General features: G+C 67.7%; 51 protein-coding genes, 1 other RNA gene and 1 pseudogene. 25 read left to right on the plus strand and 28 right to left on the minus strand.

What is annotated here, in order from left to right:
* The first annotated feature begins 182 nt into the window (after nt 1-182).
* The 6 genes from JMF86_RS02940 to JMF86_RS02965 all read left to right on the plus strand — a co-directional run bounded on the left by JMF86_RS02940 (nt 183) and on the right by JMF86_RS02965 (nt 6,114).
* On the plus strand, nt 183-1,148 hold the full coding sequence (locus JMF86_RS02940) for a LysR substrate-binding domain-containing protein (RefSeq protein ID WP_011694145.1): 966 nt from the start codon (nt 183-185) through the stop codon (nt 1,146-1,148).
* A gap of 286 nt (nt 1,149-1,434) precedes the next feature.
* A complete protein-coding gene (locus JMF86_RS02945) occupies nt 1,435-2,721 on the plus strand; it encodes a Glu/Leu/Phe/Val dehydrogenase (RefSeq protein WP_027807464.1) in 1,287 nt (428 codons plus the stop codon).
* Between the two features lie 275 nt (nt 2,722-2,996).
* On the plus strand, nt 2,997-3,890 hold the full coding sequence (locus JMF86_RS02950) for a glutamate/aspartate ABC transporter substrate-binding protein (protein WP_011544585.1): 894 nt from the start codon (nt 2,997-2,999) through the stop codon (nt 3,888-3,890).
* 84 nt (nt 3,891-3,974) lie between these two features.
* Nucleotides 3,975-4,715: an amino acid ABC transporter permease gene (locus JMF86_RS02955; protein WP_006476908.1), complete on the plus strand. Its 741-nt coding sequence runs from the start codon at nt 3,975-3,977 to the stop codon at nt 4,713-4,715.
* Nucleotides 4,715-5,392 (plus strand): glutamate/aspartate ABC transporter permease GltK, encoded by a 678-nt coding sequence (gene gltK, locus JMF86_RS02960; protein WP_011544586.1) that lies wholly within the window; start codon nt 4,715-4,717, stop codon nt 5,390-5,392. Before JMF86_RS02955 ends, gltK begins: the two co-directional genes overlap by 1 nt.
* Nucleotides 5,389-6,114, plus strand: a complete 726-nt coding sequence (locus tag JMF86_RS02965; RefSeq protein ID WP_011544587.1) for an amino acid ABC transporter ATP-binding protein — start codon at nt 5,389-5,391, stop codon at nt 6,112-6,114. Before gltK ends, JMF86_RS02965 begins: the two co-directional genes overlap by 4 nt.
* Before the next feature lie 82 nt (nt 6,115-6,196).
* On the opposite strand, the gene JMF86_RS02970 is transcribed toward JMF86_RS02965, so the two are convergent.
* On the minus strand, nt 6,197-11,488 hold the full coding sequence (locus JMF86_RS02970) for an autotransporter outer membrane beta-barrel domain-containing protein (RefSeq protein ID WP_125380845.1): 5,292 nt from the start codon (nt 11,486-11,488) through the stop codon (nt 6,197-6,199).
* Between the two features lie 586 nt (nt 11,489-12,074).
* A complete protein-coding gene (locus JMF86_RS02975) occupies nt 12,075-12,989 on the minus strand; it encodes a class II glutamine amidotransferase (RefSeq protein WP_125380844.1) in 915 nt (304 codons plus the stop codon).
* Nucleotides 12,990-13,194: 205 nt separating this feature from the next.
* Here JMF86_RS02975 and pyrC point away from each other — a divergent pair, with 205 nt between their 5' ends.
* From pyrC to rnpB, 3 genes are all read left to right on the plus strand, one after another.
* The gene (gene pyrC, locus JMF86_RS02980; protein ID WP_012327899.1) at nt 13,195-14,259 is read left to right on the plus strand and encodes a dihydroorotase; all 1,065 of its coding nucleotides are present in this window, start codon (nt 13,195-13,197) and stop codon (nt 14,257-14,259) included.
* Nucleotides 14,256-15,146 (plus strand): DUF3025 domain-containing protein, encoded by an 891-nt coding sequence (locus JMF86_RS02985; protein WP_125380843.1) that lies wholly within the window; start codon nt 14,256-14,258, stop codon nt 15,144-15,146. Before pyrC ends, JMF86_RS02985 begins: the two co-directional genes overlap by 4 nt.
* 12 nt (nt 15,147-15,158) lie before the next feature.
* Nucleotides 15,159-15,570: RNase P RNA component class A (gene rnpB, locus JMF86_RS02990), an RNA gene on the plus strand.
* Nucleotides 15,571-15,637: 67 nt separating this feature from the next.
* Here the strand turns inward: rnpB and JMF86_RS02995 are convergent.
* Nucleotides 15,638-16,102 carry an OsmC family protein gene (locus tag JMF86_RS02995; RefSeq protein ID WP_074801272.1) on the minus strand — a complete coding sequence of 155 codons (465 nt, stop codon included), beginning with the start codon at nt 16,100-16,102 and terminating at the stop codon, nt 15,638-15,640.
* A gap of 410 nt (nt 16,103-16,512) precedes the next feature.
* A complete protein-coding gene (locus tag JMF86_RS03000) occupies nt 16,513-16,818 on the minus strand; it encodes a DUF1090 family protein (RefSeq protein WP_027813213.1) in 306 nt (101 codons plus the stop codon).
* Between the two features lie 311 nt (nt 16,819-17,129).
* Here JMF86_RS03000 and rplM point away from each other — a divergent pair, with 311 nt between their 5' ends.
* The 3 genes from rplM (at nt 17,130) to erpA (ending at nt 18,561) form a co-directional block, all read left to right on the plus strand.
* Nucleotides 17,130-17,558, plus strand: coding sequence for a 50S ribosomal protein L13 (rplM, locus tag JMF86_RS03005; RefSeq protein WP_009687896.1), 429 nt, complete (start codon nt 17,130-17,132; stop codon nt 17,556-17,558).
* Between the two features lie 10 nt (nt 17,559-17,568).
* Complete coding sequence (rpsI, locus tag JMF86_RS03010) at nt 17,569-17,961, plus strand: 30S ribosomal protein S9 (RefSeq protein WP_006476904.1); 393 nt, start codon at nt 17,569-17,571, stop codon at nt 17,959-17,961.
* Between the two features lie 228 nt (nt 17,962-18,189).
* Entirely contained in the window at nt 18,190-18,561 is a 372-nt protein-coding gene (gene erpA / locus JMF86_RS03015; RefSeq protein ID WP_006476903.1) for an iron-sulfur cluster insertion protein ErpA, read from the plus strand.
* A 107-nt stretch (nt 18,562-18,668) separates the two neighbouring features.
* Here erpA and JMF86_RS03020 read toward each other — a convergent pair whose 3' ends face one another.
* On the minus strand, nt 18,669-19,817 hold the full coding sequence (locus JMF86_RS03020; protein WP_078040659.1) for an anhydro-N-acetylmuramic acid kinase: 1,149 nt from the start codon (nt 19,815-19,817) through the stop codon (nt 18,669-18,671).
* 142 nt (nt 19,818-19,959) lie between these two features.
* On the opposite strand from JMF86_RS03020, the gene tyrS reads away from it, so the two are divergent.
* From tyrS to JMF86_RS03035, 3 genes are read left to right on the plus strand one after another with little or no spacing between them, the layout of a single operon-like run.
* Entirely contained in the window at nt 19,960-21,201 is a 1,242-nt protein-coding gene (gene tyrS / locus JMF86_RS03025; protein WP_078040660.1) for a tyrosine--tRNA ligase, read from the plus strand.
* Nucleotides 21,198-21,656, plus strand: coding sequence for a D-aminoacyl-tRNA deacylase (gene dtd, locus JMF86_RS03030; RefSeq protein WP_011544595.1), 459 nt, complete (start codon nt 21,198-21,200; stop codon nt 21,654-21,656). Before tyrS ends, dtd begins: the two co-directional genes overlap by 4 nt.
* 23 nt (nt 21,657-21,679) lie before the next feature.
* Nucleotides 21,680-22,345: a histidine phosphatase family protein gene (locus tag JMF86_RS03035; protein WP_011544596.1), complete on the plus strand. Its 666-nt coding sequence runs from the start codon at nt 21,680-21,682 to the stop codon at nt 22,343-22,345.
* A gap of 65 nt (nt 22,346-22,410) precedes the next feature.
* On the opposite strand, the gene JMF86_RS03040 is transcribed toward JMF86_RS03035, so the two are convergent.
* The 10 genes from JMF86_RS03040 to JMF86_RS03085 all read right to left on the minus strand — a co-directional run bounded on the left by JMF86_RS03040 (nt 22,411) and on the right by JMF86_RS03085 (nt 32,983).
* Nucleotides 22,411-23,538, minus strand: coding sequence for a ParB/Srx family N-terminal domain-containing protein (locus tag JMF86_RS03040; protein ID WP_125380841.1), 1,128 nt, complete (start codon nt 23,536-23,538; stop codon nt 22,411-22,413).
* A gap of 154 nt (nt 23,539-23,692) precedes the next feature.
* On the minus strand, nt 23,693-24,646 hold the full coding sequence (locus JMF86_RS03045) for an oxygenase MpaB family protein (protein ID WP_078040662.1): 954 nt from the start codon (nt 24,644-24,646) through the stop codon (nt 23,693-23,695).
* A gap of 24 nt (nt 24,647-24,670) precedes the next feature.
* Nucleotides 24,671-25,741: a Holliday junction branch migration DNA helicase RuvB gene (ruvB, locus tag JMF86_RS03050; protein ID WP_078040663.1), complete on the minus strand. Its 1,071-nt coding sequence runs from the start codon at nt 25,739-25,741 to the stop codon at nt 24,671-24,673.
* Nucleotides 25,742-25,849: 108 nt separating this feature from the next.
* Nucleotides 25,850-26,431, minus strand: a complete 582-nt coding sequence (gene ruvA / locus JMF86_RS03055; protein ID WP_021162490.1) for a Holliday junction branch migration protein RuvA — start codon at nt 26,429-26,431, stop codon at nt 25,850-25,852.
* Nucleotides 26,432-26,629: 198 nt separating this feature from the next.
* Nucleotides 26,630-27,172 carry a crossover junction endodeoxyribonuclease RuvC gene (gene ruvC / locus JMF86_RS03060; RefSeq protein ID WP_006476894.1) on the minus strand — a complete coding sequence of 181 codons (543 nt, stop codon included), beginning with the start codon at nt 27,170-27,172 and terminating at the stop codon, nt 26,630-26,632.
* Between the two features lie 155 nt (nt 27,173-27,327).
* Entirely contained in the window at nt 27,328-28,893 is a 1,566-nt protein-coding gene (gene purH, locus JMF86_RS03065) for a bifunctional phosphoribosylaminoimidazolecarboxamide formyltransferase/IMP cyclohydrolase (RefSeq protein ID WP_125380840.1), read from the minus strand.
* Between the two features lie 44 nt (nt 28,894-28,937).
* Nucleotides 28,938-29,171 carry a Fis family transcriptional regulator gene (locus JMF86_RS03070; RefSeq protein WP_006476892.1) on the minus strand — a complete coding sequence of 78 codons (234 nt, stop codon included), beginning with the start codon at nt 29,169-29,171 and terminating at the stop codon, nt 28,938-28,940.
* A complete protein-coding gene (gene dusB, locus JMF86_RS03075; protein ID WP_006476891.1) occupies nt 29,168-30,235 on the minus strand; it encodes a tRNA dihydrouridine synthase DusB in 1,068 nt (355 codons plus the stop codon). Before dusB ends, JMF86_RS03070 begins: the two co-directional genes overlap by 4 nt.
* Before the next feature lie 137 nt (nt 30,236-30,372).
* Entirely contained in the window at nt 30,373-31,560 is a 1,188-nt protein-coding gene (locus JMF86_RS03080; RefSeq protein ID WP_078040665.1) for a UbiH/UbiF/VisC/COQ6 family ubiquinone biosynthesis hydroxylase, read from the minus strand.
* A 37-nt stretch (nt 31,561-31,597) separates the two neighbouring features.
* Nucleotides 31,598-32,983 carry an aminopeptidase P N-terminal domain-containing protein gene (locus JMF86_RS03085; protein WP_125380839.1) on the minus strand — a complete coding sequence of 462 codons (1,386 nt, stop codon included), beginning with the start codon at nt 32,981-32,983 and terminating at the stop codon, nt 31,598-31,600.
* Between the two features lie 187 nt (nt 32,984-33,170).
* Here JMF86_RS03085 and JMF86_RS03090 point away from each other — a divergent pair, with 187 nt between their 5' ends.
* Nucleotides 33,171-33,785: a glutathione S-transferase family protein gene (locus tag JMF86_RS03090; RefSeq protein WP_027813221.1), complete on the plus strand. Its 615-nt coding sequence runs from the start codon at nt 33,171-33,173 to the stop codon at nt 33,783-33,785.
* A gap of 108 nt (nt 33,786-33,893) precedes the next feature.
* Here the strand turns inward: JMF86_RS03090 and JMF86_RS03095 are convergent, their stop codons facing one another.
* The 3 genes from JMF86_RS03095 to JMF86_RS03105 all read right to left on the minus strand — a co-directional run bounded on the left by JMF86_RS03095 (nt 33,894) and on the right by JMF86_RS03105 (nt 37,298).
* Nucleotides 33,894-35,513, minus strand: coding sequence for an FMN-binding glutamate synthase family protein (locus JMF86_RS03095; protein ID WP_125380838.1), 1,620 nt, complete (start codon nt 35,511-35,513; stop codon nt 33,894-33,896).
* 118 nt (nt 35,514-35,631) lie between these two features.
* Complete coding sequence (gene mnmA / locus JMF86_RS03100; protein WP_125380837.1) at nt 35,632-36,792, minus strand: tRNA 2-thiouridine(34) synthase MnmA; 1,161 nt, start codon at nt 36,790-36,792, stop codon at nt 35,632-35,634.
* Nucleotides 36,789-37,298, minus strand: a complete 510-nt coding sequence (locus JMF86_RS03105; RefSeq protein ID WP_034174623.1) for an NUDIX hydrolase — start codon at nt 37,296-37,298, stop codon at nt 36,789-36,791. Before JMF86_RS03105 ends, mnmA begins: the two co-directional genes overlap by 4 nt.
* A gap of 278 nt (nt 37,299-37,576) precedes the next feature.
* On the opposite strand from JMF86_RS03105, the gene JMF86_RS03110 reads away from it, so the two are divergent.
* Genes JMF86_RS03110 through JMF86_RS03120 form a run of 3 tightly spaced genes read left to right on the plus strand, consistent with a single transcriptional unit; the run spans nt 37,577 to nt 40,505 of the window.
* Entirely contained in the window at nt 37,577-38,716 is a 1,140-nt protein-coding gene (locus JMF86_RS03110; protein ID WP_006476885.1) for a Re/Si-specific NAD(P)(+) transhydrogenase subunit alpha, read from the plus strand.
* 11 nt (nt 38,717-38,727) lie between these two features.
* Nucleotides 38,728-39,054: an NAD(P) transhydrogenase subunit alpha gene (locus JMF86_RS03115; protein WP_006476884.1), complete on the plus strand. Its 327-nt coding sequence runs from the start codon at nt 38,728-38,730 to the stop codon at nt 39,052-39,054.
* Complete coding sequence (locus JMF86_RS03120; protein WP_006483443.1) at nt 39,051-40,505, plus strand: NAD(P)(+) transhydrogenase (Re/Si-specific) subunit beta; 1,455 nt, start codon at nt 39,051-39,053, stop codon at nt 40,503-40,505. Before JMF86_RS03115 ends, JMF86_RS03120 begins: the two co-directional genes overlap by 4 nt.
* A 92-nt stretch (nt 40,506-40,597) precedes the next feature.
* Here the strand turns inward: JMF86_RS03120 and JMF86_RS03125 are convergent, their stop codons facing one another.
* The gene (locus tag JMF86_RS03125; RefSeq protein WP_053526783.1) at nt 40,598-41,518 is read right to left on the minus strand and encodes a LysR family transcriptional regulator; all 921 of its coding nucleotides are present in this window, start codon (nt 41,516-41,518) and stop codon (nt 40,598-40,600) included.
* An 89-nt stretch (nt 41,519-41,607) separates the two neighbouring features.
* Here JMF86_RS03125 and JMF86_RS03130 point away from each other — a divergent pair, with 89 nt between their 5' ends.
* Nucleotides 41,608-42,531 (plus strand): carbon-nitrogen hydrolase family protein, encoded by a 924-nt coding sequence (locus JMF86_RS03130; RefSeq protein WP_006476882.1) that lies wholly within the window; start codon nt 41,608-41,610, stop codon nt 42,529-42,531.
* A gap of 78 nt (nt 42,532-42,609) precedes the next feature.
* On the opposite strand, the gene JMF86_RS03135 is transcribed toward JMF86_RS03130, so the two are convergent.
* Nucleotides 42,610-43,296, minus strand: coding sequence for a YafY family protein (locus tag JMF86_RS03135; protein WP_011544611.1), 687 nt, complete (start codon nt 43,294-43,296; stop codon nt 42,610-42,612).
* Nucleotides 43,297-43,369: 73 nt separating this feature from the next.
* A complete protein-coding gene (locus JMF86_RS03140) occupies nt 43,370-43,774 on the minus strand; it encodes a VOC family protein (RefSeq protein ID WP_006476880.1) in 405 nt (134 codons plus the stop codon).
* A 119-nt stretch (nt 43,775-43,893) separates the two neighbouring features.
* Here JMF86_RS03140 and JMF86_RS03145 point away from each other — a divergent pair.
* Nucleotides 43,894-44,089 (plus strand): annotated as a pseudogene (locus JMF86_RS03145) (SRPBCC domain-containing protein); the annotation flags it as partial.
* Between the two features lie 73 nt (nt 44,090-44,162).
* Here the strand turns inward: JMF86_RS03145 and JMF86_RS03150 are convergent.
* From JMF86_RS03150 to JMF86_RS03175, 6 genes are all read right to left on the minus strand, one after another.
* Nucleotides 44,163-45,467, minus strand: coding sequence for a class I SAM-dependent RNA methyltransferase (locus JMF86_RS03150; protein ID WP_006476879.1), 1,305 nt, complete (start codon nt 45,465-45,467; stop codon nt 44,163-44,165).
* A 154-nt stretch (nt 45,468-45,621) separates the two neighbouring features.
* A complete protein-coding gene (locus JMF86_RS03155) occupies nt 45,622-47,736 on the minus strand; it encodes a site-specific recombinase (protein ID WP_074801229.1) in 2,115 nt (704 codons plus the stop codon).
* A 476-nt stretch (nt 47,737-48,212) separates the two neighbouring features.
* On the minus strand, nt 48,213-48,932 hold the full coding sequence (locus tag JMF86_RS03160) for a membrane integrity-associated transporter subunit PqiC (protein WP_077179126.1): 720 nt from the start codon (nt 48,930-48,932) through the stop codon (nt 48,213-48,215).
* Nucleotides 48,929-50,548 (minus strand): intermembrane transport protein PqiB, encoded by a 1,620-nt coding sequence (locus tag JMF86_RS03165; RefSeq protein ID WP_006476877.1) that lies wholly within the window; start codon nt 50,546-50,548, stop codon nt 48,929-48,931. Before JMF86_RS03165 ends, JMF86_RS03160 begins: the two co-directional genes overlap by 4 nt.
* Nucleotides 50,541-51,176 (minus strand): paraquat-inducible protein A, encoded by a 636-nt coding sequence (locus JMF86_RS03170; protein WP_125380836.1) that lies wholly within the window; start codon nt 51,174-51,176, stop codon nt 50,541-50,543. Before JMF86_RS03170 ends, JMF86_RS03165 begins: the two co-directional genes overlap by 8 nt.
* Nucleotides 51,173-51,838, minus strand: coding sequence for a paraquat-inducible protein A (locus JMF86_RS03175; protein WP_011544616.1), 666 nt, complete (start codon nt 51,836-51,838; stop codon nt 51,173-51,175). Before JMF86_RS03175 ends, JMF86_RS03170 begins: the two co-directional genes overlap by 4 nt.
* Before the next feature lie 259 nt (nt 51,839-52,097).
* Between JMF86_RS03175 and JMF86_RS03180 the strand changes: the two genes are divergently transcribed.
* The 4 genes from JMF86_RS03180 to JMF86_RS03195 all read left to right on the plus strand — a co-directional run bounded on the left by JMF86_RS03180 (nt 52,098) and on the right by JMF86_RS03195 (nt 55,352).
* Nucleotides 52,098-52,658 carry a cytochrome b gene (locus tag JMF86_RS03180; RefSeq protein WP_069232201.1) on the plus strand — a complete coding sequence of 187 codons (561 nt, stop codon included), beginning with the start codon at nt 52,098-52,100 and terminating at the stop codon, nt 52,656-52,658.
* Between the two features lie 8 nt (nt 52,659-52,666).
* Nucleotides 52,667-53,227, plus strand: coding sequence for a YceI family protein (locus tag JMF86_RS03185; protein WP_054927432.1), 561 nt, complete (start codon nt 52,667-52,669; stop codon nt 53,225-53,227).
* Between the two features lie 65 nt (nt 53,228-53,292).
* Nucleotides 53,293-53,874 carry a YceI family protein gene (locus JMF86_RS03190; protein WP_006476873.1) on the plus strand — a complete coding sequence of 194 codons (582 nt, stop codon included), beginning with the start codon at nt 53,293-53,295 and terminating at the stop codon, nt 53,872-53,874.
* A gap of 200 nt (nt 53,875-54,074) precedes the next feature.
* On the plus strand, nt 54,075-55,352 hold the full coding sequence (locus JMF86_RS03195) for an MFS transporter (RefSeq protein WP_077179128.1): 1,278 nt from the start codon (nt 54,075-54,077) through the stop codon (nt 55,350-55,352).
* A gap of 26 nt (nt 55,353-55,378) precedes the next feature.
* Here the strand turns inward: JMF86_RS03195 and JMF86_RS03200 are convergent, their stop codons facing one another.
* A complete protein-coding gene (locus tag JMF86_RS03200) occupies nt 55,379-55,834 on the minus strand; it encodes a hypothetical protein (RefSeq protein ID WP_125380835.1) in 456 nt (151 codons plus the stop codon).
* Nucleotides 55,835-55,868 lie beyond the last annotated feature (34 nt).

The raw sequence follows: 55,868 nt of genomic DNA on the forward strand, positions 1-55,868 counted from the left end.
AACCGGTCCGGCCGTGGCTGCCGCGGGCGCGCGCGGTTCGGGCGGCACCGGGGCGGCGCGCGAATGGCGTGCCGGCGGGGGCCCGCGCCGGCTTGCCGGGCCGCGTTCGACGCCGCCGGCCGGGGCCGCCCGCCGGTAGAATGCAGGCTTCTTCCCGACCGCCGCCCGCCGCGCCCGCCTGCATGGAACTGAAATGGCTCGAAGACTTCGTCTCGCTCGCGGAGACGCGCAGCTTTAGCCGGTCCGCCGAGCTGCGGCACGTGTCGCAGCCGGCGTTTTCGCGGCGCATCCAGGCGCTCGAGGCGTGGCTCGCGACCGAGCTGATCGATCGTTCGGTCTATCCGACGCGGCTCACGCAGGCCGGGCAGATCTTCTACGAGCAGGCGCTGACGATGCTGTCGCAGGCGCACGAGGCGCGCACGCTGCTGCGCGGCCACGTCGGCGCGCCGGTGCCGACGATCGAATTCGCGGTGCCGCACACGCTGTCGCTCACGTATTTCCCGCGCTGGCTCGAGCGGATCGAGGCGAAGATGGGCCAGGTCCACACGCGGCTGCGCGCGCTGAACGTGCACGACGCGGTGCTGTCGCTGGTCGAGGGCGGCTGCGACCTCGTGATGGGCTATCACCACCCGAGCCATCCGGTCGCGCTCGACCCGGCCCGCTACGACATGCTGATCCTCGGCAGCGAGCCGATCAGCCCGTTCTCGGCGCCCGGTCGCGCGGGCCGGCCGCGCCATACGCTGCCGGGCGCGGCCGACGCGCGCGTGCCGTACCTGTCGTATACGCCGAACGCGTATCTCGGCCGGATGACCGAAGTCATCATCGCGAACGCGCCGACGCGGCTGTTTCTCGATCGCGTCTACGAAACCGACATGGCCGAGGGGCTGAAGGCGATGGCGCTCGCGGGCCACGGCGTCGCGTTCCTGCCGCACAGCGCGGTCGACGATGCGGTCGCGGGCGGCCGGCTGATCCGGCTCGACCGGTCGGCGCGCGGCGGCGCGCATCCGTTCACGCTGACGATGGAGATCCGGCTGTACTGCGACAAGCTCGCGCTGCAGGGCGACGATCCGCGGCAGAAGCTCGTGCGGGCGCTGTGGGACGTCGTGCGCGACGAACTGCGCGACACGACCGGCGACGCCGCCGCTTGATCGCCGGTTAACCGCCGACGGTCAATCCGGCCGATCGACCCGGCCGGCTGACGGCGCTCCTGCAGCGTCTATCGGACGGCTGTCCCGCGGCCGGCCCGCGCCTGTCCGATCCGGTTTTCACGAACGCGATGCACGGCCGATCGCGGCCGTTCTTGCGCAAATCGACCGCGGATTTGCGAAAAATCGCGATCATGCAAGAAACGCATAATCGAATAAACAAACGGCATTGGATAAAAAAAACGGCTTTTTCGACAATGTGCGCAATCCGTTGAACGTTGGAGTGTCCATGTCTTCGCAACAGCAGTCCATCCCGTCCTACCTGCACGCCGACGATCTCGGCCCGTGGGGCAACTACCTTCAGCAGGTCGATCGCGTCGCGCCGTACCTCGGTTCGCTGTCGCGCTGGCTCGAAACGCTGAAGCGTCCGAAGCGCATCCTGATCGTCGACTGCCCGATCGAGCTCGACAACGGCACCGTCGCGCACTTCGAAGGCTATCGCGTGCAGCACAACGTGTCGCGCGGTCCGGGCAAGGGCGGCGTGCGCTACCACCAGGACGTGACGCTGTCGGAAGTGATGGCGCTGTCGGCATGGATGTCGGTGAAGAACGCGGCCGTGAACGTGCCGTACGGCGGCGCGAAGGGCGGCATCCGCGTCGACCCGCGCAAGCTGTCGCGTGGTGAGCTCGAACGCGTGACGCGCCGCTACACCAGCGAAATCGGCATCATCATCGGCCCGAACACGGACATCCCGGCGCCGGACGTCAACACCAACGAACAGGTGATGGCGTGGATGATGGACACGTACTCGATGAACCAGGGCCAGACGTCGACCGGCGTCGTGACCGGCAAGCCGATCGCGCTCGGCGGTTCGCTCGGCCGCAAGGAAGCAACGGGCCGCGGCGTGTTCGTCGTCGGCTCCGAAGCGGCGAAGAAGAAGGGCCTGGAAATCGAAGGCGCACGTATCGCGGTGCAAGGTTTCGGCAACGTCGGCGGCATCGCGGCGAAGCTGTTCCAGGAAGCGGGCGCGAAGGTGATCGCGGTGCAGGATCACACGGGCACGATCTACCAGCCGGCCGGCCTCGATTCGAACAAGCTGCTCGACCACGTCGCCCGCACCGGCGGCGTCGCGGGCTTCGAAGGCGCGGAACCGATGCCGAACGACGAGTTCTGGACGGTCGAGACCGACATCCTGATCCCGGCGGCGCTGGAAAACCAGATCACCGAGAAGAACGCGGCGAAGATCCGCACGAAGATCATCGTCGAAGGCGCGAACGGCCCGACGACGACGGCGGCGGACGACATTCTGAGCGCGAACGGCGTGCTCGTGATCCCCGACGTGATCGCGAACGCGGGTGGCGTGACCGTGTCGTACTTCGAGTGGGTGCAGGATTTCTCGAGCTTCTTCTGGACGGAAGACGAGATCAACCATCGTCTCGAGCGCGTGATGCGCGAAGCGTTCGCCGGCGTGTGGGCGGTCGCGGAAGAGCACAAGGTGACGGTGCGTACGGCGGCGTTCATCGTCGCGTGCAAGCGCATCCTGATGGCGCGCGAAATGCGCGGCCTCTACCCCTGATCGGGCGTCCCCGACCGGGCGTCCCTAACCGGGCGTCCCTAACCGGGCGTCCCCGATCGACGACCATGATCGATTCATGACGCAATCCACCCGATTGTGGATATGAACCCGCGCGGGCGGTGCCGAATCCGGCACCGCCCGCGCGCGCATCTGGAGCGCCCGGAGCCGGGAGGAAGGCTTCGCACAGGGCGATTCGTAGTGCGGTAAACAACCAGTACTTTCAAAAATATTACTTTGATACACTGGCGCGGGTTTTAGCCAAGGAGATGACCAAAATGAAATACCACAAGGCAGTCCTGATGGCCGCGGCGCTGTGCGCGTTCGCAAGCGGCGCGTACGCTCAGGAGACTGGCACGCTGAAGAAGATCAAGGACACGGGCGTGATCGCGCTGGGCCACCGCGAATCGTCGATTCCGTTCTCCTACTACGACCAGAACCAGCAGGTGGTCGGCTATTCGCGCGAGTTCCAGCTGAAGATCGTGGACGCGGTGAAGAAGAAGCTGAACCTGCCGAACCTGCAGGTGAAGAACATCCCCGTCACGTCGCAGAACCGTATTCCGCTCGTGCAGAACGGCACGGTCGACATCGAGTGCGGCTCGACGACCAACAACCTCGAGCGTCAGCAGCAAGCCGCGTTCTCCGACACGATCTTCGTGATCGGCACGCGCCTGATGACGAAGAAGGATTCGGGCGTCAAGGATTTCGCCGACCTGAAGGGCAAGACGGTCGTGACGACCGCCGGCACGACGTCTGAGCGCCTGCTGCGCAAGATGAACAACGACAAGCAGCTCGGCATGAATATCATCAGCGCGAAGGATCACGGCGATTCGTTCAACACGCTGGAATCGGGCCGCGCGGTCGCGTTCATGATGGACGACGCGCTGCTCGCGGGCGAGCGCGCGAAGGCGAAGCAGCCGGGCGAGTGGGTGATCGTCGGCACGCCGCAATCGGAAGAGGCTTACGGCTGCATGATGCGCAAGGGCGATGCCGACTTCAAGAAGGTCGTCGACGACGCGATCTCGCAAGTCGAGAAGTCGGGCGAAGCCGCGAAGATTTACGCGAAGTGGTTCGAGAACCCGATTCCGCCGAAGGGGCTGAACCTGAACTTCCCGCTGTCCGATTCGATGAAGAAGCTGTACGCGAACCCGAACGACAAGGCGCTCGACTGACCACACGGCCGTTGATGCAGAAATGACGCTAATGAGACGGAAGAGGCCACGCTTCTTCCGTTTCTTTTTGCTGGAGTCTTGCCCATGTCTTACCACTGGAACTGGGGCATCTTTCTGAGCCCCGTGTCGACCGGCGAGCCGACGACTTATTTCGGATGGCTGATGTCCGGCTTCTGGGTGACGATCGAAGTGTCGCTCGTCGCCTGGGTCATCGCGCTGATCGTCGGGTCGCTGTTCGGCGTGCTGCGCACCGTGCCGAACAAGTGGCTCGCCGCGATCGGCACCGTGTACGTGTCGATCTTCCGGAACATCCCGCTGATCGTGCAGTTCTTCGTCTGGTATCTCGTGATACCCGAGTTGCTGCCCGCGTCGATCGGCACCTGGATCAAGCAGTTGCCGCCCGGCACGCAGTTCTTTACCGCGTCGATCGTCTGTCTCGGCCTGTTCACGGGCGCGCGCGTGTGCGAACAGGTGCGCTCGGGGATCAACGCGCTGCCGAAGGGCCAGCGCGCGGCCGGCCTCGCGATGGGCTTCACGCAATGGCAGACGTATCGCTACGTGCTGCTGCCCGTCGCGTACCGGATCATCGTGCCGCCGCTCACGTCGGAATTCCTGAACATCTTCAAGAACTCCGCCGTCGCGTCGACGATCGGCCTGCTCGACCTGTCCGCACAGGCGCGCCAGCTCGTCGACTACACCGCGCAGACCTATGAGTCGTTCATCGCGGTCACGCTCGCCTACGTGCTGATCAACCTCGTCGTGATGGCGTTCATGCGCTGGATCGAAGGCCGCACGCGGCTGCCCGGCTATATCGGAGGCAAGTGATGCATCAGTTCGACTGGAGTAGTATTCCCGGCGCGCTGCCGACGCTGTGGTCGGGGGCGGTCGTCACGTTCAAGATCACGCTGATCGCGATCGTGATCGGGATCGTCTGGGGCACGCTGCTGGCGCTGCTGCGGCTGTCCGGCGTGAAGCCGCTCGCATGGTTCGCGAAAGCGTACGTGACGGTGTTCCGCTCGATCCCGCTCGTGATGGTGCTGCTGTGGTTCTTCCTGATCGTGCCGCAGTTGCTGCAGGGCGTGCTCGGGCTGTCGCCGACGATCGACATCCGCCTCGCGTCGGCCATGGTCGCGTTCTCGTTGTTCGAAGCCGCGTATTATTCCGAGATCATCCGCGCCGGCATCCAGGCGGTGCCGCGCGGGCAGGTGAACGCCGCGTTCGCGCTCGGCATGAACTACGCGCAGGCGATGCGCCTCGTGATCCTGCCGCAGGCGTTCCGCGCGATGGTGCCGCTGCTGCTCACGCAGGCGATCGTCCTGTTCCAGGATACGTCGCTCGTGTACGTGATCAGTCTCGCGGACTTCTTCCGCACGGCCGCCAACGTCGGCGATCGCGACGGCACGACCGTCGAGATGGTCCTGTTCGCCGGCGCATGCTATTTCGTGATTTGCTCGTTGGCGTCTGCTCTCGTCAAGGGTCTCCAGAAAAAGGTCACAAGATGATTTCCATCAAGAACGTTTCGAAGTGGTACGGCCAGTTTCAGGTCCTCACCGAATGCACGACCGAGGTCAAGAAAGGCGAAGTGGTCGTCGTGTGCGGCCCGTCGGGCTCCGGCAAGTCGACGCTGATCAAGACCGTGAACGGCCTGGAGCCGTTCCAGCAGGGCGAGATCCTCGTGAACGGCCAGTCGGTCGGCGACAAGAAGACGAACCTGTCGAAGCTGCGCTCGAAGGTCGGGATGGTGTTCCAGCATTTCGAGCTGTTCCCGCACCTGTCGATCACCGAAAACCTGACGCTCGCGCAGGTCAAGGTGCTCGGCCGCGGCAAGGACGAGGCGAACGAGAAGGGCATGAAGCTGCTCGATCGCGTCGGCCTGAAGGCGCATGCGCACAAGTTTCCGGGCCAGTTGTCGGGCGGCCAGCAGCAGCGGGTCGCGATCGCGCGCGCGCTGTCGATGGACCCGATCGCGATGCTGTTCGACGAGCCGACGTCCGCGCTCGATCCCGAGATGATCAACGAAGTGCTCGACGTGATGGTCGAACTCGCGCAGGAAGGGATGACGATGATGGTCGTCACGCACGAGATGGGCTTCGCGAAGAAGGTCGCGCATCGCGTGATCTTCATGGACAAGGGCGCGATCGTCGAGGACGACCGCAAGGACGATTTCTTCTCGAATCCGAAATCGGACCGCGCGAAGGACTTCCTCGCGAAGATCCTGCACTGAGCGTTCGCGCGTTTTCGCGCGCACCCATGCGAAAACCGCCCGGCACGCAGCCGGGCGGTTTTTTTTCGTCCGTCGCCGGGCGTTACCAGCTGTACCGGTAGCCGACCTGTCCGACGATTCCGCGCCGGTAATCGCCGCCGATGTTGCGTGCGATCTTCGCGTTCGCGTACAGCTCGCCGGACTTGCCGAAGCCGGCGGTCACGCCGACGCCGAGCTCGTACCAGGTGCGCCCGAGATGCGTCGCGAACGGCGTGCCGCCGACCACGGTCTGCCCCGGCGACAGGAAGTCGTGCAGCACGTCGGCCGTGAAGTACGGTGTCGCGGCGCCGCCGCCCGCGTCCGACTGGAGGTTCGGCCGGAAGATGCGCACGCCGACGCGGCCGCGCAGCGCATTCGTCGTCGTGCCCGACACGGCCGACACGTTGTCGTTGAACCCGTTCAGCTTCAGGTACTGATACATCAACTGCGCTTGCGGCTCGACCGCGAACGGCAACGTGCCGATCGCGAACGGCTTGCCGACTTCCTGCGACAGCGCGACGCCGAAGCCGTTCTGCGACGCCTCGTTGCCGTAGCTGTCGCGATAGCGGTTGCCGTAGTGCGTGACCTGCCCGACGCTGTCGAAGTAGGTGCCGTCGGGCAGGTAGCGCGTCCAGTAGCCGCCGACGCTTTGCGCGTGCATCTCGACCGAGCCGGTCGACGTCGACAGGTCGGGCGAGCCTGCGCGCGCCATGTCGCTGAAGCTCGCATTCGACACGCCGATGCTGGCCGTCACGCCCGCATGCGTGCTGCCGGCGCCGTCGGGCGCCTGGTCGAGGGTCCAGTCCTTGCCGAACTGCGCGAAGAACGTGCGTTCGTCGGCCGAGAAACGGCCCGCATTCGCATCGAGGCTCTGGCCGCCGATGCGCCCCCACACGCCGTCGCGATTGCCGGGCTGCTGTTTCTCGACGTTGTAGATGTCGCCGACGCGCTCGTGCAGCCTGCCGAGCGTCGAGAAGCCGTAGTCGGCGTTCAGCAGCGGCGTCATCGCGTAGCCGGAGACGCCCGGACGATACGCGAGCGTGCCGCCGTTGCCGTTTGCGTTGCCATTCCCGTTGTTGCCGCCGTCGCCGCCGCCGGACGGGTGGATCGGGTCGCCGGGGTCGGTCTGGTCGAGTTGCGAGCGCAGGTACCAGCCGTTCGCATCACCTTGCCCGCCGCGATAGAGCCGGTATTCATACGCGCCGGCCTGTACCGGGCCGGCAAGATGGAATGCCGACGCGGCGGTCGTGCCGCCGTTGGCCGTGACGACCACGGGAATGCCGTCGCCGGTCGTCTGCGCGCCGGTGCCGGCCGTGTTGGCGATCTTCAGGCCGGTCGTGCCGCTCGCCGTGCCGCCGTTCACGATCAGCCGGTCGGTCGGTGACGTATCGGCGCCGAGATACGTGTTCAGCGCGATCGTGCCGCCGTTGCCGACGTAGCCGCCGGTCGTCAGCGTCTTGTAGCTGCCGGTCAGCGTCGGCGAGCCGGTCGGCGCGGCGAACGCGACGAGGCCAGCGTTGTTCAGGCTGCGCAGGACCGAACTGCCCGTCATGCGCCACGTGCTCGTGCCGTCGACACTCAGCGCGACCGGGTCGATCTTCCCGGTCAGCGTCGTGCCGTTCGCGAGGAACACGTTGCCGGTGCTCGATGCGTCCGACACGATGTCGCCCGCGAGGTTGACCGCCGATGCGCCGAACGTCACGTTGCTGCCGTTCGCGAGGTTCAGCAGCGTGCCGTTGCCGGCCGTCACGACCGTGCCGTTGCGTACCGCGATGTCGGCCGTGCCGCCGCGCGCGGCGAACGCCGGCCCGGTGGATGACGTCACGCTGCCGCCGTCGACGAGCACCGAGCTGGTCGCGCCGTTCGCGAGCGTGTCCGACGTCAGCACGCCGGCCGTCGCGCCCGTGAGCGCCGTGCCGGTCAACGCGAGCACGCCGCCGCTGTTCGCGGTGGCGCCGTTGCCGGCCACGCTGGCGAGCGACGAACCCGTATCGGCGAGGCGGCCGCCGTTTTGCGCGACGATGCCATCGGCCGCGGCACCCGATGCGGAAATCTTCGCGCCCGACAGCAGGGCTGTCGCGCCGCCGTCCATGACGATCGCATGCGCGTTCGCGCCGGTCGTCGCGACGGTGGTTCCGTTGGCCGTGAGCGTGGAATCGGCACCCGACACGGACAGGCCGAGCGCGTCGGCCCCCGCCGTGCGGACGACCGTGGCCGCATCGGTCGCGATACGTGCACCCGCACCGGTCGACGCGAGGCCGGCGGCGCCGTTGCCGGTCGTGGCGACCTGCGTGCCGGACAGTGCGATCGTTGCATTCGCACCGAGGTTGCGGATGCCGCTGCCCGAGCCGCCGACCGCGATCGACGTCGCCCCGGCCGCGATCCCGCCGTCCGTCACGGTCGAGTCGATCAGCACGCCGTCGGCGCTGCCGTTCGCGACGACGGTGCCCGCGCCCGACAGCGCGACCGATGCGCCGGCCCCCGTGAGACGCACGCCCGCGATCCCGTCGTCGGCTTCGATCGAACCCGCATTGGCGAGCGTGGCCGACGCACCCTGCACGAGCGCGCCGGTGCCGTTGGAGACGCGGATCGTCGACGCGTTGTTCACCGTGCCGAGCGCGCCGGCCACGACGCCCGTCGAGCCGGCGCCGGTCAGCCACACCGTGCTGCGGTTCTCGAGCGTGCCGAGGTTCTGCGCGATGAAGCCGGTCACGCCGGCGGTCGACGACGTGACGGCGGCGTGATTGGTCAGCGTCGTCGCGACCGGTGCGCCGGCAGCCGCGCCGGCGAGGTCGTGCGCCTGGCCGTCGACGATGCCCGCGGTCGCGCCGGCCGCGTTCAGGTTGATCGTCGTGCCCGGGTCGATCGTGCCTTTCGCGCCGCCTTCGACCGCGATCGCGATGCCGTTCGCGCCTTTGACGTCGTAGATCGCGTTGCCGGTCGACAGCGTGGTGCCGACGTCGGTCGCGAGCACGCCGCGCGCGCGCTGGCCGTTGACGTCGGTGATCAGTGCGCCGGCCGCCGACGCGCCCGTGTAGGCCGCGCCGCCCGCGACGCGGAACAGCGTCGAATCGTCGGTGTCGACACTCAGGTGCTGCGCGGCGACGTTGATTTTCGAGCCTGCGCCGTATGCATAGAAGCCGATCTGGTGCGTGCCGGACATGAAGGCCGGCACGGCGTTCGCGCCGACGTCGATCGTCGCGCCGGAACGCGCGTGCACGCCGATCGCGCCGGTGCCCGTCAGGTTCAGCGCACCGTCGAGCGTGGCTTTCGCGAGCGGCCCTTCGGCCCAGACGCCGTAGTTGCGCGTGCCCGACGCGGGATCGAGGCCGCCGGCCACGTTGATCGTGCCGGTCGACGTCGCGGCCGTCGCGTTCGTGCCGGTGCCGACGACCATGATGCCGATGCCGTTCACGCCATTCAGCGTGATCGTGCCCGTATTGGTCACGGTCGCGGCGGTGTCGGCCGCGAGCATGCCGACGTTGGCGAGCGGCGTGCCGGGCGCCGCGCCGTTGACGACGATCGCGCCCGCGTTGGTCAGCGTGCCGGCGCTCGAGCCGATGCTCGCCAGCGCGGCGCCGTTCTGCGTCTGCGTGCCGATCACGATCGTGCCGAGGTTGCTGGCGGTGCCCGACGCGCCGAGCAGGATGCCGTACCCGTGCGCGGACAGCGCGACGTCGTTCGCGGCTTCGGGGGAGCTGGGGTCGTACTGCGCGGCGCGGCCGAGATAGATCGTGCCGCCGGCTTCGTTCGTGAAGCTGCCGCCGGCGACGAGGCCGCCGATCACCTGGCTGTCGAGCGTCGTCGCGTTGACGCCGACGTTGATCGTGCCGGCGTTCGACGCGCGCGCGCCGTCCGTGGCGGCTACCGCGTAGTTCTGCAGGTCGAGCCGGTTGCGGGTGAGATTCCAGGCGCCGACGTTCATCACGCCGTTGTTGACGAACGTCGTGCCGGCGCCGTTCGCGTACACGCCGCTGCCTTCGACGTACGTGTTGAGCCCGAAGTTGTCGGAAGGGGTGGCGCCCCCCGTGTTGACGTTGTCGCCAGCCGTATAGCCGGACGAGATCGTGCCGTTGTTGACGCCGCTCGCGCCGCTCAGCAGGCGCACCAGCGTGAAGTCGCCCGACAGGCGCCCGTCGTTGACGAAGTGCGCGCCGTTCTCCGCGACGACGGCCGCGCTCTCATCGATCGTGTTGGAGCCGCGGAAGTCGATCTGACCGTCCTTGCCGATGTGCAGCGTAGCGTTCGCGCCCGTGCCGTGCATCGCGGACGGGTAGTTTCTGGGCAGCGCGTTCTTGTCGCCGGGCGATACGTCGTTCGCATACTCGAAGGTCTGCGGGGAAAGTGTCACGGCCTGGCCGAACGCGGTGTCGTAGGCGGTCTGCGAGCCGAGCGCGCCGTTGCGGACCGAACGCACGAGAAAGTCGTTGTACGCGGCGAGCGACGCGGCGTCGGTGACGGTCCACGTGCTGCCGTCGAACGCGGTGAAGGTGCCTGCGTAGGTCGGCACGTCGAGCTCGATGCTGCCGACGGGGCCGCCGCTCGCGAGATAGTCGCCGGTGATGAACCAGATCTGGTTGCGCGAATTCCAGTTGATGACGCTGGGTGCCGAGCCGGTGCCGTCCGCGTAGGCGAGATCGCTCTGCTTGGCCGCGATCGTCATCACGTTGCCGGTTGCCGCAGGTGCGTTCGCGGGGTTGCCGATCGATACGTCGAGCGTGCCGCCCGAATTCGCGACCGTGCCGATCCGCGTGTTCACGTACTGGTTGTCGTTCACGTCGTGGTAGACCTGCACGACGGTCGAGCCCGCGGTCGATGACACGAACGCGGACGAGTCGTAAGTGGCGACGGACGTGCGGCTGCCCGTGATCGAATCGGGGGTGCCGACGCTTTGCGTCTTGCCGCCGAGCGTGACCAACGGCTGATTCGGGTTGCCCGAAATGATGGACGTGTTGCCGAGCGGCATCGGCGTGTAGCCCATGTCGCCGGTCGCGCCCGTCCAGGCGCCGGTCAGGCCGACCCGGTCGCCGCCCGACACGGTCGTGGCGCCGACGAGATCGTTGTTGACGGTCGGGCTGAAACTGCCGAGCGCGCAGGTGCCGCCGTTCGCGACGGCCGCGCCGTTGCCGCAGGTCGATGCGTGCACGGTGCCGGCCGACAGTGCCGCCAGTGCGGCGCCGAGCGCCGCGACACGAAGCGGCGACCGGCGCGTTGCGTGATGCGTTGCCTTGCGGGCGGTGCGCTGACTTGGCCCCGATGCAGCGCCCGAGCGCTTGCCGCGCGTCTGGGTCGTTTCCGCGACCGCGACCCAGCAGCCGGCGGCCTCGCTCCATATCGATCGAAATGAGTGATTCACGACATACCCCTCTTTCTTCTTTTTGACGTGGCATTCGCCGTTGTTCGGCGAATTCGCATTCCGCGGTGGGGAAATGATCCGAAGGGGCGTGCGGCGGCTATGGCAGCGTGTCGCGCCAATCGTGTTTCGTTACACCGAGGATGGGCGGAGTCTACTGATTCAGATGGCCGTCGATTATCGAGAAGCTGGAAACTGTAATGATGCGAACCGTAATGCGTGGTATTTTTGATTTGTGTGGTTAATCGAACCGAAGGCTGTGGCGGGGGCGGGCTGGGAGGGGTTTTGCAGAGATCTGGAACGGCTGCCGGAGTAGGTGGGATAGCGAACGGTTCCGGCAGATGCGGTGCGTTAAAATCCGGATCAGGGGTTCTTGTTTTAATTGATGGTTATTTTCCTGATTCCATCTTTTATTTGCTTTCGCTTGTAAATTAATAAAATCAAGCGGATGTCGGGTGATGTCAATCGATTGCGCCGGGTGGCGGTCAAAACGAAACCGTATTGACCGGAGCGAGGCGATTTGCGCTGATGACGCATGAAGTGCGCGCAGCAGTTCGGAAAGCGAGCGCAGCCGATGCCGCGCCGGACTTCAGAAATCGATCGCGTCGTCGGAATCGCCGTCGGCCGCGGTGGCGAGCGCTTCGCGCACCACCGTGTGCGGCGCGGACGCCGACGCATCGAGCGACGGGTTGCGCAGCTTCTCGAGCACACGCTCGGGCACCGGAATCTGCATCCGCGCGGCGACGTCGCCGCACTGGAACATGATCAGCTCGCCCGGCTCGAACGCGGTCCAGACTTCGTTGTCGGTGAGCGGCTGCGTTGCGATCACCGCGACGCGATCCTCGGGCGTCGTGTATTTCGCGAAGTCGATCGACAGGTCTTCGTCGACGAGATGCGCGGTCGAGAACGGCCAGCGCCGCACGAGGTAGTGCAGCCGCGTCGAGCAGTGCGCGAAGAGCGCCTGGCCATTCGACATCAGGAAGTTGAACACGCCGTGATCGGTGATGCCGCGCGTCAGTTCGCCGACCCGCTCGAACAGCTCGGGCAGCGGCGGCTGCGCGCCGGGAAAGGCCTCGCGCAGCCCCTGCATCAGCACGCAGAACGCCTGTTCGCTGTCGGTCGTGCCGACCGGGTGGTAGACACTGCCGTCCATGTCCGGCGCGTAGTCCTGCAGGTCGCCGTTATGCGCGAAGATCCAGTGCCGGCCCCACAGCTCGCGCATGAACGGATGGCTGTTCTCGAGCAGGATGTGCCCTTGCGTCGCCTTGCGGATGTGGGCGATCGTGTTCTTGGACTTGATCGGGTAGCGCTTCACCATTTCGGCGATCGGCGACGTGGCTGATGCCTGGTGATCGATGAAGAGACGGCAGGCCTTGTCTTCGAAGAACGCGATGCCCCAGCCGTCGGCATGGTGATCGGTGAGCCCGCCCCGGGCCGCGAAACCTGTGAAGGAGAATGTGACGTCCGTCGGCGCGGCGCAGTTCATTCCAAGGAGTTGGCACATTTTACGTGGGGCGGCAGGCTGAAGCGGGGGGTAACGAACCGGGCGAACCCCGGTACAATGCGGCTTCTAGCATATCACCGAGCCCTGAGCGGTAAAAAGCGGATTCCGCTGGCCAAAGGCCCCGTGTTGCGGTTTGCCGTCAGTCGGCCCGCGCACGCGCGTTCCGGCCCCGCCGATGGCAAGCCCGTTCCTCACGACGCCTCCTATGACTGCCTCGAACGCTTCTTCCCCGGCGACGCTTTCGCTCGCCCGTCCCGACGACTGGCACCTGCACCTGCGCGACGGCGACATGCTCGCCGCCGTGCTGCCGCACACCGCCCGCCAGTTCGGCCGCGCCATCGTCATGCCGAACCTGAAGCCGCCCGTCACGACCACCGCGCAGGCGCAGGCCTATCGCGAGCGCATCCTCGCCGCGCTGCCGGCCGGGATGACGTTCGAGCCGCTGATGACGCTGTACCTGACCGACAACACGCCGCCCGACGAAATCCGCCGCGCGCGCGAAAGCGGCTTCGTGCACGGCGTGAAGCTGTATCCGGCAGGCGCGACGACGAACTCCGACCACGGCGTCACCGATCTCGCGAAATGCGCGAAGACGCTCGAGGCGATGCAGGACACCGGCATGCCGCTGCTCGTGCACGGCGAGGTGACCGATGCGTCGATCGACCTGTTCGACCGCGAGAAGGTGTTCATCGACCGCGTGATGACGCCGCTGCGCCGCGATTTCCCGGGCCTGAAGGTCGTGTTCGAGCACATCACGACGAAGGACGCGGCCGACTACGTACGCGATGCCGACGCGGCGCCCGGCCTGCTCGGCGCGACGATCACCGCGCATCACCTGCTGTACAACCGCAACGCGCTGTTCGTCGGCGGGATTCGCCCGCATTACTACTGCCTGCCGGTGCTCAAGCGCGAGACGCATCGCGTGGCGCTGGTCGAGGCCGCGACGTCGGGCAATCCGCGCTTCTTCCTCGGCACCGACAGCGCGCCGCATGCGCGCGACGCGAAGGAAACCGCGTGCGGCTGCGCGGGCTGCTACACGGCGCTGCACGCGCTCGAACTGTACGCGGAAGCGTTCGACACGGCCGGCGCGCTCGACAAGCTGGAAGGGTTCGCGAGCTTCTTCGGCGCCGATTTCTACGGGCTGCCGCGCAGCGCCGAGACGGTCACGCTGCGCCGCGAGCCGTGGGAACTGCCGCGCGAGATCTTCGCGGGCGATACGCCGGTCGTGCCGCTGCGCGGCGGCGAGACGATCGGCTGGAAGCTGGCGTGACCGGCACGCCGCCGTGCGAACCCGGCCTTGCGGCCGGTCGCGCGGCGGCGGATTTCGCGCGGATCGACTGGTCCGCGCCGTGGCTCGCGCCTTACGCGGAGCCGGGCCGCGCGTGGCAGGCGGCCGCCCGGGCGGGCGAGGCCGCGCTGCTCGATGCGTTGAACGGCGCGTTGGGCGGCATGTCACGAGGCGGCGATCGCGTCACCGGCCGCGGCAGGCCGCTGCGCTTCGTGCCGCAGGCCGAGCTGCCGCCCGGCGTCGCGTACGAGACCCATATCGCGGGCACCGGCCACGTGCCGACCCGCCACCATCTTCACGACTTCTTCAATGCGCTCGTCTGGTTCGCGTACCCGCGCATCAAGGCCGCGCTGAATGCGCGCCAGGCCGCCGCGATCGACGCGGCGGGCGGAGTCGGCCCCGTGCGCGGTACGTTGCGCGATGCGCTCACGTTGTTCGACGAGAACGCCGCGCTGTTCGTCACCGCCGACCGCGCGCTCGCCGACGCGTTGCGCGGCTTCGACTGGCCGCGGCTGCTGGTGGCCGCGCGCGATGCGTGGGGCACGCGCTGCGAAGCGCGACTCGTCGGCCATGCGCTGCTCGAACAGCTCGTCGCACCCTACAAGTCCTGCACCGCGCACGCATGGATCGTCGAAGTGAGCGCCGACTATTTTTCATGGCCCGACGCGCGACGGCGCGCGCACGTCGATGCACGAATCGCTGCCGAATTCGCGACGTGCGCGCTGACGAGCCGCGACTTCGCGCCGCTGCCGGTGCTCGGCGTGCCGGGCTGGTGCGCGGCGAACGCCGACGCCGCGTTCTACGACGATCCGGCCGTGTTTCGCCGCGGCCGCCGCTCGCGCGCTGCCGACGGCGGCGCGCAGTGCTAGAATGCGCGTCGCAAAGCAGGCCAGGCAGTCGCGGCCTCGCCGCCTTCGGGCGCGCGGGGGCGAGGAAAGTCCGGACTCCACAGGGCAGGGTGATGGCTAACGGCCATCCGTGGCGACACGCGGAACAGGGCAACAGAAAGCAAACCGCCGATGGCCCGGCGCAAGCCGGGATCAGGTAAGGGTGAAACGGTGCGGTAAGAGCGCACCGCGGCGACGGCGACGTTCGCCGGCACGGTAACCTCCACCCGGAGCAATTCCAAGTAGGCAGGCGCGCATTTTCGGATGCAGGACGGGGCCCCCGTCTCGTCTGCGGGTAGGAAGCTTGAGCGCGTCAGCAATGGCGCGCCTAGAGGAATGACTGCCACGCGTTGCGCGCTTCGGCGTGCAGCGTGCACAGAATCCGGCTTATCGGCCTGCTTTGCCGTTCGAATGCGAAAGGGCCGGCGCTCCCTGCGGAGCGCCGGCCCTTTTTTCATGCGCGCGCCGTGCGCTCAGGCGGCGACGATGTCGAACGAATGCGTGAGTTCGGCCGTCTTCGCGATCATGATCGACGCGGAGCAGTACTTGTCGTGCGACAGGTTGATCGCGCGCTCGACCGTGGCCGGGTTCAGATTGCGGCCGGTGACCGTGAAGTGGAAGTGCACCTTCGTGAACACCTTCGGATCTTCGCTCGCACGCTCGGCCTTCAGCGTGACCGAGCAGCCGCTCACTTCCTGGCGGCTCTTCTTCAGGATCAGCACGACGTCATAGGCGGTGCAGCCGCCGGTGCCGAGCAGCACCATTTCCATCGGACGCGGCGCGAGGTTGTGGCCGCCGCCTTCGGGCGCGCCGTCCATCGTGACGAGATGGCCGCTGCCGGTCTCGGCGGAAAACGCCATGCCGTCCTGGCCCATCCAGCTTACTTTGCATTCCATGCTTGCACTCCAGCGTTGCCTGATTCGGATTCGATCCGGCATTGTAGCCCGCGACGCAACGGTCGGCTGATGCGCTGCACGACGCGCAACGCCGGGGCCGGGCGGACAGGGCGGCGAGCGACGATTTCCCTGCTGGATTTAGGGGTTTTGCTCTAGGCGAGGGCAGCTTTAGGTCATGTCCGAGGGGTTTACATGTTTGATTTCAAAAGGAAATGCGTCCGAACAAGCTTTTCGGATGAAATCTCATATTGTGGTATTTGATTTCGCAATGCAAATTTTCTTGTGAAGTCGGCGGGGCATTCGTATAATGATCCTCATTGGTTGCCGCGCTGCGGCAACCTCCGCATGTCTCCTCCACCCTCCTCCTAAGGTGGATTAAGCCCGAACCAGCCGTTCGGGCTTTTTTTCGTCCCATGCAAACATCCGCGCGCGGCTTGCGCGCGTCGGCACCGTCACGCGGGCTGTCGCGCAGCCGGTTGCGAAGTCGCGTCGGGCGGCGTGCCGCGCGAGTCGGCATCGGGCGCCGGCGCACGGGCGGCCGACGCGTGGCCGTGGCCGCGTGCGCAGAAGTGACGGACGCGTTCGCGCACCGCGCGCAGGCGCGCGATGCGGTCTTCGGCATGGGCGGTCCGGGCTTCGGCGATGCGTGCATCGAGTGCGTCGAGCTTGGCTTCGCAGCCGGAGCGGGCGGCGACGGCGGGCGCCGCGACGGCCAGCAGCGCGGCCGCCAGAAAGGGCGTAAGTCGTTGTTTCATCATGCTGGTTTGTTGTTTTTCGGGTTCGACCGGTCTGGCGCGGCAAGGTCATGTGCCGCGCGTCGATGGGTGCCTCCCCAGGCGCTCGGTTCGCCTGGCTTGGTGGGGCACGACCGGATTTTGGCGCATTTCGGCCGCCGCGAACACGGGACGTGGATTCTCTTTGACCACGTAGCCGTATTTCCTTTATAATTCAGGGCTTTTCCGCATTCATGCCCACGGAAAAAGAACAGGGAGAGCCTGCACCGCGCCTCGAAGCGCACACAGACAAGCAGGAAGAACACATCGGGCAAAGCAATTTTTTTGGATCGATCATGAAGACGTTTTCCGCAAAAGCCCATGAGGTGACGCGCGAATGGTACGTGATTGACGCGACGGATAAGGTTCTCGGCCGTGTTGCCAGCGAAGTGGCACGCCGTCTGCGCGGCAAGCACAAGCCTGAGTTCACCCCGCACGTCGACACTGGTGATTTCATCATCATCATCAACGCGAGCAAGTTGAAGGTCACGGGCAACAAGACGCTGGACAAGAAGTACTACCGTCACTCGGGCTACCCGGGCGGTATCTATGAAACGACGTTCGGCAAGATGCAAGAGCGCTTCCCGGGCCGCGCGCTCGAGAAGGCGGTCAAGGGCATGCTGCCGAAGGGCCCGCTCGGCTACGCGATGATCAAGAAGCTGAAGGTCTACGCAGAAGCGACGCATCCGCACTCGGCTCAACAGCCGAAGGCGCTCGAGATCTAAGGGGACCCACATGATCGGTAACTGGAACTACGGTACGGGCCGCCGCAAGAGCGCAGTCGCACGTGTCTTCATCAAGGCTGGCAAGGGCGACATCATCGTCAACGGCAAGCCCATCGCTGACTACTTCTCGCGCGAAACGTCGCTGATGATCGTGCGTCAACCGCTGGAACTCACGAACCACGGCCAGACGTTCGACATCAAGGTGAACGTCAACGGCGGCGGCGAAACGGGTCAGGCAGGCGCAGTGCGCCACGGCATCACCCGTGCACTGATCGACTACGATGCGACGCTGAAGCCGTCGCTGTCGAGCGCAGGCTTCGTCACGCGCGATGCGCGTGAAGTCGAGCGTAAGAAGGTCGGTCTGCGCAAGGCACGCCGCGCAAAGCAGTTCTCGAAGCGTTAATTCCGCTTCATGGCCTCGCCGCTTTCGAGCGGCGTCCGCCGAAAAAACCGCCAGCTTTCACGCTGGCGGTTTTTTTATGCCCGCTGACTACCCGCACCCGGGCCGCTGCGGCCGCCGCCCGCGCGGGCGCGTTTGATGAAATCGACAAGAACCTATTGATTTCATGGACATCAGCACGATCTTCTGATCGGCCCTACAATAGCGGCTAAAGCTTTTTGGAGAGTTCGAATGAACGCTGTTACCGAAACCGCAGCAACGACGACCGATATGCCGCTGCCGTTCGTCTTCACCGACGCCGCAGCCGACAAGGTCAAGCAACTGATCGACGAAGAGGGCAATCCCGACCTGAAGCTGCGCGTGTTCGTGCAGGGTGGCGGCTGCTCGGGCTTCCAGTATGGCTTCACGTTCGACGAGGAAGTCAACGAGGACGACACCGTGATGAACAAGAACGGCGTCCAGCTCCTGATCGACTCGATGAGCTACCAGTACCTGGTCGGCGCCGAGATCGACTACAAGGACGACCTCAACGGCGCCCAGTTCGTGATCAAGAACCCGAACGCGACCACCACCTGCGGGTGCGGTTCGTCGTTCTCGGTCTGAGCGCACGGCAGATCCGCGCCGGTTCGCCGGAATGAAAAACGGGGCTTCATGCCCCGTTTTTTTATGCGCGCTCGCCCTGTGGCGCTTACCGCGCGGCGGATATCGCGTCAGCGCGGATAGAGCGCGCCGAGCACGCGGTTGCCGGCTGCGCCGGTGACCGTCGCGAGATTGCCGGGCTGGCGCGCGGTGAAGCGGTACGCGAGCCACGCGAACGCGAGCGCTTCGACCTGCTGCGGCGGCACGCCGAGTGCGGCCGTGGTGTCGACCGCGGCCGGCACGCCGGCCTCGCGCAGCGCGTGCCGGAGCGCGTCGAGCAGTACCGGATTGCGTGCGCCGCCGCCGCAGACGAACACGGCCTTGCAGCCCGGTGCGTGCTGCGCGATTTCGCGCGCCACCGATACGGCGGTGAGCGCGGTGAGCGTGGCCTGCACGTCCTCCGGTGCAACTTGCGGGAACGCGGCGAGCTTGGCGTCGAGCCATGCGGGATTGAACAGATCGCGTCCGGTGCTCTTTGGCGGCGGCGCGGTGAAATACGGTTCGTCGAGCAGGGCGTCGAGCAGCGATGCCTGTACGGTGCCGCGTGCGGCGAACTTCCCGCCGTCGTCGTACGGCTTGCCGAGGTGGCGGGTCGCCCAGGCATCGATCAGCGCGTTCGCGGGGCCGCAGTCGAAGCCGCGCACGTCGCCGTCCGCGCCAGGCAGGATCGTGATGTTGCTGATCCCGCCGAGATTGCAGACGACCCGCGTTTCGCCCGGCGCGCCGAACACCGTCGCATGGAACGCGGGCGCGAGCGGCGCGCCGTGACCGCCGGCGGCCACGTCGCGGCTGCGGAAATCGGCGATCACGTCGACCTGCGTCAGCTCCGCGAGCAGCGCCGGATTGTTGAGCTGGCGCGTATAGCCGCGCTCGGGGCGATGGCGCACCGTCTGGCCGTGCACGCCGATCGCGCGGATCTCGTCGCGCGACAGCCCGGCCGTGCGCTGCAATTCATGGCAGCACACCGCATAGCGCGCGACGAGCGCATTCGCGGCGAGCGATTCGCGGTCGATCTCGTTGTCGCCGGGCTGCTGCAGCGCGAACAACGCGTCGCGCAGCGATTGCGCGAAGCCGACGAACGCTTCCGCGAGCACGACCGGCGCGCGGCCGGCCTTGAAACGCACGGCGACGCCGTCGACGCCGTCCATGCTGGTTCCCGACATCAGCCCGAAATAGATGCCGTCTGCCGGATGGGCAGGCTGCGGCTGTCGTTGCGGCACGTTGGGTTCTCCTGGATCGTGCGGCGCGGGCCGGTGCCGCGCGCCTTGCGCCCGATTATCCGCGCAACGTGACGCGTCGTTAAGCGATGCGCGCGCAAGTTATGGGAAAATCCCTGTTTTTGCGACATTCTTCCTGGCACCGATGAGCACCGAACCCAGTTCCAAGCCCGTTTTCCCGATCACCGACGAAGTCCGGCATGCGCTCGCCGTCACGAAGCGCGGCGTCGACGAGCTGCTGATCGAGGAAGAGTTCGCGCAGAAGCTCGCGCGCAGCGCAGCCACCGGCACGCCGCTGCGCATCAAGCTCGGCCTCGATCCGACCGCACCGGACATCCACATCGGCCATACGGTCGTGCTGAACAAGATGCGCCAGTTGCAGGATCTCGGCCATACGGTGATCTTCCTGATCGGCGATTTCACGTCGCTGATCGGCGATCCGTCGGGCCGCAACGCGACCCGCCCGCCGCTCACGCGCGAGCAGATCGAATCGAACGCGAAGACCTACTTCGAGCAGGCCGCGCTCGTGCTCGATCGCGACAAGACCGAGATCCGCTACAACAGCGAATGGTCGATGCCGCTCGGCGCGGACGGGATGATCAAGCTCGCGTCGCGCTACACGGTCGCGCGGATTCTCGAGCGCGAGGATTTCACGAAGCGCTTCCAGGGCGGCGTGCCGATCTCGATCCACGAATTCCTGTACCCGTTGATGCAGGGCTACGATTCGGTCGCGCTGAACGCCGATCTCGAACTCGGTGGCACCGACCAGAAGTTCAACCTGCTGGTCGGCCGCGAACTGCAGAAGCAGTACGGCCAGGAACAGCAGTGCATCCTGACGATGCCGCTGCTCGAAGGCCTCGACGGCGTCGAGAAGATGTCGAAGTCGAAGGGCAACTACGTCGGCATCAGCGAGAAGCCGACCGACATGTTCGGCAAGCTGATGAGCATCTCGGACACGCTGATGTGGCGTTACTTCGAGCTGCTGTCGTTCCGCAGCCTCGATGAAATCGCCGGCTTCAAGCGCGAGGCCGAGGGCGGCCGCAATCCGCGCGACTTCAAGGTGCTGCTCGCGCAGGAAATCGTCGCGCGATTCCACTCGCAGGCCGACGCCGAGCGCGCGCTCGACGACTTCAACCACCGCGCGAAGGGCGGCGTGCCGGACGACATTCCGTCGGTCACGCTGGCCGGTGCGCCGCTGGCGATTGGTCAGTTGCTGAAGCAGGCCGGCCTCGTGCCGTCGACTAGCGAAGCGCTGCGCAACATCGAGCAGGGCGGCGTGAAGATCGACGGCGCGACCGTGTCGGACAAGGGCCTGAAGGTCGAGGCCGGCGAGTTCGTCGTGCAGGTCGGCAAGCGCCGCTTCGCGCGCGTCACGCTGACCGCATGATCGCGCTGATCCAGCGCGTGACGCGTGCCGACGTGCGCGTCGGCGGCCGCACGACGGGCGAGATCGGCGCGGGCCTGCTCGCGCTGGTCTGCGCGGAGCGCGGCGATACCGAGGCCGCGGCCGACAAGCTGCTCGCGAAGCTGCTCGGCTACCGCGTGTTCAGCGACGCAGCCGGCAAGATGAACCTGCCGGTATCGAACATCGACGGCGAAGGCCGCGCGGGCGGCCTGCTGCTCGTGTCGCAGTTCACGCTGGCGGCCGATACCAACAGCGGGCTGCGTCCGAGCTTCACGCCGGCCGCGCCGCCCGACGAAGGCGCGCGGTTGTTCGACTATTTCGTCGCGGCCGCGCGGGCGCGGCACCCGATCGTCGAGACGGGCGAGTTCGGCGCCGACATGCAGGTGTCGCTCGTCAACGACGGCCCCGTGACGTTCTGGCTGCAAGTGCGGCCCTGATTCTTTCCCGGAGGCGCGCCGCGATGGCCACCACGCAGATTCTTTTCATCCGCCATGGCGAGACGGCCTGGAACCGCATCAAGCGCATCCAGGGGCATATCGACATCCCGTTGGCCGACACGGGGCTCGCGCAGGCGCAGCGGCTGGCGGCGCGGCTCGCGCGGGAGGCACGTGATGGCGCGCGGATCGACGCGGTGTATTCGAGCGACCTGATGCGCGCACAACAGACCGCCCAACCGTTCGCCGATGCGCTCGGGTTGCCGCTGCTGCTGCGCGAAGGGTTACGCGAACGCTCGTACGGCGCGTTCCAGGGGCACGACAGCACCGAGATCGAGGCGCTGTTTCCGGACGCGTATGCGGCGTGGCAGACACGCGACCCGGGCTTCGCGCCGGAGGGTGGCGAGTCGCAGCGTGAGTTCTATCACCGCGTGCTGCATGCGCTCGAACCGATCGTCGCCGCGCATCCGGGCGGCCGGATCGCGTGCGTCGCGCACGGCGGCGTGCTCGATTGCGTGTATCGCTTCGCGAACGGGATCGAGCTGTCGGCGCCGCGTACCTATCAGCTGCTCAACACCAGCATCAATGTCGTCGATTACGTCGATGGCCGCGCGCAAGTCGTGCGGTGGGCCGACGTGTCGCATCTCGAAGCCGCGAGCGACGATGACGACGGGTACCGCAAGGTACTCTGAGCACGCCAGCCCCGTGCGGCATGGCCGGCCCCGGGGTTCGCCTTCTTACTGCGTGACGCTTACGCTTACTGCGGCAGCGCGTGGCGCGTCTTGTAGTCGAGCGCGTACGCGATCTTGCCGGGCTTGTCGGCCGTGATCGGCTGGCGCAGCTTGTCGAATTCCCCCTTGCTGTATTTCTTCCCGCTGTTGATCGCATCGGCGCGCCCGAGGTCGACGCCCGTCTTGCCGTCGATCACGGGGTCGGTGGCCGCGACCATCCGCGTCGACGCATTCCAGACCGCATTCAGGTAGCCCGTGTCGGCCTTCGCCGGGTCGGGATCGGTCGTGCCGCCGCGCGTGAGGTCATAGTTCGCCAGCGCGAACGTGCCAGGCTGCGCGCGCAGCCAGTCGGCCCAGTAGAACTCGAGGTAGTCGGTCGCTTGTGCGGGCTTGCTGTAGCCGATGTCGCGCGTGAAATAGACGAGCGAGCGGTAGCGGTCGTTCGTCATCCCGAGTTTCAGGCCGAGGCCGCTCGGCAGTTGCGCGGTCGTGATCGGCTGGCCTTCGCCGTTCTTCAGGCGGAGATAGCCGCGGCTTTGCATCTGCTGCCAGAACGCGTCGCCCGAGTAGTCGCTGAGGTTGTCCTTGACGACGACGTGCACATGCAGCGCCGGGCCGCCGTCGGGCGTCTCGTAATAGGTCGACAGGCCGTGGTGGCCGTCGGTCAGGTACAGCGCATCGCCGTTCGGGCCGATCACGACGGGGTTCAGCACCGAGCGGTCGCGGGCGTTCGCGTCGGTCGTCGCGCACGTGTAGCTGGCCGGTTCGCGCAGCGACGATCGGGCCGTGTAGCCGCTCGATGCGACGCCGCCGAGGCCTTCGTCCGCGCAGAAGTCGTCGAACTTCTTGTCGGGCTGCAGTTCGTAGCGGCCGAGCTTGTAGTAGATCTGGTCGTAGCCGATCGCACCCTGCGTCGGATGGAGATCGCCGAGCGTCACGTCGATCAGGTCGCCGGCGCGCGCGGCTTTCCATTTGCCCGGTTGCGGCGGGGTGGTGGCGGGCGGCGTCGGGGCCGGCGTCGTCGTCGTGCCGCCGGACGGCGGTTGCGCGTCCGTGCGCGCAACGGCGGTGACATCATCGCCTCCGCACGCGGCGAGGGCGACGACGGTGGACAGGCTGGCGGCAAGGGCGAAACGGATCGGCAGGCGTGACATCGCGGGCATCGGGCGTCGGTATCGGATGGGCGGGACTTCGCGCGGGCCACGGGCATGCATGACGGCCAGGACGTGCGACCCTGCGCGGGTGCGAGCCCGTCAGCTTGTCACAGGTATTTGACAGTAAATTGAAATGATCCGAGGAAACGGATCGTCAGGCAGGCGGAGTGCCGTCGGACGGGGCAGCCGTCGCGCGGCGGCGCGCACGCTTCGACGCGCCGTTGACGAGCGCCCAGCGTAGCACGGGGGCGACCGCGCGGATGCCCGGCCGGACCACCGCGCGCCGCAACGGCGCGAACGTCGACACGCCGAGCATGCGCTGCGCCCACGGCGGCAGCAGGTCGATCCCGGCATGCATCACCAGCGACGCGGCAGGCCGCAGCGCGGGCCTCGCGACGGGCACGTTCAGCAGGATGGACATCACGTCGAAGGTACGCGGCCCGGCTTCGAGCTCGGGCAGCATGCGCGCGAGATAGGCCGCTACCTCGGCGCGCGAACGCGGCACCTCGTGCGCGCCGAGCAGTTCGGCGATCAGTGCCGTTTCCGTGTAATAGCGGTCCTGCAACTCGCCCGACAGCGCCGGATTCACGTAACGCAGATGCGCGGCGAGGAAGCTCGACACTTCCGCGACGTGCACCCAGGTGAGCAACGCGGGATCGTCGGCGCGGTACGGCCGTCCGTCCGGCGCGCTGCCCGAGACGTGCGCATGGATCGCTTTCACGCGTTCGATCAGCGCGAGCGCGTCCGCGCGGCTGCCGAACGTCGTTCCCGTGATGAACGTGGCGGTGCGCCGCAAGCGGCCGAAGATGTCGGTGCGGAACGACGAATGATCCCAGACACCCGCGAGCGCGAGCGGGTGGAGCGCCTGCAGCAGCAGCGCGGCGATGCCGCCCGTCATCATCGACGTGAAATCGGCATGCACGCGCCAGCAGACGGCGTCGGGGCCGAACAGCCCTGGGTCGCCAGGCGGTGAAGAGAGATCGATCGATGGACCGCCACCGCCGGCCGTCAGGTGCGTGATGCCGGCCACGAGCCGCTTGCGGATCGGCTCGGCCCAGCGCGGGCCCGGCGCGGGTGCGGTGGGGTGGCGGCTGGGCGGCGTCGTCATGGCGGGTGCGGCTCGGGTGGCGGATTACTCGCCGTCGGGGGTATCCCACTCGTCGCGTTCGGTGCGGCGCGCATCGGGCACCGACAGCCCGAAGTGGCGATACGTGAGCAGCGTCGCGACGCGCCCGCGCGGCGTGCGCTGCAGGAAGCCCTGCTGGATCAGGTACGGTTCGAGCACGTCCTCGATCGTGTCGCGCTCCTCGCCGATCGCCGCCGCGAGGTTGTCGATGCCGACCGGGCCGCCGTCGAACTTGTACAGGATCGCTTCGAGCAGCTTGCGGTCCATCAGGTCGAAGCCGACCGGATCGACGTCGAGCATCGCGAGCGCGGCGTCGGCAACGGCCGCGGTGATCTGGCCGTCGGCCTTCACTTCCGCGAAGTCGCGCACGCGGCGCAGCAGCCGGTTCGCGATCCGCGGCGTGCCGCGCGCGCGCTTCGCGATTTCCAGCGCGCCGTTCGGATCGATCTGCGCATTCAGCAGCGACGCCGAGCGGCGCACGATGCGCGACAGTTGTTCGGCGTCGTAGAACTCGAGGCGCGCGACGATCCCGAAACGATCGCGCAGCGGGTTGGTCAGCATCCCCGCGCGGGTGGTTGCGCCGACCAGCGTGAACGGCTGCAGGTCGAGCTTCACGCTGCGCGCGGCCGGGCCTTCGCCGATCATGATGTCGATCTGGTAATCCTCGAGCGCCGGATACAGGATTTCCTCGACGACCGGCGACAGCCGGTGGATCTCGTCGATGAACAGCACGTCGTTCGCTTCGAGGTTCGTCAGCAGCGCGGCGAGATCGCCCGCGCGCTCGAGCACGGGGCCCGACGTCTGACGCAGGTTCACGCCCATCTCGCGCGCGATGATGTGTGCGAGCGTCGTCTTGCCGAGACCCGGCGGCCCGAACAGCAGCACGTGATCGAGCGGCTCGGAGCGGCGCTTCGCGGCTTCGATGAAGATCTCGAGCTGGCCGCGCACCTTTTCCTGGCCGACGTAGTCGTCGAGCTGGCGCGGCCGCAACGCACGTTCGAACACCTCCTCGTGCGACGAGGCGGGCGTGGCGGCGATGATCCGCTGCTCGGTGGCGAGTTTGTCGGTTTCAATCATGCGGCCATTGTACCGCGCGGCGCAGGCGGGACCACCTGGCCGAACGGCCGACTGGCGAGCGCCGCGCGGCGGCGCGACACTGGCTTCGACGGCCGGATCGAACGTGCGTTACGCCTTTGACAGCGCCTTCAGCGCGAGCTTGATGCCTTCGGACACGCCGGTGCCGGCCGGCACGTTCTTGATCGCGGCGAGGCCTTCCTTTTCGGAGTAGCCGAGCGCGAGCAGCGCGTTGAGGATGTCGGTCGCGTGGTCGGACGGCGACGCGGCGCCGGCGAGCGCGCCGAGGTCGGCGCCGAGCTTGCCCTTCAGTTCGAGCAGCAGGCGCTCGGCGGTCTTCTTGCCGATGCCGGGCAGGCGCGTGAGGCGGGCGGCGTCCTGCATCGTCACGGCCTGCGCGAGCTCCTGCACGCTCATGCCGGACAGCACGGCGAGCGCCATGCGCGCGCCGATGCCGGTGATCTTCAGCAGCTCGCGGAAGGTCGTGCGCTCCTGCGGCGTCAGGAAGCCGTACAGCAGGTGCGCGTCCTCGCGGACGATCTGCTGCGTGAGCAGCACGACACGCTCGCCCGTTTGCGGCAGGTTGTAGAAGGTGCTCATCGGCACGTCGATTTCGTAGCCGACGCCGTTGCAGTCGACGAGCAGATGAGGCGGGTTCTTTTCGAGCAGGATGCCGGCGATGCGACCGATCATGGAGGACGGGATGCGAGGAAGAAAGCGCGAGTGTAGCGCACGCGCGGCGCAATGCCGATGGGCGCGGCCGTCAGGCCGAAGCGGCGCGTGTCGCGGGTATGTCGGGTGAGGGTAAAGCGGGCAAGCGGCCAACCCGGTCCAGGCGGCCCACGCAGTGGAGCCGACGCGTCGGGCCACGGGCCGCGATGCGCGGCAGCGTCAGCCGACCAACCTGCCGCGCCGCACGCGCAGCCCTTTCTGCGCGAGCGCCGGCGCCAGGCCGCCCAGCGTGCTGAGCGTGTTGCCGCCGTGCGCGTGGCAGATCGCCATGCCGAGCGCGTCGGCTGCGTCGGAGCCCGGCTGGCCGGACAGGTTGAGCAGCCGCGTGACCATTTCCTGCATCTGCGTCTTGGTTGCACGGCCGTAGCCGACCACGGCCTGCTTGAGCTGCAGGGCCGTGTATTCAGCGACCGGCAGCCCGCCCGCGACGAGGCCGCAGATCGCGGCGCCGCGCGCCTGGCCGAGCAGCAGCGTCGACTGCGGGTTCACGTTGACGAACACCTTTTCGATCGCGGCCTGGTCGGGCGCGTGTTCGCGCACGATCGTCGAGACGCCCTGGAAGATCGTGCCGAGCCGGGTGGCCAGATCGGCCGTCGGTGTGCGGATCACGCCGCTCGTGACATAGGCGAGCCGGTGGCCGCTGACGTCGATGACGCCGAAGCCGGTGACGCGCAGGCCGGGGTCGATGCCGAGAATTCGCATGAGTGAGGAGAGTGGCGTGATGCAGCGATACTACAACGAATGGTGCGGCAAGCCGGTCGCCCGGTCGTGCGCGAAGGCGCCGCGCAATAAAAAAACCCGGCGGGGGTGATGCCGCCGGGTTCCCGTGCAGCGGCCGCGCGGGCCGCATGCTGCGATCAGTGACGGAAGTGACGCACGCCCGTCAGGACCATCGCGATACCGTGCTCGTCGGCCGCCGCGATCACTTCGTCGTCGCGCATCGAGCCGCCCGGCTGGATCACGCAGGTCGCGCCGGCCGCCACGACGACGTCGAGGCCATCGCGGAACGGGAAGAACGCATCCGACGCGACGGCCGAGCCGGCCAGCGTCAGGCCCGCGTTCTGCGCCTTGATGCTCGCGATGCGCGCGGAATCGACGCGGCTCATCTGGCCGGCGCCGACGCCGAGCGTCATGCCGTTGCCGCAGAACACGATCGCGTTCGACTTCACGTATTTCGCGACGCGCCACGCGAACAGCAGGTCGTCCATTTCCTTCGCGGTCGGCTGGCGCTTCGTGACGACGCGCAGCTCGCTCGGCTGCACGTTGCGCGAATCGAGCGATTGCACGAGCAGGCCGCCGCCGACGCGCTTCAGGTCGAATGCGTTGTGGCCGTCACCCAGTGCAATCTCGAGCAGGCGCACGTTCTGCTTCGCGGCGAACACCTGCTTCGCGGCGTCGGAGAACGACGGGGCGATCAGCACTTCGACGAATTGCTTCGCCACCGCCTGCGCGGCCGCTTCGTCGACTTCGCGGTTGAACGCGATGATGCCGCCGAATGCGGAGGTCGGGTCGGTCTGGAACGCCTTCGCATATGCGTCGGCCGAGTCGTTGCCCACCGCGACGCCACACGGGTTCGCATGCTTGATGATCACGCAGGCCGGCGCGTCGAACGTCTTCACGCACTCCCACGCCGCGTCCGAATCCGCGATGTTGTTGTACGACAGTTCCTTGCCCTGCAGCTGGCGGTAGTTCGCCAGCGCGCCGGCCGGCGTCGCGAGGTCGCGGTAGAACGCCGCGCTCTGGTGCGGGTTCTCGCCGTAGCGCAGGTCCTGCACCTTGTCGAATGCCAGGTTCAGCGTGGCCGGGTACGTGCTGCGCGATGCGTGCTTCAGCTCGTCGGTCAGGCTCGTCAGGTAGTTCGTGATCGCGCCGTCGTATTGCGCGGTGTGCGCGAACACCTTCGTCGCGAGGCGGAAGTTGGTCGGGTAGCCGACCGTGTTGCCGTTCGCCTTCATTTCATCGAGCACGACCGCGTAGTCGGCCGGATCGACGACGACCGTCACGTCGCGGTGGTTCTTCGCGGCCGAGCGCAGCATCGTCGGGCCGCCGATGTCGATGTTCTCGATCGCGTCGGCGAGCGTGCAGTCGTCCTTCGCGATCGTCGCGACGAACGGATACAGGTTCACGACGAGCAGGTCGATCGTCGGGATGCCGTGCTGTTCCAGCGCCTGCATGTGCTCGGGCAGGTCGCGGCGGGCGAGGATGCCGCCGTGCACCTTCGGGTGGAGCGTCTTCACGCGCCCATCGAGCATTTCCGGGAAGCCCGTGTAATCGGCCACTTCGGTCACGGGCAGGCCGGCGTCGGCGAGGAGTTTCGCGGTGCCGCCCGTCGACAGCAGCATGACGCCGAGGTCGGACAGCGACTTCGCGAAGTCGACGATGCCGGTCTTGTCGGAAACGGAAATGAGCGCTTGCTTGATCATGATGGAACCACCAATAGCCAGGGAAACGGGGACGGGACGGCCGCCTACAGCAGGCCGTGCTGCTGCAGCTTCTTGCGCAGCGTATTGCGATTGATGCCGAGGTACTCGGCGGCGAGCGACTGGTTGCCGCCGGCCTGTACGAGCACGACCTCGAGCATCGGCTTTTCGACGCAGGACATCACCATTTCATAGACGTCGTGCGGATTGGAGCCGTCTAGATCCCGGAAATAAACGTCCAGGCTCTCGCGGACACATTGTTCGATGTTGTGCTTGCTCATGCTGCTAACTGGTTATGGTCGTCCGACTCGCCCTGGCTGTTCTCCGCTTCGTCATCGACGTAGACGAGGTGGTCCGACAGCGCCTTTTGCGCTTCGAAGAAAGCATTGACGGCGGCGAGCTGCTCGCGGGTGGAATCGAGCGTGTTCATTCGGTGCCGGAACCCGTTGGCACCGGAAAGGCCGCGAGTGTACCAGCCGATGTGCTTGCGCGCAGTACGCACACCGGTGAATTCGCCATAGAAAGCGTAGTGGTCTTCCAGGTGTTCGTTCATCACGTGCTGGATCTCGTCGATCCGCGGCGGGGGCAGCAGCTCGCCGGTTTGCAGGAAATGATCGATTTCGCGGAACAGCCACGGCCGGCCTTGCGCGGCACGACCGATCATCAGCGCGTCGGCGCCGGTTGCATCGAGCACGGCCTTCGCCTTGGCGGGCGACGTAATGTCGCCGTTCGCGACGACCGGAATCCGCACGGCCGCCTTCACGGCCGCGATGGTGTCGTACTCGGCGTCGCCGCGGTAGAGGTCGGCGCGCGTGCGGCCATGCACGGTGAGCATCGAGATGCCGGCCGCTTCGGCCAGGCGCGCGACCGTGATCGCGTTCTTGTGCTCGCGGTCCCAGCCGGTGCGGATCTTCAGCGTGACGGGCACCGCATCGGGCCCCGTGCCGACCGCCGCGACGACCGCCTCGACGATCCGCTGCACGAGCGGCTCGTTCTGCAGCAGCGCGGAGCCGGCCGCGACGTTGCAGACCTTCTTCGCCGGGCAGCCCATGTTGATGTCGATGATCTGCGCGCCGTTGTCGACGTTGTAGCGGGCCGCTTCGGCCATCATCGCCGGATCGGCGCCGGCGATCTGCACCGCGATCGGCTCGACTTCGCCTTCGTGGTTCGCGCGCCGCATCGTCTTCGCGCTCTTCCACAGCTGCGCGTTGGACGCGACCATCTCGGACACGGCGTAACCGGCCCCCAGCCGCTTGCACAGCTGGCGGAACGGACGATCCGTCACCCCGGCCATCGGGGCGACGAACAGGTTGTTACGCAATACGTGAGGGCCGATAACGGGCATCGCAATGGCACCGCCCACGACAAGCGCGGGCAGGGGAAGGGAAGACGGAAAACGGGCATTTTACCGTATTCCCACGCCCCGCCGATTTGACCCGGTTTGCCTGGTTTGCCCGAAGAGGCCGTGCGGTGCGCCGCGTGTCAGTTGCGCTGGCCGAACATCATCTGGCGCGCGATCACCTTTTTAAGCGGCGGCACGAATTCGAGCGCGGTGAGCGCCGCGCCGCGCAGCAGCGGAAGCAGGCCCGCGTCGATCGTAAACAGGCGCGCGAGCGTGTCGGTCGCGCCGATCGTGAGGCGCCGGTCGAGCGCGCGGCGCGCGTTGAAGGTCGCGAGCGCGGTCGCTTCGAAGCCTTGCGCGGACAGCGTGTCGACGAGCGTGTGCGCGTCGCGCAGCCCGAGGTTGAGCCCCTGCCCCGCAACCGGGTGCAGCGTCTGCGCGGCATTGCCGACGATCGCGATGCGGCCGCTGACGAGCGTCTGCGCCGCGTTCAGGCCGAGCGGGAACGACGCGCGCCCGGTGATCGCGACGAATTCGCCCATGCGCTCGCCGAACACGCTGCCGAGCTCGCGCAGGAACGCGTCGTCGGGCAGCGCGGCACGTCGCGCCGCTTCGTCGGGCGTACAGCACCAGACGAGCGAGTAGTCGGCCTGGCGCGGCCCGCCGAGCGGCAGCAGCGCGAGCGGGCCTTCGTGCGTGAAGCGTTCCCACGCGACGTTCGGGCGCGGCGCCGATACCGTGACCGTGCCGACGAGCGCGGTCTGCCCGTAGTCGCGGCGATGTTTGCCCGCGTCGGCCTGCTGTTCATGGAACAGCCCGCCTTCGGCATTGATGACGATGCGCGCGCGCAGCGTGCGCCCGCCTTGCGGGCCGTCGAGCGTCAGCGTGACGCCGTCGGCATCCTGCTGCGGCGTGTGCGCGGTGGTCGACGTGAGCCAGTCGACCCGCGTGCCGCGCACGGCGCCCGCGAGCGCCTGCACGATCGAGCCGTAGCGCACGACGTAGCCGAGCGCGGCGAGCGCGTGTTCGTCGCGGTCGATCAGCGTGCGGCCGAAATGGCCGCGCTGCGATACGTGGATATGTTCGATCGGCGTGGCGTCGGCAGGCCACGCGAGCGTGTCGAGCAGCACGCGGCTGCCGTGCGATACGGCGATCGCGCGCGGGTCGTTCGCGCTCGCGGCCGGTTCGCGCGCATCGATCAGCGCGATCGATGCGTGCCGCGTCGCGCTGCGGCGCGCGAGCCAGCCGGCGAGCGCGAGCCCGACGGGGCCGGCGCCGACGATGGCGAGATCGTAATCCGGCGTGGCCGGGGAGGAAGCGGTCGTCATCTTGATTCGTGAAACGGAGGTAACGGTCGGCGGCCGGTCATGCGTCCGCGCGCATCAGCGCCTCGATCTCGTCGGCCGCGACCGGCACGCCGCGCGTGATCAGCTCGCAGCCGTGCTCGCGTACGATCGCATCGTCCTCGATGCGGATGCCGATGTTCCAGTACTCGGGCGGCACGTCGTCGGCCGCGCGCACGTACAGGCCGGGCTCGACGGTGAGCGTCATGCCGGGTTTCAGCGTGCGCCACGGCAGCGCGCCGTTGGCGTCGCGCGCGGCGAGCCGCTCGCGGTAGTCGCCGCAGTCGTGCACGTCCATCCCGAGCCAGTGGCCGGTGCGGTGCATGTAGAAGCGCGTGTACGCGCGCTCGGCGATCACGTCGTCGACGTTCGAGAAGCGCGTTTTCGGGATGATGCCGGTGTCGAGCAGCCCCTGCGCGAGCACGCGTACGGCCGCGTCGTGCGGCGCCTCGAACGGCACGCCCGCGCGTGTCGCGTCGATCGCGGCCTGCTGCGCGGCGAGCACGATGTCGTACAGCGTGCGCTGCGCGGGCGAGAAGCGGCCGTTGGCCGGGAACGTGCGCGTGATGTCCGACGCATAGCCGTCGAGTTCGCACGCGGCGTCGATCAGGATCAGGTCGCCGTCCCGCGCGGCCGCGTTGCCGGCCGGATAGTGCAGCACGCACGCATTCGCGCCGGCCGCGACGATCGAGCCGTACGCGGGTGCCTGCGCGCCGTGCTTGCGGAACAGGTACAGCAGTTCGGCCTCGAGTTCGTATTCGCGGATGCCCGGGCGGCACACCTGCATCGCGCGGCGGTGCGCGAGCGCGGAGATGTGCGCGGCGCGCATCATGATCGCGAGTTCGTGTTCGTCCTTCACGAGCCGCATGTCGTCGAGCAGCGGCGTGAGGTCGAGCAGCGCGTCCGGTGCGGCGACGCCCGCGCGTGCCTGTGCGCGCACCGCGTCGATCCAGCCGGCGAGCTGGCGCTCGAAGTCGGCCGATGCGCCGAACCGGTAGTGCACGGTGCCCGCATCGGCGAGCAGGCGCGGCATCTCGGTGTCGATCACGTCGGTCGCGAAGGCCGCGTCGAAGCCGAACGCGTCGCGCGCGGCGTCGGGGCCGTAGTGAAAGCCTTCCCAGATCTCGCGGTCGACGTTCTTGGCGCGGCAGAACAGGATCGATTCCGGCGCGCCGTGCGGCGCGGCCGCGTTCAGCACGAGCACGGCGTCCGGCTCGGTGAAGCCCGTCAGGTAATGGAAGTAGCTGTCGAACCGGTACGGGTAGGCCGTATCGCGGTTGCGCAGCATTTCCGGCGCGGTGGGGACGATGGCGACGCCGCCGCCCGCGGCACGCAGTGCGGCAAGCACGCGTTCACGGCGCTGGCGGTAGACGTCGACGGCGATGGCGGTATCGAGGGGCGCATTCATCGTGCGATTGTAGCGCCGCGCGACGCGGTGCGTGAGAGCAGGGCCCGAAGCCGCACCGGCCAAGGCCCGCGCGGCGGCTGTTGCAAACCATCCACAGGCCGGACGGGCGATTTTCTACCCGGCTGCACCGGCCGGTTATGATCGACGACAACGTATACTCTCGGCAGTTCCCTTGAAAAGGCAGATGATGAAATTAATCGGTTCGCTCAGCAGCCCGTACGTCCGAAAGGCGCGGATCGTGCTTGCTGAAAAGAAGATCGACTACAAGCTGGAGCTCGAGGACGTGTGGGCGCCGGAGACGGATATTCATGCATCGAATCCGCTCGGCAAGGTCCCGTGCCTCGTGATGGAGGATGGTGCCGCGGTGTTCGATTCCCGCGTGATTTGCGAATACGTCGATACGCTGTCGCCGGTCGGCAAGCTGATTCCGCCGTCGGGCCGCGAGCGCGTCGAAGTGCGTTGCTGGGAGGCATTGGGCGACGGCGTGCTCGACGCAGCCGTCGCGATCCGTCTCGAACACACGATGCGCGACGAAGCGCAGCGCAGCGCGAGCTGGATCGCGCGTCAGCAACGCAAGATCGACGACGCGCTCGTCGCGATGTCGCAGGGCCTCGGCGGCAAGGCGTGGTGCGTCGGCAATCATTACACGCTCGCCGACATCGCACTCGGCTGCGCGCTCGGCTACCTCGACTTCCGGATGCCCGAGCTCAACTGGCGCGATCGCCACCCGAACCTGGACAAGCACTTCGTGAAGCTGCTGCAGCGGCAATCCTTCGCCGATACGCTGCCGCCGCAGAGCTGAGCCGGCCCGGTCCTCACGCATTCGGCAGACGAAAGAAAAGCGCCCCGCGGGGCGCTTTTCTTTTTGCGGCGCAGGCCGCCCGCCGCCGGAGCGGGGCGGCCGCCTGCATCAGTCGATCGACGCGTACACCGCTTCGCCGAGCGTGAACGAGTCGCTGCGGGCGATCGGCCACCACTTGTCGTACAGCGAGAAGCCGCAGGTCTGGCCGTCGAGCAGCGCACCGGGTTTCAGGTACTTCAGCAGTTGCGACATCAGCCGCACCTCGTGCGGCGCGACCCGCTGCACGATGTGATGCGCCCGCAGCTCGGACGGATGGGCGAGGCCGGCCGCCTGCACGAGTTCCTGCAGCGCATGCAGCGTATTGCGATGGAAGTTGTACACGCGCTCGGCCTTGTCGGGCACGACGAGCGCACGCTGGCGCACCGGGTCCTGCGTCGCGACGCCGGTCGGGCAGCGGTCGGTGTGGCAGTGCTGCGCCTGGATGCAGCCGACCGCGAACATGAAGCCGCGCGCCGAATTCACCCAGTCCGCGCCGATCGCGAGCGTGCGCGCGATGTCGAACGCCGTGATGATCTTGCCGCTGGCGCCGAGCTTCACGCGATCGCGCACGCCGATGCCGACGAGCGTGTTGTGCACGAGCAGCAGCCCCTCCTGCAGCGGCACGCCGACGTGGTCGGTGAATTCGAGCGGTGCCGCGCCGGTGCCGCCTTCCGCGCCGTCGACGACGATGAAGTCGGGCACGATGCCCGTCTCGAGCATCGCTTTCGCGATCCCGAAGAATTCCCACGGATGGCCGATGCACAGCTTGAAGCCGGTCGGCTTGCCGCCGGACAGCGTGCGCAGCCGCTCGACGAATTCGAGCAGCCCGCGCGGCGTCGAGAATTCCGAGTGCGTCGCGGGCGAGATGCAGTCCTTGCCCATCGGCACGCCGCGCGTCTCGGCGATTTCCGGCGTGATCTTCGCGGCCGGCAGCACGCCGCCGTGGCCGGGCTTCGCGCCCTGCGACAGCTTCACCTCGATCATCTTGACCTGCGGATCGGCGGCCTGTTTCGCGAACTTGTCGGGGTTGAATGTGCCGTCGTCGTTGCGGCAGCCGAAGTAGCCGGACGCGATTTCCCAGATGATGTCGCCGCCGTTCTCGCGGTGGTACTTCGACAGCGAGCCTTCGCCGGTGTCGTGCGCGAAGCCGCCTTTCTTCGCGCCGAGGTTCAGCGAGCGGATCGCGTTCGCGGACAGCGAGCCGAAGCTCATCGCCGAGATGTTGAAGATCGAAATGTCGTACGGTTGCGCGCGCGTCGCGCCGACGCGGATGCGGAAATCGTGGTTCGGCAGCTTCGTCGGCGCGAGCGAATGGCTGATCCATTCGTGCGCGACGGCCTTCACGTTCAGCTCGGTGCCGTACGGGCGGTTGTCGGCGACGTTCTTCGCGCGCTGGTAGACGAGGCTGCGCTGCGCACGCGAGAACGGCTTCTCGTCGGTGTCGTCCTCGACGAAGTATTGGCGGATTTCAGGTCGGATGAATTCGAACAGGAAGCGGAAGTGGCCCCAGAGCGGGTAGTTCCGCAGGATCGCGTGGCGGTCCTGGTTCAGGTCGTACAGGCCGAGCGCGACGAGGGCGATGGGGAGGATGATCCACAGCCACGAAAGCACGTGGATCGACGCGAGTGCGGCCGCGGCGATGAGCAGCAGGACAGCACACCACATCGCGAGGTAGCGTCTTGAAAGCATGGGGACTCCGTAAGAATCTTGAAATACCGCCATGCGTACGCTGCGCGGCGGCGCGCCGGCCGCGGCGGAATCGTGTTCCGCCGGGCGCGACGTGCCGCAAGTCTAAACCGAATGGATGTCAGCGTGCTTCGGCGAGCGCCGGCGCGTGGCCCGCCGACGTGGCCTGACCGGGCTGGCCGGTGGCCGCGGATTCGATGATGCCGCCGCCGAGGCAGATCTCGCCGTCGTACAGCACGGCCGACTGGCCGGGCGTGACGGCCCATTGCGCGTCGTCGAACGCGAGCGAGAAGCGCGCTTCGCCTGCCGGGCCGGCAGCCGCCGCGCCGAACACGCACGCCGCATCGGCCTGCCGGTAGCGCGTCTTCGCACCGCACGCGAAGCCGTCCGCCGGCGGCTCGCCGGCGACCCAGCTCACGTTGCCGGCGATGAGCTCGCGCGACAGCAGCCACGGATGATCGTGGCCCTGCACGACGTACAGCGTGTTCGACGCGATGTCCTTCGCGGCGACGAACCACGGCTCGCCGCTGCCGCTCTTGCTGCCGCCGAGGCCGATGCCCTTGCGCTGGCCGAACGTGTAGAACGCGAGGCCGATGTGCTCGCCGACCACCTTGCCGTCGGGCGTCTTCATCGGGCCGGGTTTGGTCGGAAGATAGCGGTTCAGGAAATCGCGGAACGGCCGTTCGCCGATGAAGCAGATGCCGGTCGAATCCTTCTTCTTCGCGTTCGGCAGCCCGATCTGCGCGGCGATCTCGCGCACCTTCGTCTTCGGGATCTCGCCGAGCGGGAACATCGTCTTCGACAGTTGCGCCTGGTTCAGCCGGTGCAGGAAGTACGACTGGTCTTTCGTATGATCGAAGGCCTTCAGCAGTTCGAAACGCCCGTCGCGTTCGCGCACGCGCGCATAGTGGCCGGTCGCGATCATTTCCGCGTCGAGCGACATCGCGTGGTCGAGGAACGCCTTGAACTTGATCTCGGCGTTGCACAGCACGTCGGGGTTCGGCGTGCGGCCGGCCGAGTATTCGCGCAGGAACTCGGCGAATACGCGGTCCTTGTATTCCGCGGCGAAGTTGACGGCTTCCACGTCGATGCCGATCAGGTCGGCCACCGACACGACGTCGATCCAGTCCTGGCGCGTCGAGCAGTACTCGCCGTCGTCGTCGTCTTCCCAGTTCTTCATGAACAGGCCGACCACGTCGTAGCCCTGTTCCTTCAGCAGCCACGCGGTCACCGACGAATCGACGCCGCCCGACATGCCCACCACTACACGGCGCTTGCTCATTTGCTGACCGCCTGACGTTCGAATGCCTCGGGGCGCGGGGCGACCGAATGCGTGTGCACGAAATCGAGCGGAACGCGCCGCCCGGCGAGATAGTCGTCGACGCAGCGCATCACCGCGGGCGAACGATGGCGCTCGCTGCAGGCGCGCAGCTCGTCGGCCGTCATCCACAGCGTGCGCACGATGCCATCGTCGAGCACGTGGCCCGCGACCGGTTCGCCGGCCGTGCCGCAGAACGTGAAGCGCAGGTAGGTCGCACCGGCGCTGCCGGGGCGCTCGTAGTGCGCGAGATAGACGCCGACGAGTGCGTCGGGCGTGAACGGGTGCGCGGTTTCCTCGAGCGTTTCGCGGATCACGGCGTCGGCCAGCGTTTCGCCGGCTTCCAGATGACCGGCCGGCTGGTTGATGCGCAGGCCCGTCGAGGTTTCTTCCTCGATCACGAGAAAGCGGCCGGCGCGCTCGACGAGCGCGGCGACCGTCACATGCGGGGTCCAGAGTTCGGGTTTCATGGTCGGCATTTTACCGGTTGCGCCCGAACGCTGCCGGCCGTCTGGTTAGACGAATCCGACCCCCGGAGTTCATCCGTCCGGGCGCGGCGCGACGGCACGGACCAAACGGATGTCGCATTCGAGCACGGTCGTGCGGAAAGTGCTGGCGGGGGCATCGCTTTCGGTTAAAGTGCAGCGTGAAAGCCGTTGCTCGTGAGCCGGTAAGTCAGCCTGTCCGGCTCGTTGCGCAGTAAAGAATGCAAGAAAAGAAATACTGACAATGACTGGAGGAACTGACGATGCATATTGGAGTGCCTGCTGAAACGCGGGCCAACGAGGCGCGCGTGGCCGCGACGCCGGAAACCGTGAAGAAATACGCGGCGGCCGGCCATCGGGTCAGTATCGCGAAAGGGGCCGGCAGTGCCGCCAGCTATCCCGATGAAGCCTATGTGGCCGCCGGCGCAGAATTGACCGACCAGTCGGCCGCTTTTGCCGCCGACCTCGTGCTGAAGGTCCAGGCGCCCACCGACGCCGAACTGCCGTTGCTCAAGCGCGGCGCCGTGCTGGTCGGCATGCTCGAGCCGTTCAACGGCGAGCAGGCGGCGCAACTCGCCGCGGCCGGCGTGACCGGTTTCGCGCTCGAGGCCGCGCCGCGCACCACGCGTGCGCAGAGTCTCGACGTGCTGTCGTCGCAGGCGAACATCGCCGGCTACAAGGCCGTGCTGGTGGCCGCGTCGCTGTATCCGCGCTTCATGCCGATGTTGATGACGGCCGCGGGCACCGTGAAGGCGGCGCGCGTGCTGATTCTCGGCGCGGGCGTCGCGGGCCTGCAGGCGATCGCGACCGCGAAGCGGCTGGGCGCGGTGATCGAGGCATCCGACGTGCGGCCGGCGGTGAAGGAGCAGATCGAGTCGCTCGGCGCGAAATTCCTCGACGTCCCGTTCGAAACCGACGAAGAGCGCGAAGCTGCGCAGGGCGTCGGCGGCTATGCGCGCCCGATGCCGCCGTCGTGGCTCGGCCGTCAGGCCGCGCTCGTGCACGAACGCGCGAAGCAGGCCGACATCGTGATCACGACCGCGCTGATTCCCGGCCGCCCGGCGCCGACGCTGATCTCGGTGGACACCGCGCAGTCGATGAAGCCCGGTTCGGTGCTCGTCGATCTCGCGGCCGGCCGCGGCCCGGAAGTCGACGGCCGCAAGGGCGGCAACTGCCCGCTGACCGTCGCCGACCAGGTGATCGTGCACAACGGCGTGACGATCGCCGGCTACACGAACCTCGCGTCGATGGTCGCGTCGGACGCGTCGGCGCTGTATGCACGCAACCTGCTCGACTTCCTGAAGCTGATCGTCACGAAGGAAGGCACGCTGAATATCGACCTGACCGACGACATCGTCGCCGCGACGCTGCTGTGCCGCGACGGTGAAGTCACGCGCAAATAACGGAGGAGACCATGGAAGTCATCAATCACACGGTGATCAACGTGATCATCTTCGTGCTGGCGGTGTACGTCGGCTACCACGTCGTCTGGAACGTCACGCCGGCGCTGCATACGCCGCTGATGGCCGTGACCAACGCGATCTCGGCGATCGTGATCGTCGGCGCGATGCTCGCGGCGGCGCTCACCGTCGGCGCGACCGGCAAGTTCTTCGGCACGCTCGCGGTCGCGCTCGCGGCCGTCAACGTGTTCGGCGGCTTTCTCGTGACGAGGCGCATGCTCGAGATGTTCCGCAAGAAGGAGCCCAAGCGTGTCGAGGGCGGCAAGGAGGGCGCGCGATGAGCATGAACGTCGTTACGCTGCTGTACCTCGTCGCGTCGGTGTGCTTCATCCAGGCGCTGAAGGGGCTGTCGAACCCGAAGAGCGCGCGGCGCGGCAACCTGTTCGGGATGGTCGGGATGGCCATCGCGATCCTCACGACGATCGCGCTGATCGTCAAGCAGGCCGCATGGCTCGGCGCGAACCTGCCGCTCGGCCTCGCGCTCGTGCTCGGCGCGCTGATCGTCGGCGGGGGCGTCGGGGCATTCGTCGCCGCGCGCGTCGAGATGACGAAGATGCCGGAACTCGTCGCGGCGATGCACTCGCTGATCGGTCTCGCGGCCGTGTGCATCGCGTATGCGGTCGTGTCGGAGCCGGAAGCATTCGGGCTCGTGCCGCAGGACGCGGTGTCGTCGAGCTTCATCCCGTACGGCAACCGCGTCGAGCTGTTCATCGGCACGTTCGTCGGCGCGATCACGTTCTCCGGGTCGGTGATCGCGTTCGGCAAGCTGTCGGGCAAGTACAAGTTCCGGCTGTTCCAGGGCGCGCCGGTCGTGTATGCCGGCCAGCACCTGATCAACCTGATGCTCGCGATCGCGATGCTCGGCTTCGGCATCCTGTTCTTCATCACGCAGGCGTGGCTGCCGTTCATCATCATGACGGCGATCGCGTTCGTGCTCGGTGTGCTGATCATCATCCCGATCGGCGGCGCGGACATGCCGGTGGTCGTGTCGATGCTGAACTCGTACTCGGGCTGGGCCGCGGCCGGCATCGGCTTCTCGCTGAACAACGCGATGCTGATCATCGCCGGCTCGCTGGTCGGCTCGTCGGGCGCGATCCTGTCGTACATCATGTGCCACGCGATGAACCGCTCGTTCTTCAACGTGATCCTCGGCGGGTTCGGCGGCGAAGCGGCGGCCGGCGGCGCGGCGGGCGCGCAGGAGCAGCGGCCGGTGAAGTCGGGTTCGGCCGACGACGCGGCGTTCATGCTCGGCAACGCGGAATCGGTCGTGATCGTGCCGGGTTACGGGCTCGCCGTCGCCCGCGCGCAGCACGCGCTGAAGGAGCTGACCGACAAGCTGGTCGAGAAGGGCATCGACGTGAAGTACGCGATCCACCCGGTTGCGGGGCGGATGCCGGGCCACATGAACGTGCTGCTCGCGGAAGCGGAAGTGCCGTACGAGATCGTGCACGAGATGGAGGACATCAACGGCGAATTCGGTCAGGTGGACGTGGTGCTCGTGCTCGGCGCGAACGACGTCGTGAACCCGGCCGCGAAGAACGATCCGAAATCGCCGATCGCGGGGATGCCGATCATCGAGGCGTACAAGGCGCGCACGGTGATCGTCAACAAGCGCTCGATGGCGGCCGGCTACGCGGGGCTCGACAACGACCTGTTCTACATGGACAAGACGATGATGGTGTTCGGCGATGCGAAGAAGGTCATCGAGGATATGGTGAAGGCCGTCGAGTAACGTACGCCCCCGGCTACGCGGCGCCTGCTTCGATGCGCGGCGCCGCGCCCCCGGACAGGCCCGACCGGTACAAGAAGCCGGCCGGGCCTTTTTCATGGGGCGACGAGGCGTGCGACGCAGGCGGCGATCGCGTCGCGTACGCGCACGATCGCCGGATCGCGCTGCGTGCTCGTGCGCCAGCCGATTTCGACCGGATAGCGCGGCAGGTCGACCGGGCACGCGAGCGCACGCAGCGAGGTCGCCTGCGCGATCGCATGCGCCGCGTGCGCGGGAATCGTCGCGACCGCGTCGGAGCCGGCGAGCAGGTACGGCAGCGCGGCGAAATGCGTGGTCGATGCCGCGACGCGCCGTTTGTGGCCGAGCGCGGCCAGCGCCTCGTCGACGATCCCGATCACGCCGCCCGACGACACGAGCAGATGGTCGCGCCGCAGGAACTCGGCGAGCGTCAGCGTGCGCGGCGCCCGCGCGCGGCCGGCCGGATCGATCAGGCACGCATAGCCGCCGGTCGCGACCGCGCGCCGGCTGAGCCCGTTCGCCGAGAACCCGCCCGACGCGATCGCGAGGTCGATGCCGTGACGCAGCAGCGCGTCGCCGGCGATGCCGCTGTGGGTCTGCCGGAAGATCAGCCGGATGCCGGCGGCTTCGTGCGCGACCGCGTCGATCAACGCACGGCCGAGCGCGATCTCGAAATCGTCGGACAGCCCGATCGAGATCGTGCGGCCGACGCGGTCGCCACCGTCGGCCGCGATCGCGAGGCTTTCGCGGCAGCGGTCGAGCGCATCGGACAGGATCGGCTTCAGTTCGTCCGCGCGCGGCGTCGGCGCGAGCCCGCGGCCGGTGCGCACGAACAGCGGATCGGCATAGATCACGCGCAGCCGCCCGAGCGCCGCGCTGACCGCCGACTGCGTGAGGTCGAGCCGCAGCGCCGCGCGGCTCGCGCCGCCTTCCTCGTACAGCGCCTCGAACACCTTCAGCAGGTTCAGGTCGAGGCCGGCGATATCATCTACATTCATGTCAGTTATCGTTGTATCGATTTGATCGATGAAATGATATCGACAAAGATGGCGTCATCCCACTCACCGCATTCACCGGAGACGCCTTCATGTCCACCTCAGTCATCGCCGCGCTGCAGATCGGCGCGTCGCCCGCCGGCACGCGCGCCACGCTCGACACGATCCTCGGCTACGAAACCGCGATCCGCGACAGCGGCGCGTCGCTGGTCGTGCTGCCCGAGGCCGTGCTCGGCGGCTATCCGAAAGGCGAGATCTTCGGCACGCGGCTTGGCTACCGGCTGCCCGAGGGGCGCGACGCGTATGCGCGCTACGCCGCGCAGGCGATCGACGTGCCGGGGCCGGAAACCGACGAGCTGGCCGCGCTGTCGCAGCGCACCGGCGCGAGCCTCGTGGTCGGCGTGATCGAGCGCGGCGGCAGCACGCTGTACTGCACGGCGCTGTTCTTCGATCCGCGCGACGGGCTCGTCGCGAAGCACCGCAAGCTGATGCCGACCGGCACCGAGCGGCTGATCTGGGGGCAGGGTGACGGCTCGACGCTGCCGGTCGTCGACACGGCCGCAGGCCGCGCGGGCGCCGCGATCTGCTGGGAGAACCACATGCCGCTGCTGCGCTGCGCGATGTACGCGAAAGGCGTGCAGATCTGGTGTGCGCCGACCGTCGACGAGCGCGACGTGTGGCAGAGCTCGATGCGGCACATCGCGCACGAAGGGCGCTGCTTCGTCGTGAGCGCGTGCCAGGTGCAGCCGTCGCCGCGCGCGCTCGGCATCGACGTGCCGGGCTGGGACCCCGAGCGGCCGCTGATCCGCGGCGGCAGCGTGATCGTCGGGCCGCTCGGCGAACTGCTGGCGGAGCCGCTGATCGGCGAGGCCGGGCTCGTGACCGCGCGGATCGACACCGACGAGCTCGTGAAGGCGCGCTACGACTTCGACGTCGTTGGCCACTATGCGCGTGCGGACGTGTTTTCGCTGCACGTCGACGAGCGGCCGAAGCGGCCGGTGGTGTTCGGTGGGTGACGAAAGTGGGGCCGGGCGCCACATGGCGCCCGGAAAATGAAGGGCGGCGCGTGTCCGCCGCCTTGCCACGTCAGCGCGTCAGCGCATGGGCGCTTCCGCGATCCGCATGTAGTCGGCGATCCGCCGGCCTTCCATGTCCGGAAACTGCTCGTGCACGGTGATGTCGCCCATCCGCGCGATGTCGAAGGTGCGGAAATCGCCGCGCAGCTCGCACCACGCGCCGATCGTCCAGCGCCCGCCCCAGTAGACGAGCCCGAGCGGCCAGACGCGTCGCTGAGAATGCGCGCCGAGCCGGTCGCGGTAGTCGAAGCTGACGATGTGGCGCGTGTCGATCGCCTGGTGGATCGCGTCGACCTTCGCGCAAAACGTCTCGTCGATGTGGAACGACGGCGCGAACACGGGCAGCCGGTCGAGCGCCGTGCGCTTGTCGGCCGGCATCGCCGACGCGATCTTCGCGAGCGCCGAGCGCGCGCCGCTCGCGAAGCGCGCGCCGCCCCAGGTCTCGAGCATGCGCGCGCCGGTGGCGAGCGCCGCCAGCTCCTCGGCCGTGAACGTGAGCGGCGGCAGGCTCGCGTTGCGGTTCAGCCGGTAGCCGATGCCGGCTTCGCCTTCGATCGGCACCCCTGACAGTTGCAGGTCGCGCACGTCGCGATAGACCGTGCGCGGCGACACCGACAGCCAGTCGGCCAGCTGTTGCGCGGTCGTGAGACGACGCCCGCGCAACAGCTCGGCGATCTGGAACAGGCGGTCGGCACGGCGGGTCATGACAGCACCTCGATTCCTCTGGCGACGGGGACTTCGCGATGATAGCGCCGCGCCGGCCCGCTGACCGCTGCGCTCAGTGGCATTTCGGCGCGTGCAGGCCGACGCGGTTGCCTTCCGTGTCGATCAGGTAGCCGACGTAGCCGTAGTTGTTCGGCAGCTCGACGACCGAGCCCTGCACGACGCCGCCCGCGCGCTTCGCGCGTTCGAGCGCCGCGACGACCGATTCGCCGGCGTTCAGGTAGACGAGCACGCCGTTCGCGCTCGGCTTGATCTGCTGCGGATCGAACACGATGCTACCGCCCGTGCTCGACGCGTCGCGATCGAACGTCGCCATCGGCACGCCGCCGATGACCGCGCGCTGCAACGTGGTTTGCAGCACGGTTTCGTAGAAGCGGATCGCGCGGTCGAAATCGAGGGACGGAATGTCGAACCAGGCGATCGCGCGTTCCGGGGTGGCAGTGGCGGTTGCTGACGTCATGACGAGCTCCTTGTTGCGTTGTTTGCGTTGTTATGCGGATTCGGTGTGGAAACCAGCCTGCATTGCGCCGGGATTGCAGTGTGAGCGCGGGCTGCTGACACCGTATTGTCAGTAGAGTTGTCATCTGTCTGGTCGAGCCGCACGCCGGCGGTCGTGAAGCTGACCGCCACGCACGACGGGCTCGCGCCCGGTTCGGAGAGGGATCGCGGGATTCGCGGCGGCTGGCCGGTCGTGCTGTCGAGCCTGAAGTCGCTGCTCGAGACGGGGCACGCGCTGCCGTTCACGATGGCGCGCTGGTCGCAGTCGAAGCCCTGACCGGCTCCGCAAAAGCACAGGGGCCGCGATGGCGGCCCCTGGAAGTCGTTGCGCGTGGAAGCGGACGGCTGGCTTACGCGTCGTCGCCTTCCGCTGCCGCCGGGCGCGCCTTCACGCTGCCGGCGATCAGGTCGAAGCGGAACAGCCGGCATTCGAGCGCGCCGTTGAACAGCGGCGTCTTGGCCGATTCGCGCAGGCGCAACTGGCCCGGCAGCGAACGGTCGGACGTCAGCAGGAATGCCTGCCAGCCCGTGAAGCGCTGCTTCAGCGCATCGCCGAGCGCGTTGAAGAACTCGCTGTCCGGCGCGTCGGTGTGCGTGCGGCGGAATGCGTCGTCGTTGCCGCGGTTGCGGCCGGTTTCGCGCACCTCGCCGCGCGCGCTGCGGCCGCGCACTTCGATCCGCTCGCCGTACGGCGGGTTCGCGAGGAGGATGCCCGGCCCGTCGCACGGCGGCGTCATCCCGCGCGCGTCGACCTGCTTGAGCCACACCGACGGCACGCCCGCGCGTTCGAGGTTCGCGCGCGCCTTCTCGAGCATGTCGCCGGAGATGTCGCTGCCGTACACGCCGAGCGCTTCGCCGCGCTTGGCGCGCGCTGCACGCTTCGCGTCGAGCGCCGGGACCTTCAGCCCTTGCCATGCGGTGATGTCGTACTGCTTGAGCTTTTCGAAGCCGAACCGGCGCTCGACGCCGGGCGCCACGCCAAGCGCGATCTGCGCGGCTTCCGCGAGGAACGTGCCGCTGCCGCACATCGGGTCGTACAGCGCGGTGCCGGGCGTCCAGCCCGTCAGGCGCAGGATGCCGGCCGCGAGGTTCTCGCGCAGCGGCGCCGCCCCCTTGTCGAGACGCCAGCCGCGCTTGAACAGCGGCTCGCCCGACGTGTCGAGGTACAGCGTGCACTCGTTGACGGTCAGGAACGCGAACACGCGCACGTCCGGCGCACCGGTGTCGATGCTCGGGCGCGAGCCGGTTTTCTCCCGCATCCGGTCGCAGATCGCATCCTTCACGCGCAGCGTCGTGAATTCGAGGCTCTTCAGCGGCGACTTGATCGCGGTGATGTCGATGCGCAGCGTCTGCGTCGACGCGAACCAGCGTTCCCACGGCTGCTCGAGCGCGAGCGCGTAGACGTCCTGTTCGTTGCGGTACGGGCCGTGCGCGATCTTCAGCAGGATCCGGCTCGCGATCCGCGAATGGAGGTTCGCGGCCATGCCGGCGGCCCAGCCGCCGCTGAAATGGACACCGCCCGGCACCTGCGCGCCCGCGGTGAACGGCGCGCCGTTCAGGTGGCGGCCGGCGATTTCGGCCAGCTCGGCGGCAAGCGCCGCTTCGAGGCCGCGCGGGCAGGGGGCGAAGAATTCGAACAGGGTGGGCGAGGACATAAGGCGGGTGAGGACGTGCAAAAGTCCACTATTGTACGCGGCGCGGGCGACCGGGGCCGGCGTTTCGGCGCGGCGGCGTCGGGGCGACGGCCGCTCGCGCGTGCCGGGAGGGCGGCGAGGGGCGCCCGGCCGGGCGCCGCCACCGCGCCACAAGTCAGTGCGTGCCCGGCTGGCCGGCGCGCGCGGCGGGGTTGCCCGCCGGCCAGAACAGCGCGAGCGGGTTCGACAGCACCGTGCGGACGATCGCCGCGACGAGCGCACGCACCTTGGTCGGCCGCAGGCTGCGCGAGCGCACGGCCATCGTGAACGCGAGCGCGAAGCTCACGAGCACGTTGAGGATCGCCATGCTGAGCACGCCTGCGGCGGCCCACCACAGCTCGGGCGTGCCGAGCGCACCCTTGCCCAGCACGCCGAGCGCGATCCCGATCGAGCCGGCCGACAGCGTCACGTGCCGCACCTCGAACGGGAACATGAACACGGTGACGATCGCCGGCACGAGGCCGAGCATCAGGCCGAGGCCGACGTTCGCGACCACGCCGGCGACGTTCGAGCGGCAGAAGTGCGCGAGCTTCGCGGCGCCGGTCGCGCCGAGCGTCAGGCGCAGCCGGCGGTTGTACGTGAGCGCGTCGCCGACCCGGTGCAGCACGAACCAATTGTCGGCCCAGCCCGCGAGCAGGCTCGACGCCCACAGCAGCACGCCGGTGAGCGCGGCATAGAACGGCGTCGGGCCGAGCAGCGAGAACGAATGCAGCGTCGCGTGCGCCTTCTCCGGCGAGATCAGGTTCGCGTGCAGCACGTTGCTCGCGAACAGCTGCACGAGCAGGCACACGGGCAGCACGACGAGCACGTTGCCGGAAATCGCGGCCGCCTGCGTGCGGATCAGCGCGATCACCGACGCGACGAACGTCTTCACGCCTTCCTCGTGGCCGGTGTCGTCGAGCTCGCGTGCGAGCGTCGGCGCGGTCATCGCGGGCTGCTTGGTCGCGAGCGTGAAGTGCAGGAAGTGCATCAGCATGAAGCTGGCCGCGTAGTTGATGCCCGCGAGCAGCCCTTCGAGCATCGACTGCAGGTGCGCGCCCGTGATCGCGAACTTCACGCACACGGTCACGACGGTGACGAGGCCGCCGCCCGCGGCCATCCGCAGCATCTTCAGGTACTCGGTGCGGCCGCGCGAGATGTAGTGCTCGCCGGTGTCCGCGTTGGTCTCGACGAGCTTGCGCGCGAACAGCGAGAAGTTGCTGCGCACGAGGTGCGCGACGCTCTGGCTGTTCTGGTTCGCGTCGACCAGCTCGGCGGTCAGGTGCGCCATCCCGTGCAGGTCGTCGCGTGCCATCCACGCGTTCAGCAGCGTTTCCGCGCGCAGGATGCGCATGCGCATCCGCTCGACCTGGAACACGATGTCGACCGACACGCCGTTGCGGTACAGGTGCGCGAACACGTCGTCGACGGCGATCCGGCATTCGTCGAGCAGCACGCGCAGGTAGTTCACCTCGTGCAGCAGCTTGCTCGGGTCGCCGCCGTCCTCGACGGCCGCATGCGCGGTCTCGACCGCGAGCATCGCGCGGGTGAGGCGGTAGAACGGCTGCGATTCGAGCGGCTTGCGCGCATCGTCGTCGGACAGCCGGCTGCGCACCGTCTGCGACAGGCCGGTCGAGCTGATCTGGCAGGTCAGGTTGTGCAGCGCGGCCAGCAGGTCGCGCGAGAACGAGCCGGGCTCGTGGCGCTCTTCCTCGGTGACGTCGAACGAGATCAGGCCGGCGAGGCGCGCGAGCAGGTCGTCGGGCAGCGCGTCGATCCATTTCGCGTCCTCGGGCGCGGGGAACATCAGCGTGAACAGCGCCGACAGTTCGCGGCGGTTCGGCGCGGGCGGGATCAGCGACGAATCGATCCGCTCGAACAATGCGCCGAAGAAGCCCGAATGCACCGGCATGCCGGCGTCGCACAGCAGCGAGATGCCGTCGCACTCGCGCAGGATGCCGCGCAGGATGCGCGCCGCGTGCGCTTTCCACGCGGGGTTGCGGTCGAGCACGTGGAACAGGTAGCGCAGCCGCGCATGGGCCGGATACGTGCGCGTGTCGGCGTCGCGCTCGGCCGGCGTGTCCTGCACCGTACCGTTGCGGCGCAGCCAGTGCGCGAGCTCGATCAGCCATTCGCTGCGCTCGGCGTACGACGCGTCGGCGTCGGCATGCGCGAGCAGCGCATCGAGCTGGTGACCGGCATTGCGCGACGCGCGCCACTTCTTGATCAGGGTCGTCAGGGAACGAAACATAAACGGGATAGCGAAAGCCCGGGACGGGCGGGTTCGGGATGCCGGCCGGGGAAACGGCGCGACGCCGGTGAGAACGGGTGAGACGGGGCCGGTGCCGGACGGGGCACGGCGACCCGCGATGCGGCTGCCCTGCCGCGGTGCACGCGATTCGCGTGCGGGCGCCGGGAGGCACGGCGGTCGGGCCGAGCGCGGCCCGGCGCCGCCGGCTCGCGCGCACGACTTACGGCGCGAGCCTGAAAGTGCGTAGGATCGTCAATCGGGCCGGAAAACGCAAGCCGACCGCATTGCATGACGCGGGTTCCGGCGGCTTTGACAAAGAATGTCATGGCCGTTCGGCCAGTGAAGGCAGTGCGCGGGGCCGGTGGCAGCGGCGTGCAGCCGACGACGGGCGCGCGTGCTGCCGGCCGCACCGCGCCATTCCATACCGCGCAGGCGAACGTCGTGTCGAACGTCGCCCGCGCGCCGTGCGCGTTCGCTTATGCGCCGGACTTGCCCGTCGCGCCGGCGTCGCCGCCGGACGTCGGGTTGGCCGGGCACGGCACGACCGGCGCGGCGGCCGTCTTGCCGCCGGCAGCGGGCGCGGTCGGCGCGCCGCGACGGGCGGCCATCGCGCGCACGCCGGCCGCGGCCTGCGTGGCAATCACGTCGAGCGCGCGCCGGTGGCCGGCGACGAGCGCATCGTAGCCGTCGGCGACCGGTTCGGCGACGCTCGTGCGGCAGGTCATCACGGCCTGCGTGGCGAGCGAGCGCACGCTCCAGACGGCGTCGACCGCCGCGCGCTTGCCCGGCCACGATTCGAAGCGCTGCACGTTCACGCTGATGCGGTACACGGGCACGCCGGCCGGATACGCGGAATTCGCGACGTCGATCGTGCCGAGCTGCGCGGCCAGATCGTCCGACAGCGCGCGGCGGATCTCGTCGGCGGGCGGCGACGCCCAGCGTTCCTGCTCGAGCACGTCGACCTGCGCGGCGTTCTTCTGCACGACCAGCTGGCTCTTCGCGACCTGCTCGGGCACGCCGACCGACGGCACCTCGATCAGGAACGCCGGGTTGGCCGGCGCGGTGCGCAGCGGCGCCGCGGCGTCGGCCGGGCTGAGCGTGTAGAACCGTGCGGGCGGCGAGCTGCATGCGGCGAGCGCGAGTGCGGCGAGCGCCGCCGCCGCGCCGCTCGCGAAACCGTTCACGCGTGTCGTCATTGTTTATCTCCTGGCTTGCCCTTGAGCAGCGATTCGGGGTGGCGCTCCAGATAGTCGGCGAGCGCGTTCAGCGATTGCAGCGTGCGCGTGAGCTCCTTCAGCGCGCCGCGCACGTCGGACTGCAGCGGCGAATCCTGCTGCAGCGTCGCCTCGGCGGTCGAGAAGGTCTGCTTCGCGGCCGACAGCGTGTCGCGCGCTTCCGGCGCGACCTGCGTGTCGAGCTGCTTGAACAGCTTGTCGGCGTTCGCGAGCGCGCTGTTCAGGTTCGCGCCGATCTGGTCGAACGGCACCTTGTCGAGCTTCTTCGCGATGTCGGCGACCTGCAGCTGCAGCTCGTCGAGCGTGTTCGGCACGGTCGGCAGCTCGAACGGCAGGTGGGCGGTATCGATCTTCACGGGCGGCGCCTTCGGGAAGAAGTCGAGCGCGACGTACAGCTGGCTCGTCAGCAGGTTGCCGGTGCGCAGTTGGCCGCGCAGCCCGTGCTGGACGAGCCGCTCGACGATCTCGCGGCGCGCCGGTTCGCCCTTGCTTTCGATCGTCTCGCGGAAGCGGCGGCCGAGGCGTTCCGGATACACGTTGATCGTCACCGGCATCAGGAAGTTCTTCGTCTTCGGATCGAAGTCGATGCCGATGTTCGTCACTTCGCCGAGCACGATGCCGCGGAAATCGACCGGCGCGCCGACGGCGAGCCCGCGCAGCGACTGGTTGAAGTTCATCACGACCTGCAGCGGCTGGCCGTCCGGGTCGCGCATCGCGTCGCCCTCGTCGGAGCCGAGGCGGAACGTCGTGTTGTTCGGCGCGGTCGTGCCGCTGCCCTGGTTCGGCGGCGTCTGGAACGCGATGCCGCCGAGGATCACGGTCGCGAGCGACTGCGTGTTCAGCTTCAGGCCGCTCGAGTCGAGCCGCAGATCGACGCCGCTCGCCTGCCACCAGCGCGTATTCATGCCGACGTACTGGTCGTACGGCGCATTGACGAACACGTTGAACGTGACGCCCGTGCCGTCCTTGTCGAGCGAGAAGCCGACCACCTGGCCGACCTGGACGCGGCGATAGTAGACCGGCGAGCCGATGTCCACCGAGCCGAGCGAATCGCCGCGCAGCACGTATTGCGTGCCTTTCTGGTCGCCCGTGACGGCGGGCGGCGTTTCGAGGCCGGTGAAATCGGTCAGCGTGTCCTGGCCGTGGCCGGCGTCGACGCCGATGTACGCGCCGGACAGCAGCGTGCCGAGCCCCGATACGCCGGTCGCGCCGACGCGCGGCCGCACGATCCAGAAGCGCGAGCCCTGGACCGCGAAGTCTTCCGCTTCCTTCTTGAGTTGCACCTGGACCAGCACGCGCGACAGGTCCTTCGACAGCTTGATCGTCTTGACCGTGCCGATCTCGACGTCCTTGTACTTGACCTGGGTCTTGCCCGGCTCGAGCCCTTCGGCGCTGTGGAAGCTGATCGTGATTTCCGGGCCGCGCTCGCGCACGGACTTGATCACGAGGCCGATGCCGATCAGCGCGGCGATCAGCGGCACGAGCCAGACGAGCGACGGCAGCCAGCCGCTTTTCGTCGAGATCGCCGGATCGGGCGGCCGGGGCGCGTCGTGCTGCGGGCCTTGTGGACTATTCATGGTGATTCCCTGAGGTTTCGACTGGATCCCAGATCAGGCGGGGATCGAACTGCATCGACGCGAGCATCGTCAGGATCACGACCGAGCCGAACGCGAGTGCGCCGGGGCCGGCCGTGATGACGGCGAGCGAACGGAAATGGACGAGCGCGACGGTCAGCGTCACGACGAAGATGTCGAGCATCGACCAGCGGCCGATGCGCTCGACGATCCGGTAGAGGCGCGTGCGCTGCAGCGGCCGCCAGGCGGCGCGGCGCTGCGCGCTGGTGACGAGGATCGTCAGCACGCCGAGCTTGAGCATCGGCACGAGAATGCTGGCGACGAACACCACCACGGCGAGCGGCCAGTCGCCGGACGTCCAGAAATAGATGACGCCGCTCATGATCGTGTCCTGCTGCGAGCCGACGATCGACGACGTGCGCATGATCGGCAGCAGGTTCGCCGGAATGTAGAGGATCGCGGCCGCGAGCAGCAGCGCCCACGTGCGCATGATGCTGTTCGGGGTGCGCACGTGCAGCGCGCTGCCGCAGCGCGCGCAATGCGCGTGCGGCTGGTCGATCGTCTGCACGAGCCCGCACGCGTGGCAGCTGGCATAGCCCTCGCGGGCGGCGATCGGCGTGGGGCTCGTCATCGGCGGGGCGCGTCCGGCAGCGGCGCGGCGGGGTCGGGCCGCGCCGGCGCGCGGCCGGCGCGCAGGTCGTCGGCGATGTCCCACACGGTGCGCGGGTCGAACATCAGCACGACGGCGGTCATCAGCGTGAGCGCGCCGAACGCGAACAGCGCCGCGTCGGGCACGACGCGCGCGAGGCTGACCATCTTTACGATCGTGACCAGGATGCCGAGCATGAACACCTCGATCATCCCCCACGGCCGCACGAGTTGGATCGTGCGCAGCACGAGGTTGAGGCCGGGCGGCACGACGCCGCGGCGGATTGGTAGCAGGACGTACAGCAGCGCGGCCATCTCGACGAGCGGGAACAGCACGGTCGAGCAGAACACCATCACGCCGACGATCTCCATGTCCTGATGCCACAGCGTGTCGATCGCGCCGATCAGCGTCGTCTGCACGCGCGTGCCGTTCAGGTCCATTTCGAGGATCGGGAACGTCTGCGCGATGATGAACGTGACGAGCGCGGCGACCGCGAGCGCGGTGATGCGCTCGATCTGCGTGGTGCTGTTGCGATAGAGCAGTGCGTCGCAGCGCGGACAGCGCGCGATCTGGCGGCCGCTCAGGCGCGGTTTATGCAACAGTGCGTCGCATTCGTGGCAGGCAATCAGGTCGTATCGTTGCATGGAAAAGGCGGTGTTGCGACGGCTGGGGGAACACGTCGACGGGGCCGGAACCCGCGCCAATCTTACCAAAAGGGCTTTTTCGATGCGTCAAGGATCGTGAGTTTCGTGACCGGTCGGTAACATGGCGGGAAGCCGTCAGCCGGCTGGCGCGCCTGTCCTCAGAGTCCGCGCGCGTCAAAAGGTTGCGGTAGCATGGCGCCCTTGACATGCGTCGGACGAATTTACCGGCGCGGCCGTTCGCTGAACTGAGGAATCCAAGATGGCATCGAAATCGCCGCCGGCCGCGCCGGCACGCTACGCGCACACCGCGATCGCCTTGCACTGGCTGATCGCGCTGCTGATCATCTGCGGCTTCGCGCTCGGCTGGGTGATGACGGACATCCCCGGCTTCACGCCGACCAAGCTGAAGTACTTCTCGTGGCACAAGTGGATCGGCGTGACGGTGTTCGCGCTGGCCGTCGTGCGCGTGCTCTGGCGTGCGACCCACGTGCCGCCGCCGCTGCCGGGCGGCACGCCGGCGTGGCAGCGCGCGGCATCGCACGGCGTGCACATGCTGCTGTACGTGCTGATGATCGTGATCCCGGTGACGGGCTACCTGTACAGCTCGGCGTCGAACATTCCGGTCGTCTATCTGGGTATCGTGCCGCTGCCGCGCCTGATCGACCCCGATCCGGCGCTCAAGGAAACCTTCAAGACGCTGCATGTGTCTTTGAATTACATTCTGCTTGCGCTCGTTGCGATGCACGTGCTCGCGGCGCTCAAGCATCAGCTGTTGGACCGCGACGGCCTGTTGTCGCGCATGCTTCCCTTTGCCAAATGAAGGATCCCATGAAAGTGTCTTTCTCCCGCTCCATGCTGACCGCGTTCGCCGCGGCGGTGCTTGTCGCGTCGGGCGCGGCGCATGCCGACGTCGATCTCGCGAAGAGCAAGGTGTCCGCCGTGTCGAAGCAGATGAACGTGCCGACCGAAGGCGCGTTCAAGAAGTTTTCCGCGCAGGTGAAGTTCGACCCGGCGAAAGCCGCGCAGGGCAGCGCGCAAATGACGATCGACGTCGCGAGCTTCGACCTCGGCGACAAGATGTACAACGACCAGGTCGCCGGCAAGGACTGGTTCGATGCGAAGACCTATCCGCAGGCGACCTTCGTGTCGTCGGCGATCGCGCCGGCCGGCGGCAACAAGTACAACGTGACCGGCAAGCTGACGATCAAGGGCAAGGCCGAGACCGTCACGGTGCCCGTCACGGTCGCGCAAAACGGCGCGACGCAGACGTTCGACGGCGTGCTGCCGATCAAGCGTTCGACCTTCAACGTCGGCACCGGCGAGTGGAAGGACACGTCGATCGTCGCGGACGAAGTGCAGATCAAGTTCCATCTCGTCGCCACGAAGTAAGCGGCAGGTTGCCGCCTCAACTGAATGCCGCGCGAGGGCGCGGCGCCGTTTCCAGGAGAAAAAGTTTGAAAAAGCATCTGATCATCGCTGCCGGCGCTCTGGCCGCTTCCCTGTCGTTCTCGGCCTTCGCCGAAAGCGCAACCTACCAGTTCGATCCGAGCCACACGTACCCGAGCTTCGAGGCCGACCACTTCGGCGGCCTGTCGGTCTGGCGCGGCAAGTTCGACAAGTCGAGCGGCACCGTGACGCTCGATCGCGCGGCGAAGACCGGCACGGTCGACGTGACGACCGACATCGCGTCGATCCACACGGGCAGCGCGAAGCTCGACGAGCACCTGCAGACGGCCGAGTTCTTCGATGCGGCGAAGTTCCCGCAGGCGAACTACAAGGGCACGATCAAGTTCGACGGCGACAAGCCGGTGTCGGTGGTCGGCAACCTGACGCTGCACGGCGTCACGAAGCCGCTCACGCTGAAGATCGATTCGTTCAAGTGCATGCCGCACCCGATGCTCAAGCGTGAAGTGTGCGGCGTCGATGCGGTCGGCGAATTCAGCCGCGACGATTTCGGCCTCGACTACGGCAAGCAGTACGGCTTCAAGATGAAGACGAAGCTGCTGATCACGGCCGAAGCGGTCAAGCAGCAGTAAGACTCCCCGGCGGGGCCGGCCGTCGCGCCGGCCCCGCGGGCAAACCGCCGCGCTCCCGTTACCGGGGCGCGGCGGTTTTTTTTGCGCGCCTATAATCGCCCGAGCGCCGCATGTGGCCATGCGGCGCCGGGCAGGCCGACGGCGCGACGGCGCGACGGCGGCCGCCTCGAACAGAACGTACAACGACAAGGAGATCGCCGATGCATGCCGTCACGCAGTCCAGCTCCATTGCCTCGTCGCCGCGCGTGTGGCGCGCGGTGGTCGCCGCGTCGATCGGCAACGCGCTCGAGTGGTTCGATCTCGTCGTCTACGGCTTTTTCGCGGTGACGATCTCGAAGCTGTTCTTCCCGGCCGGCAACGACACCGTGTCGCTGCTGCTCACGCTCGGCACGTTCGGCGTGTCGTTCTTCATGCGCCCGCTCGGCGCGATCGTGCTCGGCGCGTATGCCGACCGCGCGGGTCGCAAGGCCGCGCTCACGCTGTCGATCCTGCTGATGATGGCCGGCACGCTGATCATCGCGGTGCTGCCGACCTACGGGACGATCGGCGTCGCCGCGCCGGTGATCCTCGTCGCCGCGCGGCTGATGCAGGGCTTCTCGGCCGGCGGCGAGTTCGGCAGCGCGACCGCGTTCCTCGCCGAGCACGTGCCGGGCCGGCGCGGCTTCTTCGCGAGCTGGCAGGTCGCGAGCCAAGGGCTCACGACGCTGCTCGCCGCGGGTTTCGGCACCGTGCTGAACGCGCAGCTCACGGCCGACCAGATGGCGTCGTGGGGCTGGCGCGTGCCGTTCTTCTTCGGGTTGCTGCTCGGGCCCGTCGCGTACTACATCCGCACCAAGGTCGACGAGACGCCCGAATTCCTCGCGGCCGAAGGCACCGCGAACCCGCTGCGCGATACGTTCGCGTCGCACAAGGCGCGCCTCGTCGCGGCCATGGGCGTGGTCGTGCTCGGCACCGTCGCCACCTATCTCGTGCTGTTCATGCCGACCTACGGCGTGAAGCAGCTGGGCCTCGCGCCGTCGGCCGCGTTTGCCGCGATTCTCGTGGTCGGCGTGATCCAGATGGCGTTCGCGCCGCTCGTCGGGCACTGGTCGGATCGCTACGGCCGCGTGCGCGTGATGATCGCGCCGGCCGTCGGCATCCTCGTGCTGATTTATCCGGCGTTCGCGTATCTCGTCGCGCATCCGGGCTTCGGCACGCTGATCGCGCTGCAGGTGCTGCTCGCGTTCCTGATGACCGGCTACTTCGCGGCGCTGCCGGGCCTGTTGTCCGAGGTGTTTCCGGTGCAGACGCGCACGACCGGGATGTCGCTCGCCTATAACGTCGCGGTGACGATCTTCGGCGGCTTCGGGCCGTTCATCATCGCGTGGCTGATCCGCGAGACCGGGATGAAGACCGCGCCGAGCTTCTATCTGATGTTCGCGGCCGTGCTGAGCCTCGCGGCGCTGGTCGTGCTGCGCAAGCGGTTCGGGTTTCGGTGACTCGTGTAGCTAGTGATGGCTGCGATTCAGCCGTCGCTAGCGAGAAGCGTCTTCGCAGTCGCGCGTAGCGCTTCGAGATTGGCCGCCGTGACGCGCTTTCCGGTTCGGTTCTCCGCGGATGTGGCGTCGATGAAGCGGCGGGCCGTGGCGTATTGCGGTTCCGACAGGAGCAGGTGCTTGGCCGCGAGCGAGTTACGCGCTTCATCTTGGGCGCGATTCGCTTCAGCTCCGAGCACACGATAGTTGTTCCGGAAAATTGCTGACACCGGGTTTTGCGGCATTTTCGCCGCCAAATCGTCGAGCGACGAGAAGTCGTCATATCGCGCCTGCTTCAAGGCGAATAGCTCGGCTTGCCCCCATACTTCGACAAACGCCGTGCGTTGCTCTGCGAGACGGGCCGTCTCGCGTGCTGCGCTGACCATGTTGCGGTCGACCATCCAGGTGCCGAAGCTGCCGATAAGCGCGCCCATGATGGTCGTCACGAGTGAATACTTGAACCCCCGGAGGGCTCCGCCT

It is taken from the genome of Burkholderia sp. E168m15 (assembly GCF_016586105.1).
GTDB classification, from domain to species: Bacteria; Pseudomonadota; Gammaproteobacteria; order Burkholderiales; family Burkholderiaceae; genus Burkholderia; species Burkholderia orbicola.

Coding starts and splice junctions, on each gene's coding strand:
- ruvC (WP_006476894.1), bottom strand. CDS start 27,172: ATGCGAATTCTCGGCATCGACCCCGGCCTGCGCGTCACCGGCTTCGGC.
- JMF86_RS03045 (WP_078040662.1), bottom strand. CDS start 24,646: ATGACGACGCCGCCCAGCCGCCACCCCACCGCACCCGCGCCGGGCCCG.
- JMF86_RS03195 (WP_077179128.1), top strand. CDS start 54,075: ATGCATGCCGTCACGCAGTCCAGCTCCATTGCCTCGTCGCCGCGCGTG.
- JMF86_RS03035 (WP_011544596.1), top strand. CDS start 21,680: ATGGCCACCACGCAGATTCTTTTCATCCGCCATGGCGAGACGGCCTGG.
- JMF86_RS02950 (WP_011544585.1), top strand. CDS start 2,997: ATGAAATACCACAAGGCAGTCCTGATGGCCGCGGCGCTGTGCGCGTTC.
- dusB (WP_006476891.1), bottom strand. CDS start 30,235: ATGCCCGTTATCGGCCCTCACGTATTGCGTAACAACCTGTTCGTCGCC.
- JMF86_RS02945 (WP_027807464.1), top strand. CDS start 1,435: ATGTCTTCGCAACAGCAGTCCATCCCGTCCTACCTGCACGCCGACGAT.
- gltK (WP_011544586.1), top strand. CDS start 4,715: ATGCATCAGTTCGACTGGAGTAGTATTCCCGGCGCGCTGCCGACGCTG.
- JMF86_RS03185 (WP_054927432.1), top strand. CDS start 52,667: ATGAAAGTGTCTTTCTCCCGCTCCATGCTGACCGCGTTCGCCGCGGCG.
- pyrC (WP_012327899.1), top strand. CDS start 13,195: ATGACTGCCTCGAACGCTTCTTCCCCGGCGACGCTTTCGCTCGCCCGT.
- JMF86_RS03155 (WP_074801229.1), bottom strand. CDS start 47,736: ATGTTTCGTTCCCTGACGACCCTGATCAAGAAGTGGCGCGCGTCGCGC.
- JMF86_RS03080 (WP_078040665.1), bottom strand. CDS start 31,560: ATGACGACCGCTTCCTCCCCGGCCACGCCGGATTACGATCTCGCCATC.
- tyrS (WP_078040660.1), top strand. CDS start 19,960: ATGAGCACCGAACCCAGTTCCAAGCCCGTTTTCCCGATCACCGACGAA.
- JMF86_RS03000 (WP_027813213.1), bottom strand. CDS start 16,818: ATGATGAAACAACGACTTACGCCCTTTCTGGCGGCCGCGCTGCTGGCC.
- mnmA (WP_125380837.1), bottom strand. CDS start 36,792: ATGAGCAAGCGCCGTGTAGTGGTGGGCATGTCGGGCGGCGTCGATTCG.
- JMF86_RS03110 (WP_006476885.1), top strand. CDS start 37,577: ATGCATATTGGAGTGCCTGCTGAAACGCGGGCCAACGAGGCGCGCGTG.
- JMF86_RS02955 (WP_006476908.1), top strand. CDS start 3,975: ATGTCTTACCACTGGAACTGGGGCATCTTTCTGAGCCCCGTGTCGACC.
- JMF86_RS03175 (WP_011544616.1), bottom strand. CDS start 51,838: ATGCAACGATACGACCTGATTGCCTGCCACGAATGCGACGCACTGTTG.
- JMF86_RS03125 (WP_053526783.1), bottom strand. CDS start 41,518: ATGAATGTAGATGATATCGCCGGCCTCGACCTGAACCTGCTGAAGGTG.
- JMF86_RS03040 (WP_125380841.1), bottom strand. CDS start 23,538: ATGTCACGCCTGCCGATCCGTTTCGCCCTTGCCGCCAGCCTGTCCACC.
- JMF86_RS03130 (WP_006476882.1), top strand. CDS start 41,608: ATGTCCACCTCAGTCATCGCCGCGCTGCAGATCGGCGCGTCGCCCGCC.
- JMF86_RS03095 (WP_125380838.1), bottom strand. CDS start 35,513: ATGCTTTCAAGACGCTACCTCGCGATGTGGTGTGCTGTCCTGCTGCTC.
- JMF86_RS03160 (WP_077179126.1), bottom strand. CDS start 48,932: ATGACGACACGCGTGAACGGTTTCGCGAGCGGCGCGGCGGCGGCGCTC.
- JMF86_RS03135 (WP_011544611.1), bottom strand. CDS start 43,296: ATGACCCGCCGTGCCGACCGCCTGTTCCAGATCGCCGAGCTGTTGCGC.
- JMF86_RS03165 (WP_006476877.1), bottom strand. CDS start 50,548: ATGAATAGTCCACAAGGCCCGCAGCACGACGCGCCCCGGCCGCCCGAT.
- ruvB (WP_078040663.1), bottom strand. CDS start 25,741: ATGATTGAAACCGACAAACTCGCCACCGAGCAGCGGATCATCGCCGCC.
- purH (WP_125380840.1), bottom strand. CDS start 28,893: ATGATCAAGCAAGCGCTCATTTCCGTTTCCGACAAGACCGGCATCGTC.
- JMF86_RS03170 (WP_125380836.1), bottom strand. CDS start 51,176: ATGACGAGCCCCACGCCGATCGCCGCCCGCGAGGGCTATGCCAGCTGC.
- JMF86_RS03070 (WP_006476892.1), bottom strand. CDS start 29,171: ATGAGCAAGCACAACATCGAACAATGTGTCCGCGAGAGCCTGGACGTT.
- rplM (WP_009687896.1), top strand. CDS start 17,130: ATGAAGACGTTTTCCGCAAAAGCCCATGAGGTGACGCGCGAATGGTAC.
- JMF86_RS03105 (WP_034174623.1), bottom strand. CDS start 37,298: ATGAAACCCGAACTCTGGACCCCGCATGTGACGGTCGCCGCGCTCGTC.
- dtd (WP_011544595.1), top strand. CDS start 21,198: ATGATCGCGCTGATCCAGCGCGTGACGCGTGCCGACGTGCGCGTCGGC.
- JMF86_RS03090 (WP_027813221.1), top strand. CDS start 33,171: ATGAAATTAATCGGTTCGCTCAGCAGCCCGTACGTCCGAAAGGCGCGG.
- rpsI (WP_006476904.1), top strand. CDS start 17,569: ATGATCGGTAACTGGAACTACGGTACGGGCCGCCGCAAGAGCGCAGTC.
- JMF86_RS03085 (WP_125380839.1), bottom strand. CDS start 32,983: ATGAATGCGCCCCTCGATACCGCCATCGCCGTCGACGTCTACCGCCAG.
- JMF86_RS02995 (WP_074801272.1), bottom strand. CDS start 16,102: ATGCCGGATCGAATCCGAATCAGGCAACGCTGGAGTGCAAGCATGGAA.
- ruvA (WP_021162490.1), bottom strand. CDS start 26,431: ATGATCGGTCGCATCGCCGGCATCCTGCTCGAAAAGAACCCGCCTCAT.
- JMF86_RS03140 (WP_006476880.1), bottom strand. CDS start 43,774: ATGACGTCAGCAACCGCCACTGCCACCCCGGAACGCGCGATCGCCTGG.
- JMF86_RS02975 (WP_125380844.1), bottom strand. CDS start 12,989: ATGTGCCAACTCCTTGGAATGAACTGCGCCGCGCCGACGGACGTCACA.
- JMF86_RS03115 (WP_006476884.1), top strand. CDS start 38,728: ATGGAAGTCATCAATCACACGGTGATCAACGTGATCATCTTCGTGCTG.
- JMF86_RS02965 (WP_011544587.1), top strand. CDS start 5,389: ATGATTTCCATCAAGAACGTTTCGAAGTGGTACGGCCAGTTTCAGGTC.
- JMF86_RS03150 (WP_006476879.1), bottom strand. CDS start 45,467: ATGTCCTCGCCCACCCTGTTCGAATTCTTCGCCCCCTGCCCGCGCGGC.
- JMF86_RS03180 (WP_069232201.1), top strand. CDS start 52,098: ATGGCATCGAAATCGCCGCCGGCCGCGCCGGCACGCTACGCGCACACC.
- JMF86_RS02940 (WP_011694145.1), top strand. CDS start 183: ATGGAACTGAAATGGCTCGAAGACTTCGTCTCGCTCGCGGAGACGCGC.
- JMF86_RS03120 (WP_006483443.1), top strand. CDS start 39,051: ATGAGCATGAACGTCGTTACGCTGCTGTACCTCGTCGCGTCGGTGTGC.
- erpA (WP_006476903.1), top strand. CDS start 18,190: ATGAACGCTGTTACCGAAACCGCAGCAACGACGACCGATATGCCGCTG.